The organism is Providencia burhodogranariea DSM 19968, assembly GCF_000314855.2.
In the GTDB taxonomy this organism is placed as follows: Bacteria; Pseudomonadota; Gammaproteobacteria; order Enterobacterales; family Enterobacteriaceae; genus Providencia; species Providencia burhodogranariea.
Map to the genome: position 1 here is coordinate 629,575 of NZ_KB233223.1, position 57,671 is coordinate 687,245.

The following is a 57,671-nucleotide window of genomic DNA, read 5'->3' on the forward strand; positions in this document are numbered from 1 at the left end:
TTTTACGACGTGGAATAATGTGCGGTAGGATCAATCCAAGGATAAGGCCAACACCTGCAACACCGCCACCATACATAAACCATTGCAATATTAATTCACGACGGCGGTCATCAAGATTAACTTCTACGATTTCTAATTTTTTACCGGCTTTAATTAATTCGTTTTTTAGTTTTTCATTTTCAGATTTTAATTGCTTAACGGTGTTGTCATTATCAGCAACTCGTTGCTGCATATCTGCCGTTCTGGTATTCCACGTATTGTCGATATTTTCTAATTGTTGGCGTAATTTTTGGTTCTCAGCTTCTAACTCAGGAATGCGTGTTTTCATACTCGGAGTTGTACTGAGTTGCTCTGATGGTAGCCAAACAGTGCGACCACGTTCATCTTTAACTTGAGCGAAATTATCATTCGTTGAAATCAATTCAACGCTTTCACCCGCATTTAGTGTGCCAACAATGCGATATTTTGTTCCTGGCCCACTATGTACATAAGTTGATAAGTCATCAGAAACATAACGTTTCTCAGCAGCAGAGGCGCTGACTGACAGACCTAGCCCCATGATTGAAATTAGTAATAATGGTATTTTTCGCATGGTATTTATTTTCTATTAGTTATGGTGAATGAATTAAGTGTGTAGACAAATACTAAAGAGTTCAGTGTGCGTGTGCAAACGCTAAACCAGAATGGGAACTATCCTAACTCACTATATAGCGTACAAATATTCTCATTTCTTGACACAAAGCCCTGAAATAAATTCAGTGTATAGAATTTTTGGTTTCTTTGCGCTTTGTTTTCTCAGTCCACGCTGATTGGGGTAATATAATGCTAGCAAAATTATCAATTAAGGAAATGTATGAGCCACATAGAAGTTGAACTTAAATTGGCTGCTCAGACTGCAGCGATAGATGCAGTACGCCAATCTTTAGCAACACTTTCCCATCAACATACAGAACCCAAGCAACTGACGAATATCTATTTTGATACCGAAGAACGTCAGTTACGTCAATGGGATATGGGGTTACGTATTCGTGGCTGCGATGGTCATTATGAAATGACGATTAAAACCGCAGGGCAAGTTATTGGTGGCTTGCATCAACGTCCTGAATATAACGTCGATATAAACGAACCAGAAGTCAATTTAGCGGCGTTCCCAACGGAAATCTGGCCAGAAGGAACAGATATTCAGCAATTACAAGCACAGCTGCAAATTCTCTTTAGTACCCACTTTATGCGTGAGATCTGGTTAGTCACTTTTGAAGATAGCGAGATTGAAGTTGTCTTTGATCAGGGGGAAATTTCAGCAGGAGCACAAACTCTTCCTATTCAAGAGTTTGAAATGGAATTGAAAAAAGGCTTTATTGCCGATGTGTTGAATTTAGCTAAGAAACTAGCAGATATCGATGGTCTTCGCCTTTCAGCAACGAGTAAAGCGGCACGAGGTTACTCTTTAATACAGCCTCAAAAAGTGGTATTGCAGCAACCAGAAACGGTGTTTAATTATGAACAGAAACCAATAGAACAAGCACTTACGTACATGCAAAAGCTCTGTGAGCAGCATGAAGCTTATTGGTTAGCAGATAAAGCCGATGCACGTGATGGGTTTGAAGTGTTTTTACGTTTTGTTCAAGCATTCTTAGTGCATTATCGCAATTCAGCACCTCAGTTTATACAAGATATCCCACTGGAACAGCTTCGTTCAGATATCACAGATGAAACCATCAGCGCAGAAACTTTTTGCTATAGCAGCCGCTGGCTAAAGAGCAAATTAGCCTTTACTCAGTGGTTAATTGCTTTGACGTATACTGATATCCATTAAGGTGTTGATATGCATCCTTTTCCTGAATTGCTGCACAGCCAGCGTGAATATGTTTTAGCGGGACTAGCAGGTCAATCGAATGATTTATTGCCGTTAAGTGACGAAGAGGTCTCTTTTTTAAGCTTCAGTGATTTTGCTTTAAAACAGGTTTTAGCTTATCCCATTTTTTTAGAGCAGATCCGTAAACAACCACCCGAAGCGAATGAGTGGCAACATTATACTCAGTGGTTAGCTAAGGATTTAAATGCGGTTGTGGATGAAGATCATTTAATGCGCGTTTTACGCGCTTTTCGTCATCAAATGCTGGTCAGAGCCGCTTGGATGCAAGCATTACACTCCAGTACGGAAAAGGAAACACTTCAACAATTAAGTTCACTTGCGGAAACGTTGATTGTAGCCGCAAGAGATTGGCTGTATCGGCAATATAGCCAAATATGGGGAACGCCTTGCGATAGTGAGGGTAATCCACTGCCGTTACTCATCCTTGGAATGGGTAAATTAGGTGGGGGAGAACTCAATTTCTCATCTGATGTCGATTTGATTTTTGCCTATCCAGAAAATGGTGTCACTCGCGGAGGCCGTAAAGAACTCGATAATGCACAATTCTTTACCCGTTTAGGTCAAAAACTGATCCGTGTTCTCGATCAAGTTACTGTAGAAGGTTTTGTTTATCGTGTTGATATGCGGTTACGCCCATTTGGCGATAGTGGCCCGTTAGTATTTAGTTTCTCAGCATTAGAAGATTATTATCAGGAACAAGGGCGCGACTGGGAACGCTATGCAATGGTTAAGGCACGTATTATGGGGCCTGATAGCTTGCATTATGCGGAAAGTTTGCGCCAATTGCTGCGCCCTTTTGTGTATCGTCGCTATATTGATTTTAGTGTTATTCAATCATTACGTAACATGAAAAATATGATTGAGCGTGAAGTTAGGCGTCGTGGTTTAGTTGATAACATTAAGCTCGGTGCTGGCGGCATACGTGAAATTGAATTTATTGCTCAAGTTTTTCAATTAATACGGGGTGGACGTGAACCCACTTTACAGTCCCAATCGCTATTATTAGTAATGAGCAGCATTCGTGAACAGGGGCTACTTCCTAATGAGCAAGTTGCACAGTTACTGGATGCTTATTTCTTTTTGCGTCGAGTCGAAAATTTACTGCAAAGTATTGATGATCAGCAAACTCAAACTCTCCCTGAAGATGCACTTAATAAAGCTCGTTTAGCTTGGGGAATGGGATTTGAACATTGGGATGCATTTTCTCAAACATTAACGCAAAAAATGGCAATTGTTCATCATATTTTCACTGAGTTAATTGGTCAGGATGATGAGGAAGAGACAAAAGATACCTTTGATGAAATCTATATCACGCTGTGGCAAGGGGAATTATCTAAAGAAGAGTTAGCGCCATACTTACCTTCTAAAGATGAGGAAACTGCACAAAAAATGATCCATGGCATTTTGATGTTTCGCTATGATTTAAATAAGCGGACTATTGGTCCTCGTGGGCGAGATGTTCTTGATGATTTAATGCCAAAGTTATTAACAAAGGTTAGTGAAAGGGCCGATGCAGGTCAAGTAGTGGAACGTTTAACGCCATTGTTATTGAGTATTGTGAGCCGTACGACGTATTTAGAGTTGATGCTCGAGTTTGATGAAGTATTAATACACGTTATTCGTTTATGTGCTGCTTCGCCAATGATTGCGGAACAACTCGCACGTCATCCACTACTGCTGGATGAGTTGCTTGATCCTAAATCACTGTATCAACCTTTACCACTGACGGCTTATCGTGATGAGTTACGCCAATATTTAATGCGAGTTCCTGAGGACGATGAAGAGCAGCAACTTGAAGCATTGCGGCAATTTAAACAGGCACAGCTATTACGTATTGCGGCTGAAGATATTTCAGGTGTACTACCTGTTATGAAGGTGAGTGATCACTTGACGTACCTTGCTGAAGCTATTATTGATGCCGTTGTTCATCAGGCATGGCACACCATGGTTAAACGTTATGGGGAACCTTCACATCTTTCTCAATTGGATGAAAAACAACTTGGCTTTGCTGTTATTGGCTATGGGAAATTAGGTGGTTGGGAGCTAGGGTATAGTTCTGACTTAGACTTGGTATTTCTGTTTGATTGCCCTAATGGCATTGTCACCAACGGTAATCGATCGATCGATGCCCGACAATTTTATTTACGAGTTGCTCAACGTATTATTCATTTATTTAGCACCCGAACCACGTCTGGAATACTGTATGAAGTTGATGCACGATTAAGGCCATCAGGCGAATCAGGTATGCTCGTGAGCACGATTGAAGCCTTTGATGACTACCAAAAAAATGATGCTTGGACATGGGAGCATCAAGCGTTGATCCGAGCGCGTATGGTTTTTGGTGATGCTAAGTTACAACAGGACTTTAACCGAATTCGCCATGAAACGCTGTGCATACCACAAGATGCGGAAACTTTGCGTCAACAAGTGCGCGATATGCGCCTTAAAATGCATCAGCATTTGGGAAGTCACCAAAATACACAATTTGATTTGAAAGCCGATCCCGGTGGTATCACTGATATTGAATTTATCGCACAATACCTCGTTTTACGTTATGCCCCGACAAATGGGTCGCTAACTCGATGGTCTGACAATGTGCGTATTTTTGAACTAATGGCACAGAATCAGTTTATGCCTGAAGAAGAGGCCAATGCCTTAACGCAAGCATATGTCACGATGCGTGATGAACTGCACCACTTAGCATTGCAGTCTCTTCCTAGCCGAGTCGATATCAATCAGTTAGCTGCAGAACGCGAGCAAGTTTTAGCAAGTTGGGTAAAATGGTTAGGCGTTGCCTAATTCAATAATCTTATTCATCAAATTCAGTATTCTATTTCAATACTTGTCATGCAACTTTAAGCATGATTGGTATAAAATGAATATCAGGTTTCTTTTTTAACTGGAGTTCGGGATGAAAGTAACACTTCCTGATTATAAACAAGCAGGCGTATTGGTTGTTGGTGATGTCATGTTAGATCGCTATTGGCATGGTCAAGCTAACCGTATTTCACCAGAAGCACCGGTTCCGGTGGTAAAAGTTAACGTGGTAGAAGAGCGTCCCGGTGGGGCCGCGAACGTCGCAATGAATATTGCATCATTGGGCGCTAATTCTCGTCTAGTTGGGTTGACGGGTATTGATGATGCCGCAAAAGTATTAGCTGAAACTCTTAATGCAGTGAAAGTTCGCTGTGATTTTGTGGCGATCCCCACTCATCCTACAATTACTAAATTACGCGTTTTATCTCGTAATCAACAATTGATCCGCCTTGATTTTGAGGAAGGATTTGAAAATGTTGATGTACAACCAATGCTAGAACGCATTGAGCAAGCCTTACCTCATATTGGTGCATTGGTACTGTCGGATTATGCAAAAGGGGCACTATCGCAGGTTCAGAAAATGATCACACTGGCAAATAAAGCCGGCGTTCCTGTATTGATCGACCCAAAAGGTAGTGATTTTGAGCGTTATCGGGGGGCTACTCTCTTAACACCAAATATGTCTGAATTTGAAGCTATTGTCGGCCGTTGCCGTGATAACCAAGATGTTGAAGAGAAAGGGATGAAACTATTGGAGTCCCTCGATTTGACTGCATTATTGATCACGCGTTCAGAACAAGGCATGAGCTTGATCCGCCGTAATGAAGCACCGCTGCATTTACCAACTGAAGCTCAAGAAGTTTATGATGTAACGGGAGCAGGTGACACGGTGATTGGCGTATTGGCAGCATCGATTGCATCCGGCCGTCCTTTACATGAAGCTTGTGCATTAGCGAATGCTGCCGCAGGCGTGGTAGTTGGTAAGCTCGGAACCTCAACGGTTTCACCGATTGAATTAGAAAATGCCATCCGTGGCCGTGCTGATAACGGTTTTGGTGTTATGAATGAAAGTGAACTAAAACAAGCTGTTGAGAATGCAAGGCTACGTGGTGAACGTGTTGTTATGACTAATGGCTGTTTTGATATTCTTCATGCGGGTCATGTTAGTTACCTAGCTAACGCACGAAAACTCGGTGATAGGCTTATTGTGGCGGTAAATAGTGATGCATCAACACGTCGTTTAAAAGGTGAAACTCGACCAGTCAACCCGCTCGAACAACGAATGATAGTCTTAGGTGCGTTGGAATCTGTCGATTGGGTTGTACCATTTGAAGAAGATACGCCACAGCGTTTGATCGGTGAAGTATTGCCTGATGTACTTGTTAAAGGTGGCGATTATCGACCTGAAGAGATTGCGGGTAGCGAAGAGGTTTGGGCTGCTGGTGGAGAGGTCAAAGTTCTTAATTTTGAAGATGGTATTTCAACCACTAATATTATCAAAAATATTATGAAAACGACCGAGTAAATACACGTTTATCAATAATATAAAGGCCTGCTATTCAATATGATCCGCAGGCCTTATTTCCCATAGACTTCAAGTGCCAGCTAATTGTGCGTGTCCGCATCGCTGGCAATCCGAATCATGCGAGGTTAAAAATTATTGTTCTTCTTTCTTTTCTTCGAGGGCTTTAGGCTCGTTAAAACGCTCTTCTAATGCTTTCACGCGCTGTTCCATTTGAACCAGCTTTTCGCGGGTGCGCAACAACACTTGTGTTTGAATATCAAATTCTTCACGGCTAACCAGATCGAGCTTGCCAAGCTGTGATTGCAGCAATGAACGTATTTTTTTGTCAAAGTCTTCACCCAAATCACGAACGCCTTTTGGTAAAGCTCCTTGGATTTGACGTGCCACTTGTTCAATTTTCTTCGGATCGAGCATTTGCGGGTCCTTAAGTGTCAGAATATCAATTTGCTTATAGTGTAATACCACAACGCTTCGTAATAAACCCCAATACTTGTCATACTTCAAGCTATCGCTTTGTTGGCTACGCTCATTCACCCTAATCACGTAGTTATCTACGTTCCTAGAATACTCGTCATACTTCAAGTTGTCGCGTTGTTGGCTACGCTCACAGGGATTCATTCACTTGCCGCCTAGTGATAACTTGAATTATTTAGAGTATTTAATTCTTTAGGGGATTTAATTCATTAGAGAATTTAGGGGGAAGCTATATATTGAATTAGGTTAACACTTGGTTTTTATTGATTTTTTTTGACTAAAAATGTGAGTCGGGTGTCAATTTTCTGTTTGATCGTTGCGCACTTACATTATTGGCGCTATATTTATGGCGTTTATCTCAGGGCGGGGTGTAAGTCCCCACCGGCGGTAACATGCTTACGCATGAAGCCCGCGAGCGCTTTATAGCCTGTATTAGGCGGTAAAGGTCAGCAGATCCAGTGTGAATCTGGAGCCGACGGTCATAGTCCGGATGGGAGAGAATAACTGTATCAGCATACATTGTGCTTTAGCGCAATATTGATCTGCATACCTGAATTTGAAAGAAACGCGTTCGCGGTTTTTTTGCTTATTCAGTTCTCGTACTCCTAAGACTGCCCTGATTCTGGTAACTAAAAAATTGAAACTTAAGAGGTTTTTACCATGAATCAGACGCTACTTTCCGAATTCGGTAATCCAATCGAACGTGTTGAACATGCTATCGAAGCAATCCGCCAAGGTAAAGGTGTGCTTGTACTCGATGATGAAGATCGTGAAAATGAAGGCGATCTTGTTTTTGCTGCTGAAACTATGACGGCTGAACAGATGGCAATGACAATTCGCTATAGCAGTGGAATTGTTTGTTTGTGCATCACTGAAGAACGCCGTAAACAGCTTGAACTTCCTATGATGGTCGAAAAAAATACCAGCCAAAACCAAACTGCTTTTACTGTAACGATTGAAGCGGCAAAAGGGGTATCGACAGGGGTTTCTGCTGCTGACCGAGTAACAACTATCCGCGCTGCTATTGCGGATAATGCAATTCCTGCCGACATTCATCACCCAGGTCATGTTTTTCCACTCCGTGGCCGTGAAGGTGGTGTATTAACACGTCGTGGTCATACCGAAGCAAGTATTGATTTAGCAACATTAGCAGGCTTTAAACCTGCTGGCGTATTGTGTGAATTGACTAATGACGATGGCACTATGGCTCGTACACCTGAAGTTGTTGCCTTTGCAAAAGAGCATGGTTTGACGGTATTGACGATCGAAGACTTGGTCGCATACCGCCTACAAGCGGAACAAAAAGCAAGCTAATTAGCGCAAACAATTCTTAGATATTTAGTCTAAATATTCAAAGCCGCAATGTGTATAACGTTGTGGCTTTTTCAATTTATTTGATTGAAATGCTCAGTGTGACACTACTGTGATTTATGGGGAAATTGCGTATGCTGATTACAAGATCCGTAAAATGGAGTATTAAAAATCATGTCAGCAAACAGAATGCCTGCACTATTTGTTGGTCACGGTAGCCCAATGAATGCAGTGTCTGATAATCGTTTTACAGCAGCATGGAAAGCACTCGGTCAATCCCTCCCAAAGCCTAGGGCAATTCTTATGATCTCGGCACATTGGTATACCCGAGGAACAGCTGTTACAGCGATGGGAAATCCTAAAACTATCCATGATTTTGGTGGTTTTCCTGATGCACTATTCCAAGTTGAATACCCTGCTCCAGGCTCACCAGAACTTGCTGGGCAAATTGCTGATTTATTATCACCATTGTCTATCTATTTAGATCACGATGAGTGGGGGCTAGATCATGGTGCTTGGGAAATCCTTGTGCGTATGTACCCTGAGGCAAATATCCCAGTTGTCCAACTCAGCATTGATGGTACTAAACCATTAGCTTGGCATCTAGAAATGGGACGCAAGCTATCAGTGTTGAGAGAACAAGGAATAATGATTATGGGCAGTGGTAATGTAGTGCATAATTTAAGAGAAATGAATTGGCAAAATGCAGATGTTGAAGCCTATCCTTGGGCTCGTTCATTCGAACAATTTGTTTGTGATAATTTGCGAAGTCAAGGATCACCACACCCATTAACACAAGCTCTAGAAAGAGAAGATGGTAAGCATTCTAATCCATCGGCTGAACACTTTTTACCGTTACTCTATATTCTAGGTACATGGAATGGTGAAGAGGCGATATCGACCCCAACTGAAGGCATTGTATCCGGTTCATTGAGTATGTTATCGGTGCAAGTGGGCTAGGTTGGTAAAAAACATTTTGTTGTTGTAGCGCTTTGTTTTCAATGTACTGAATAATAATAGTTATTTAAAAGCCCGAACCACAGACATCAGTATGTGATTCGGGCTACCTGCAAAGCCTTTGTTGCAGTCAATAGTATTTAGGAATATGAACAATATCTTGAGGGCTATTTATGTCGAGATTATTCATTACCCGCCCAAATTTGTGGGCTTAAATGTCCCCAAGGTGCCGCATTTTCAAGTTGGCCCGCTAAACTAAATAATTTTGCATCTAGGCCAAAACCAGCCGTGAACATCACACCTATTGGCAATTTAGTGTTTGAATCAAAGCCGGCAGGCACAGACATTGAAGGTAATCCGGATATATTGGCAAGGGCAGTAAAAGGTGATTGGCTAAACACATGATTTATCCAGCCCAATCCATCCACATCATTTTGTACTTTATTATACTCACCAATTTTTAAAGGTAATTTGGCGATTGTTGGTGTCATTAAAATATCGTATTTTTCAAAATAGCCGCCTAATTTACGAGAGACGATATTTCTTGTTGAAATAGCTTTTAGAATATCTATCCCACTAATTTTTTTACCGTACTGATAGGCAGCAATTGTCGCGGCCTCAAGGTTTTCTTCATTAATCAACCTTCCTGTAATCGCGGCGACATTATCTATCCATGCTGCGGTGTTTACATTCCAAAATTGGGCATTAGCGAAAACAAAAGCTTCCCAACTCACGCCCGTATCAAGTTTAACAAGTTCAACATCATGACCTAATGTAGAAAGTAGCTGGGCGGTTTTTTGTAATGTGTCAGAAATAGAGCGGTCTGTTTTTTCTCCCGTAGGCGGATCAATGACTAAACCAATCTTCAATTTACCGGGGTTTTCATTAACTGCACTGAGAAAGCTCTTCTCAGGTAAAGCCGTGTAGTAAGGCTCTCCAATTGCTGGAGTGCTAATCGCATCCAACAAAGCAGCACTATCTCTTACTGTACGACTTACTCCCAGATGTGCTAATAAACCACTCCACACTTCATCTTGAAATGGCCCGCTAGAGACGCGGCCACGAGTTGGCTTTAAACCAAAGAGGCCATTTACTGCTGCTGGGACGCGAATCGAACCACCACCATCGGTAGCATGTGCCAAGGGAACCATTCCAGCGGCGACCGCTGCTGCCGAGCCACCAGTTGAGCCGCCTGCATTAAAATGAAGGTTCCAAGGATTCAATGTTGGTCCAGTAAAACTAGCTTCTGTCGTGGTACTAATTGCAAATTCAGATGTCGTTGTTCTACCTAACGTTGCTAATCCTGCTTTTTTATATAAAGACATTAAAGTTGAGTCATTATTTATGATCATTCCTTGAGCCAGCTGGCTGCCAAGCTCATTTCTTTTTCCTTTCATTGTGATAGCAAGATCTTTAATTAAGAATGGAACACCATACAATGGAGATAATCTATCCGCATTAGGCTCGACTTCCCCAATCCAAAATTCAATAACTGCATTAATTTTGGGGTTTATTCGACTGATAGAGTCTATAGAGGCTTGAATGACTTCATCACTACTCACTTCTTTATTTTTAATTAGTTGAGCCAAACCAATGCCGTCATAAGAAACAAATTCACTTAATTTCATGTTGACTCCCTATTTTATTATCATATTTCAGTTGGTTATAAAAAATGAATTCAATACAATTTTCTTAAAAAAATAAAAAAGAAAATGTATATATGATTACGACATTAATTCAGGATAGGAATATTTTTTAAAGAAATAGTTAGGTATTCAGTATTTAAATAGATTAAAAAACACACAGTGGAGAAGTATATATTGCACATAACATAATCAGTCAGCAACGTTTTATTAACATTCCAGGTGGGCTAATTTTATTATTTGATTAAAGCAATTATTCAGGACAGCGCTTACAGAGGATTACGGAGTGGGTAGTTTTATAACGTTGATATTAGTTTATTGGTTATAAAAAAGGCATGTGAAAACATGCCTTTTTTATATTAATCGATAATAACGTGAGGATAAAATCTTGATAAATCTTGAGTAATTATCTCTTTGTCTTCACGAATACAGATACCTGCGGCTTGATCATTAACTAGCCAACTTCCCACTAACGTGTAGTTACCTTCAAATTGAGGTAGCGCGTGGAATTGCTGAATAATCATACCTTCTTCACCGTAAGGCCCATCAGCGGATGCGATTTCTTTACCATTTTCAATCACTCGAATATTTGCACCTTCGCGAGAAAATAGAGGTTTAATCACATAGCTATCAAGTTCAGGCTTATTGCCATCAGCAAAGTAAGCTGGCAGTAAATTAGGATGATCGGGGAACATCTCCCACAGCATTGGTAGCAGAGCTTTATTAGATATAATGCTTTTCCAAGCTGGCTCTAACCAGCGAACACCGGCATCTTCTAACTTCGTGGAGAAAATCTCTCTTAGCATGAATTCCCACGGATACAGCTTAAACAGGTTACTGATTACTTGATCTTGCGGATCAGTAAATTCACCTTTTTCACCAAGGCCAATTTCATCCATGTACAGGAACTCAGTGGCAACGCCAGCTTCATTTGCGCAGTCTTGCAAGTATTGTACTGTGCCACGATCTTCATCTGTATCACGGCAGCAAGCCATGTGTAGCAGACGGAAACCATGCTGCTCTTTGAGCTGCGTGAACCGTTCGATCAACTGTTCTTGAATGCCATTAAATTGATCTGCATTTTCTGGCAGATTCCCTGCGGCTATTTGATCTTCCAACCAGATCCATTGGAAGAATGCAGACTCATACAGAGAGGTTGGTGTGTCTGCATTATTTTCCAGTAGCTTAGGCGGATTTATACCGTCATAAGCGAGATCAAGGCGTGAATAGAGAGATGGCTGACCTGTTTTCCATGAATTACGGACAAAACCCCAGCAATGTTTTGGAATTTGAAAACGTGCAAGTAGCTCATCACTTTCGATAACACGTTCAACCACTTTTAAGCACATCTGATGCAATTCGGCGGTTGCATCTTCGATTTCTTCAATCTGTGCCAAGGTGAATTGATAATAGGCATCTTCAGACCAATATGGTTCGCCATACATAGTGTGAAAACCGAAACCAAACTCAGCAGCTTTGTCGCGCCAATCAGGGCGCTCAATAATAGGAACTCGCTTCATTGCTTATCAACCACCCATTGAACGGGAAGATGAAGAAGATTTAGCGGAAGACGAAGACCTTTGAGCCATAGCTTGTTTGTTTACTGAATCACCAAAACCACCACGAGTTACTGTCGAAGTTGTTGGTGGCTTAGGAGCCATTGCGGTTTTTGGTACGCTCATAGAACGACCACCAGCAGTTGCGGGACCATAGCTTTTACCTGTTGCATCAACAAATTTACCACTTGCTGGACTAGCTGGGTTTTTAGAGCTAAATAATGGTTGAGAAGCAGCGCCACCGCCCATCATTCGCCCCATCATATAACCCATCATCAGCGGCATCCACATACTGCCTGAGCTGCTTTGAGCTTGAGCAGTTTGTTCACCTTCGCCAGTTCCAGTTCCTGAGAAACTTGCCTGCGCTGGAGTTTGAGTACACATTGACTCACCAAACTCAGCAATACAATCTGCTTGAGTTGCATATTTAGGCGCAGTTTTTGCTGCTTCTTGTAATGCATTATTATAAGCAACAGTACATTGTTCAGCTTGTGACGGGTTTGCTTGGCTACAGTCTTGAGCATTGGTATACAGAGAAACGGTTTCATCGCTTTCTTCACAAGCTGAGAGCATAAATACAGCACTAACTGCAATCGCGACTGGCGCTAAACGGTATGAACGCCAAGACTTACGAAATGCGTCTTGATTGATATCTTTGGTACGCTTCATGGTCATGGTAATTACCCTGAATTAAAAGTGAGTAAGATGATAAATTTATTGACTCTAGAATAGGCGAAATACGCTGAAAATTAAAGCTGAAATGCTAATGAAAGGCGATTAATTAATTAATTTTGTGAAATTGATACCATAAGTGATCAATAACAGAATGAAAATTTTAAATAATTAGACTATTTTCTTTTAATATCAATTTGTTATTCATTGCTTGTTTTTTTATCTAATCCTTAATATTCATATTCAGAATTGACTGATTTTCCAGAGAAGTAATCAAGTAAAATAGCAATACCATCAATTAAAACGTGAAATAGGTGTTTTCAGCGGTTTTAATGCTTATTATGTGATGATGCAGGCTTTTTCTAAAAATGAAATAGAGTATTAGCATCAAGAATTGTGTTTGATAAGAAACTTTATAGCGTAAAGCGGTACTATTGATAATAATCATGTTCTAATTCGCTGTTATACTAGTCATTCTTCAATTATTTGGTTCTGATATTCAAATTATATCGTTTGCCTAAACTCATCTAGCCACCTCCTGTTTACACTGACAAAAGCCTCAGATTATTTTGGCTATAGTTATTGATAGTAATGTTAGGGTTTTATTTAGCTATCGGTATGTTTGAATTTAAGTTATTTGAAATTTAATCCCATGATAAATAAATGAAATTTCTAATAGGAGGAGAAAAACAGGAAGAGGATGATTTAAATTTATGGTACTTCAAATTGCTAGATAGCTAAATTAAGGCACCCGAGTTACATCGTTATCTATGTTTCTCGGGTGGCAGTATTTCTTGCTTAGATTAATTGTCGATCTTCAATTAATTGATTTTAGGCGCTTCGATATTGCGGATAATACTGCTGGATGCAGTTGAAACTTCTTTACCCAAGCTCGCATTTAGACGCGCGATATCATCTTCATTCAATGTTCCACGTGCAAATTGGATATTTAATTCGTTAATCATGTAATCATAACGTGCATTTGACAGGTTTTGTTTGGCTTGATAAAGCGCTGTAGTCGCTGTTAACACATCGACGATTGTACGAGTACCAACCTGATAACCTGCTTCCATCGCATCTAATGAGCTTTGTGCAGAGACAACAACTTGTTTGTAAGCGTTGATACTACTGATAGAAGATGCAACGTTGTTATAAGAAGAACGGACCAACTGAACCACATTACGATAAATGCTTTCAAGTTGCTCACTTGCACCTTGGAAACCATATTGTGCTTGTTCAACTTGTGAACTCACACCCCCACCACTATATAATGGCAGGCTTAATGTTAAACCAACACTGTTCTGACCATTGTAGTTATTGCGGTTATTACTCAGGCTATTGTAATTACTACCATGGTTATGAGTGTTAGTGACCGTCGTTGATGCATTCAATGAAACCGTTGGCATGTGACCAGTTTCTGCTAAGCGAATGTTCTCACGAGAAACATCTTGCGCTAAACGTGCACTAAGAAGGCTGAGGTTTCTCTCTTCCGCTTCTTTTAAAATTGCATCCACTTGTTCAGGATTAACTGTTTTAAAACGGTCGATATTTAACGATGCTAATTGATTGTAATAGATACCACTGACTTGACGTAATTTTTCAATTGCATTTTCTAAGCTATTACGACCTGCAACTTCTTGTGCCAAAACGCTATCATAGTTAGCTCGGGCGTTTTGTACGTCAGTTATAGCGACTAAACCAACATTAAAGCGTTGAGTTGTTTGGTCTAATTGACGATAAACGGCTTCTTTATTTGCTTCGATATAAGATAAGGCATCAATCGCTTTTAATACATTAAAGTAAGCGGTCGCTGTATCCAAAATGAGTTGCTGCTGGCCAGTTTGATAGGTGACGTCAGAAATTCCTGCTGTTTTTTCTTGCAGAGTGAGCTGACGCCATTTAGACATATCAAACACGACTTGAGTTAAGCCTAAAGATGCGTTCAACTGGTTGCTTTCAGTATTACTTGTATCACGGTAGCCACTTCCGTAATTTGCACCTGCGGTCAGGCCTAATTGTGGTAATAGTGGACTACGTGCTTGATTAATTTTTTCGTAAGCTTGGTTACGCTCAGCTAATGATTTTCTTAAGTCAGGATTACTCTCTTTTGATTTTTGGTAAACCTGCAGTAAATCTTCTGCGTAACTGTTGGTACTGAGACCCACAAAACTCATTGCAATAAAAAGGGGAAGCAGCTTCTTCATTTGGATTCCTTGATTAAACAGCAAATAGGTTGAGTCTGTTACCTAAAGCCCATCGCAATTTTATTTTGGATGGTGAGAGCTGTGATTATTTATAAAGTGTAATGAACGTAACCTTATTAATATAAAAAAATCATCAGCGCTAGAAACAGTCATCAAAACAGATTCTGTTATTACCCATAAATTTAAATAATGGCGCGTATTGTAACAGAGTATCTCTTATGTTAACGGTAGCGTTTTGTGCCATTTTGTCTCAATTTGTTTAAACATTAAATCATATCAGGTGAAAAAACCTTAAAAACTGTCATATTTCATAATTTTTCCATAATATGGAAATCATCAGCTTAGGAGATTTTTATGGCAAAAAACGCAGAACGACCAATTAAATACAGTAAAAATGATGTTGAAATTATATCTAAGCGTAAATTATTTAACGGTTTTTTTCAAATGGTCGAATATCGATTCCGTCACCGTCTATTCGAAGGTGGTTGGAGCCAAGAAATTACCCGTGAAGTCTTTGAACGTGGTCATGCTGGGGTGATTCTGCCTTATGATCCCAAAACAGACAATGTGGTGTTAATTGAGCAAATTAGGTTACCAGCGATAGAAACGAGTGAAACGCCATGGTTACTTGAAGCGATAGCAGGGATAATAGAACCCAATGAAACTGCTCTAAACGTTATACATCGTGAAGCGGATGAAGAGGCCGGATTAGTTATTGGTCGGACAGAAAAAGCGTTAAGCTATTTATCGAGCCCAGGCGGAACATCTGAACGTATGCATGTGTATGTTGGTGAGGTGGATAGCACTCAAGCATCTGGTATTCATGGTTTAAAATCTGAAAATGAAGATATTCGTGTTCATGTTGTGAGTCGTGAGCAGGCATATCAATGGGTTGAAGATGGTGTGATTGATAATGCAGCGACAGTCATCGTCATTCAGTGGCTACAACTCAATTTTCAAAAACTAATTGAAAAATGGGTGAAACTATCTTAAATAACAATTAATCTAATTAAGTGTGTGCTATTTAGCAGATATTAACCTTATGTTAACGATAGAATAGTAGAATAACAGCAACATTTTTTATGGGAACAAGGAAAACTTTTGGACAGCCAGCTTGAAGTGACTGCTCTAAACGATAAGGTAGTCAGGATTTTACAGGTTACTGATACGCATCTCTTTGCTGATACAGCGAATACCCTATTGGGGATTAATACGCACGAAAGCTATCATGCCGTCCTTGATGCTATTTTAGAACAAAATCAACCTATTGACCTAATAGTGGCAACAGGGGATTTGGTTCAAGATCAATCACCTCAAGCATATCAACATTTTGTGCATGGAATTAATCTGATATCAGCCCCTTGTGTTTGGCTTCCGGGTAATCATGATTATCAACCCGCCATGGTAAAATCACTAAAGGTCAAGGGAATATCTTGTGAAAAAGAAATTCTTATTGGCAATGAATGGCAAATTTTGCTACTTGATAGCCAACTGCAAGATGTCCCTCATGGTGAGCTGTCCGAGCAACAACTTGAATGGATGAAAAGCTGTTTGGATAAACAACCACAGCGTACAACGATTATTATGCTTCATCACCATCCGCTGCCTTCTGGTTGTACTTGGCTTGATCAACATAGCCTGCGTAATTCACATATTTTAGCTGATTATTTAAAGGATTATCCTCAAGTTAAAGCGATGCTATGTGGGCATATCCATCAAGAAATGGATGAGAACTGGCATGGTATTCGGTTGCTGGCAACACCTTCAACGTGCGTACAATTTAAACCCCACTGTACCAATTTCGCACTTGACACCTCAACTCCCGGCTGGCGTTATCTTGAACTATCTATAGATGAAAATGGTAATAGGCAGATTAATACTCAAGTTCATCGTTTAGAGACTCGAAAATTTAGCCCCGATTTAAATTCGGATGGGTACTAATGTCGACGCTACTTTATATCCATGGTTTTAATAGTTCACCTCAGTCGGCTAAAGCTAGCGGTTTAAAACAGTGGGTTAGCGAGCATTACCCAAATATCAATATGATAGTGCCTCAGCTCCCAAACTATCCAAAGCAAGCCGAGCAAATGTTAGAAGAGATTATCTTACAGCATAAAGATCAGCCTATGGGGCTAGTTGGGTCATCTTTGGGAGGTTATTTTTCCATTTGGTTCTCACAGCGCTTTAATTTACCCGCAGTTGTTGTTAACCCTGCTGTACGCCCTTTCGATTTACTCCAAGATTACCTTGGCGAAAATATCAATCCTTATACTGATGAGCATTATTTTCTAGAGCCTAAACATATAAATGAGCTTAAAGCAATGTATTGCGAACAGCTCAGCTCCCCTGATTTGATTTGGCTTTTACAGCAAACGGGTGATGAAGTTCTTGATTATCGGCAGGCTGTTACTTACCTTGCAAAATGTAAACAAACGGTTGAATTACAAGGTAATCATGCATTTGTTGGATTCGAAGTTTACTTTCCTCAAATAGTTCGTTTTCTGAGATTGGCAGAGAAATAATGTCAAAACCCATGTACACTGTTATTATCAACAGTAAATTACTGATTGAACAGTTTGTACCTGTCGTATTTTAAGTTGCATGAAGTGTGTTGTGAATATAAAGCACTGCTCAACTAGCCTAATCACTTTGAATCGCATCGTTATTATGGTTCTAGTTTTCTTAATGTGAACAGCTTCGCTTGCTACCTACATGTATCTTGAATTATTTTGAGTATAATTTTGTTCAATTAATCACCTATTACCGCAGAGTGACAACATGACTCAATCTAGTTATAACGCCGAGGCCATTGAAGTTCTCAGTGGTTTGGAACCTGTTCGTCGTCGCCCTGGAATGTATACAGACACCAGCCGACCGAACCATTTAGCGCAAGAAGTCATTGATAACAGTGTTGACGAAGCATTAGCAGGGCACGCAGGGCACATTGAAGTTATCTTATATCCTGATCAATCAATTGAAGTAATTGATGACGGTCGTGGTATGCCAGTTGATATTCATCCTGAAATGAAAGTATCTGCCGTTGAATTGATCTTAGGGCAGCTGCATGCTGGTGGTAAATTCTCAAACAAAAACTATCAATTTTCTGGTGGTTTGCACGGTGTTGGTATTTCGGTAGTTAATGCGTTGTCTAAACGTATTGAAGTCACAGTTCGTCGTAACGGTGAAATTTATCGAATTGCCTTCGAAAATGGCGACAAAGTTGAAGAACTTCATGTTATTGGGACTTGTGGTAAACGTAACACTGGAACCAGTGTTCATTTCTGGCCTGATGAAAGCTATTTTGACAACCCGCGCTTTTCCGTATCTCGACTTGCCCATAATTTAAAAGCAAAAGCTGTTTTATGTCCTGGTGTGAAGATCACGTTTAAGGATGAGCTCAATAATACAGAGCAAAGCTGGTGCTATAGTGATGGGTTAACCGATTATTTAATGGAAGCAGTTAATGGGCTAGACCTATTACCTGAGAAACCATTCACTGGCGCATTTTCAAGTGAAACAGAAGCGGCTGAGTGGGCATTATTATGGTTGCCTGAAGGTGGCGAATTACTCACTGAAAGTTATGTTAACCTGATCCCAACGGCTCAAGGTGGGACGCACGTTAATGGTCTCCGTCAAGGTCTACTTGATGCGATGCGGGAATTCTGTGAATTTCGCAATATTTTACCTCGGGGAGTCAAACTTTCAGCAGATGATATTTGGGAACGTTGTGCTTATGTTCTTTCTGTTAAGATGCAAGATCCGCAATTTGCAGGGCAGACCAAAGAGCGCCTCTCTTCTCGCCAGTGTGCAGCATTCGTTTCGGGTGTAATTAAAGATGCTTTTAGCTTATGGCTGAACCAAAACGTACAAGTTGCTGAGCAATTAGCTGAAATGGCGATTGCAAGTGCCCAGCGTCGAATGCGTGCAGCAAAAAAAGTCGTTCGTAAAAAATTAACCAGTGGCCCCGCATTACCCGGTAAATTAGCGGATTGTAGCTCGCAAGATTTGAAGATGACTGAGTTATTCTTGGTTGAAGGGGATTCTGCGGGCGGATCGGCAAAACAAGCGCGTGATCGTGAATATCAAGCTATCATGCCTTTACGCGGAAAAATTTTAAATACGTGGGAAGTTTCTTCTGATGAAGTGTTAGCGTCACAAGAAGTCCATGATATTTCGGTCGCCATTGGCATGGATCCTGATAGTGAAGATTTGAGCCAATTACGCTATGGGAAAGTCTGTATTCTTGCGGATGCTGACTCGGATGGTTTACATATTGCCACATTATTGTGTGCCTTGTTTGTCCGTCATTTCCCTGCCTTAGTTAAAGCGGGTCATGTTTACATGGCAATGCCGCCACTCTATCGTATTGATTTAGGGAAAGAGACCTTTTACGCATTAGATGAAAGTGAAAAAAATGCGGTGCTTGATAAGCTAAGCCGTAAAAGAGGCAAGCCAAATGTCCAGCGCTTTAAAGGACTGGGGGAAATGAACCCAATTCAGCTGCGTGAAACGACATTAGACCCTAATACCCGTCGTCTTGTTCAGTTGATCATCAATGATGAAAACTATGCAGAAACATTAGCGGTTATGGATATGCTTTTGGCTAAGAAACGTTCAGAAGATCGCCGTAATTGGTTACAAGAAAAAGGCGATATGGCTGAAATTGAAGTCTAACATTCATCACGCTATCAAAAAGAGTAAGGAAAGTATTAAATGAGTGAAATTACTCATGACGGCGTAGAGCGTTTACCTCTCCACGCGTTTACTGAGAGCGCCTATCTGAACTACTCGATGTATGTCATCATGGATAGGGCACTACCGTTTATTGGGGATGGGCTAAAGCCTGTCCAGCGACGTATCGTCTATGCAATGTCCGAATTGGGACTAAGTAACACGGCAAAATATAAAAAATCCGCGAGAACTGTCGGTGACGTATTAGGTAAGTATCACCCTCATGGTGATAGTGCTTGTTACGAAGCGATGGTATTGATGGCGCAGCCATTTTCTTATCGCTACCCGCTGGTAGATGGTCAAGGGAACTGGGGGGCACCAGATGATCCTAAATCATTTGCGGCAATGCGTTATACCGAGTCACGCTTATCAAAATATGCGGAGTTACTACTCAGTGAGTTAGCGCATGGTACGGTTGATTGGGTTCCCAACTTTGACGGGACATTAAATGAACCGAAAATGCTGCCTGCACGCTTACCGAATATCCTATTAAATGGAACAACGGGAATTGCTGTTGGGATGGCAACTGACATTCCTCCACATAATGCCCGTGAAGTCGCGCAAGCAGTGATTGCTTTGCTTGAAAAACCAGAGCTATCTCTTGATGATATTATGGCGTTTGTTCCAGGGCCTGATTATCCAACTGATGCTGAAATTATCTCTTCTCGGGATGATATTCGTAAAATTTATCAGAATGGTCGTGGTTCTGTGCGCATGCGTGCAGTCTGGGAAAAAGAAGATGGTAATGCCGTTATTACTGGGCTTCCTCATCAAGTTTCAGGGGCAAAAATCCTTGAGCAGATAGCTAGCCAAATGCGTGCTAAAAAATTACCGATGATCGATGATTTACGTGATGAATCTAATCATGAAAATCCGACGCGTTTGGTCATCGTTCCACGTAGTAACCGAGTTGACCTTGAGCAGGTAATGACCCACCTGTTTGCTACGACGGATTTAGAAAAAAGTTATCGTGTAAACCTCAACATGATTGGTCTAAATAATCGTCCTTCAGTTAAAGGTTTAGTGGAAATTCTCAATGAGTGGATTGTTTATCGTCGCCAGACTGTACGCAATCGTCTAAATCACCGTTTAGAAAAAGTCCTTAAGCGTTTGCATATTTTAGATGGTTTATTAATTGCTTATCTAAATATCGATGAAGTTATTGAAATCATCCGCGGTGAAGATGAGCCTAAACCGGTATTAATGTCACGCTTTAATATTTCAGATACTCAAGCCGAAGCTATCTTAGAATTAAAATTGCGTCATTTAGCAAAACTCGAAGAAGTAAAAATTCGTGGTGAGCAAGATGAATTAGCGAAAGAACGTGATGATTTACAAGGTATTCTAGGTTCAGAGCGTAAGCTGAATAGCTTGATTAAAAAAGAAATTCAGGCAGATGCAAAAACGTATGGTGACGATCGTCGTTCTCCATTACAAGAGCGCGAAGAAGCTAAGGCATTAAGCGAACATGAAATACTACCTTCTGAGCCTATTACGGTTGTACTTTCAGAAATGGGTTGGGTGCGTAGTGCTAAAGGCCATGATATTGAGCCTGCGAATCTAAACTATAAAGCTGGAGATAGCTTCAGAGGTGCTGCACGAGGTAAAACAAATCAGCCAGCAGTATTCCTTGATACAACAGGGCGTAGTTACTCTGTCGATCCATTAGAATTACCTTCCGCTCGAAGCCAAGGTGAGCCATTAACTGGAAGGTTGTCAATTCCGCCGGGTGCGACGATTGAGCATGTTCTAATGGCACAAGATGAACAAAAATACTTGATGGCATCTGATGCAGGCTATGGTTTTATTTGTACATTTAACGACCTAGTCACGAAGAATAAAACAGGTAAGGCACTGATTAATTTACCTGATAATGCCAAAATATTAGCACCGATTGAGCTTCGCAATGAGCAAGAAGATCTGTTGTTGGCGATAACCAAAGCTGGCCGTATGCTGATGTTCCCTGTATCTGATTTACCTCAGTTGTCAAAAGGAAAAGGCAACAAAATTATCAATATTACAGGTGCTCAAGCAGCAAGTGGTGAAGACCTTCTTGTTTGGTTATTAGTTCTACCTGCTCAAGCCGCGATTACGCTCTATTTCGGTAAACGGAAGCTTAAGTTTAAAGCAGAAGAATTACAAAAATATCGGGCAGAACGTGGCCGCCGAGGAACATCGTTACCTCGTGGGTTGCATAATATTGAACGAATTGAAGTTGAATCTGTAGAAACAGATAAATAATAATCTTTTTATTTCATTATGGGGGCTGTTAAGCCCCCTGACTATTCAGAGGTCATTATGTTAGTGCTTATTCGTGCCATTATTGTCATTATTTATACGATACTGGTTTGTGTTGGCGGATGTATTTATTGTTTATTTAGCCCACGTAACCCAAAACACGTTATGACTTTTGCGCATATGTTTGGGAGACTATCAAGGGTATTTGGCGTTAAAATGATTGATCGTGTGCCGGAAAAAGCTAAAAAATATCCACCAAGTATTTATATTGGTAACCACCAAAACAATTATGACATGGTTACTATGTCAAATGGTGTTCAACCGAATACAGTGACGGTGGGTAAAAAAAGCTTAGTAATGGTCCCTTTCTTTGGTTTCTTATATTGGATCACTGGAAATATTCTGATTGATCGTGGTAATCGCTCAAAGGCACATAACACCATTTCACAGGTTGCCGATCAAATTAAAAAGCATCAAATCTCTGTTTGGATGTTTCCTGAAGGAACTCGTAGTCGAGGTCGTGGTTTATTACCGTTTAAAACGGGTGCTTTCCATGCAGCGATTGCTGCTGGAGTTCCAATTGTGCCCGTTTGTGTTTCCGAGACTCAAGGTAAAATTAAACTAAACCGTTGGAACAATGGGTTTGTAATTCTTGAGATGTTGGATCCAATAGACACCACTAACTACACTCGTGATCAAGTGAGAGAACTTTCTGAATATTGCCATCGTTTGATGGATGAAAAAATTAAACAGCTCAATAAAGAAGTTGAAGAACTGGAAAAACAAAATAAATAAATTCGAAGGAGATCGGGTTTATACGCAAAATAACTCAAGAAAATATGGCGTCGATACGTATGCCACTTGAGATATACTGTGAATGGGTTAATTCCCTTTTCTGATAATTATATTTAGAAAAGGGAAGCTTAATCTGGTTGTTTATTTGCTTTTGTTTGATTTTTAATTCTACTTATTGTGACTATTTTAATAATTATATTTTATATCAATCATATACCTAAAATAATGTGAGATGCCTTAAGCCATAAAAAGAAGCTCTTCTTTGAATTACGATGAATACGATGATTCAAATAGTGTAGAGGAGTTAACGACTATGCAATTTTCATGATGGTTATGAAGTATTGAGCTTTGTTGCTTATTTTTATGAACTAATTGATTGAAATAAAAGTATATAATGGTGTGATGTGTTTAGGTGATTAAAAAACATTATTGCCACCCCAAACTGAGAATGAAAAGCACCCTTCGGGTTCGATTAAACATTGGCTTTCAACGATAATCAGCCCTTAATATCTCTATCCCAAGGTTCATTTCGAACATTAAGAATAAATACTATGCTCTGCAATTGGGATTATATCGTTTTCTGTGTGCATCAGAGATGGAGTGATCCAATTATAAATTATTTTATATATAGATATTTTTAGAATTTAATCATTTTTCGCGATATCATTACGACTTAATTTAATCCAGTTTAAAGTGATGATCCCGTTATGGGTTAAGCTAGCATGAATCTAAATTCAGACTTTAAAATGGCAAATATTACTAATATCTAACTATAACAAGTGCTGCTATTTTTATTTTAGTGGAGAATTTATGTCATTCAATCGGTGTCAATTTCTGCTTATTGCAGGGTTGGCTTTATGTTTGGTGAGTACATCAAACAGTGTATTCGCGAATGGTAATGGAAAAAGAGCACTACCTGTACCTCCATTATTAGAATCTAGATCTGGGCAACCCTTATTTTTGACATTACAAAAAATACATTGGTCCTTTGATGGTAAATATCCAGCTGATGTTTGGGGGGTTAATGGTTCTTATCCCGGGCCCACTGTAAAAGTAAAAAATGGGGATTATATTAAGCTTATTTATAATAATAGGTTACCTGATGCCGTTTCCATGACGGTAAGTGGGCTACAAGTTCCGGGAACACAGATGGGTGGGGCTGCAAGGCTAATTTCAGCGGGAGCTGATTGGTCACCTGTAATTCCTATTCACCAACCCGCAGCCACGCTTTGGTATCATGCGAATACTGAAGGCAAAATGGGGCAGCAAATTTACAATGGCTTAGTCGGAATGTGGATTGTCGAAGATGATACAACCAAAAGCTTACGCTTGCCTAAGCATTATGGTGTCGATGATTTCCCGATTATTATCCAAGATAAGCGGTTAGATAACTTTGGTGTACCAGAATATAAAGCGAATGAAGATGGTTTTTTAGGTGACACCCTGTTAGTTAATGGTGTCCAAGATCCATATGTTGAAGTTTCTCGTGGTTGGATACGTTTAAGGTTGCTGAATGCATCTAATTCAAGGCGTTATGTCATGAAAGTTAGCGATGGACGCCCGTTTGCTATGATAGCATCTGACCAAGGTTTTTTAACCGCTCCTGTGAGTTTACCGGAACTTTCACTTGCGCCGGGTGAACGTCGTGAAGTATTGATTGATATGGCTAAAACAGAAGAACTTACCATTACTGCTGGTGAATCGGCCACTTTTATGGATAGAGTTAAAAGTCTGTTTGAGCCATCCACGTCACTTATATCGACTAACGTGCTGACAATTAAGGCAACAGGCTTAATGTCTCTTGTTACTGACGATTTACCGACTCAGCTTGTTGAAGACAAAACGCAAATTACGTCCTCCATTCGTAATCGTGATATTCATCTTAACGATCATTATGGGATAAACAATACCACAAAAGATACTAATCGAATTGATCTATCGAGCCAGCAAGGAAGTTGGGAACGCTGGGCAGTAACAAGTAATGTTCCACAAGCTTTTCATATAGAAGGTGCGCGCTTCAAAGTGATTAATCGTAATGGTCAGCAAACGCCCCCAGAAGATTTTGGTTGGAAGGATACCGTTTGGGTTGATGGTAAAACTGAACTATTGGTACAAATGATGCAGCCTTCCTACTCACATTTTCCATTCTTATTTTATAGCAACAATTTAGAGAAAGCTGACTTAGGGTCGGTAGGGCAATTAGTTGTAGCTCCGGAAAATTAAGATTCATTATTTGTATAAAAAGCAGGCGTTGAGCCTGCTTTTTATTTTTGTTGTTAATTGATTTAATTAACTCATCGCAACTTTAACGCCGAAAGCTATCAAGACAACGCCAAGGACTTTATCGACATACTTTTGTATTTTTGCCATCACTTTTCTTACTGGAGCACTTTGAATAAGACAGACGAGTAGCGGCCAGTAAATTACAGCTAATCCCCAAATGATAAAGGCAATCCACAGTTTTTCACCAAAAGTAGAGTCGACGCTCAATACTTGCGTAAAAACGGCAAGAAAAAACAGTGTTGCTTTTGGATTCAAAACGTTACAGAGAAACCCTTGCATAAATGCTTTCTTAAAAGTAACAACTTCATGCTGAGTATTATTTAAGTCTATTTGGTGTCCGTTATTTGGCATCAAGCTTTTAATGCCGATCCAGATTAAATAGACAGCGCCGGCATATTTTAAAATATTAAATAACCAAGGTGTGGTCGTAATGAGTACCGCTAAGCCGGCAACACAGTAACTCATATGCAATGCTATTGCACAGATGATGCCCATCGCAGTCATTAGTGCGGCAGAACGTTGGTAACGTGCAGCATTTTTGATGATAAGAAAAAAATCAGGCCCAGGTGAAATCATTCCAAGTATAGCAATGGTTGCGATCAATATTGAAGTCTCGTACATTTGGTTATCTCTTTATTATAAGTTTGTTTTTAAATGTTATTTTTAGTCGGACGAATCTTCTTCTTAGTATAAATTAATCATCACTTCTTAAGGAAGATTAAATTTAGTCGACGAAGCATTTCTCTTTACGTATAGTGAGCATAAATTTTATATTTAGCCTTTAAGGTGACTAGATGAATATTAGTTTAATCGCAGCTATGGCGATTGATCAGGTTATCGGTATGGAAAAAACGATGCCTTGGCATTTACCTGGCGATCTTACTTGGTTTAAACGTAATACGTTAAATAAACCAGTAATAATGGGACGAGTGACTTATGAATCAATAGGCCGCCCACTCCCTGAGAGAGTCAATATAGTTTTAAGCAGTAAGCCTGGTGTAGATGATAATGTTATCTGGGTTTCTTCTGTAGAAGAAGCACTGGCAGCAGCTCAAAATGCTTTAGCTGGTAACGATGATGAAGAAATTATTGTGATTGGTGGTGGTAAAGTCTACCAGCAGTTTTTACCTTTGGCGAATAAGCTGTATTTAACGCATGTTGATGCAGAAGTGAGTGGTGATACGCATTTCCCAATCTATGAGCCTGATGAGTGGGATTCTGTATTTACAGAGTATCATGAAGCTGATGAAAACAATTCACATGGCTACTGCTTCGAAATATTAAATAAAAGAATTTAATATAGACTTAATATGAAGAATGGAGCAACAAGCTCCTTTCTTCATTATTAATTAAGAATCTATTGCTTTAAATTGCAATAAAATAAAATCCATTCCATGCGTTTTATTTTCATTAGGATATAAAAGAATATATTGTCCAAATTTACAAATTAAACAAACAGTAAATAATTATTAATCTTTACGGTGTTTCTGTTGTGATTTTTGATAATAATACTGTTTTGATTCCCAATGGAATAATGTCATATCCCCCCCCCAACAACAGCCAGTATCTAGCCCATAAACATGTTCTGGGGTATATTTTCCTTCTAATGAAGCCCAATGCCCAAAAAAAATAGAATAGCCTTCAGGCAGTTTATTCGGGAGTGCAAACCAAGGTTTCAATGGGGAAGGCGCTTTCGTTGGGGTATCTTTACACATCATGTCTAATTGACCATGAGGAAAACAATAACGCATTCGAGTTAATGCATTGGTGCTAAAACGCAAACGAGGAAGCCCCATTAAGCTTTCAGACCAATTGTTTGGCATATCACCATACATAGCATCTATGAAAAGTGGGTAAGCATCACTAGACAAAACTGATTCAACTTCTCTTGCACACATCTTTGCGGTATCGAGATCCCATTGTGGAGTAATTCCTGCATGTGCCATGATGATTTTTTTTTCTTCATCAACTTGCAATAACGGTTGGCGGCGAAGCCAATTGATCAGCTCATCAGCATCAGGTGCATTTAGTAATTCATCAAGGTGATCTTTAGGTTTATTACGGCTTATTTTGCAGTAAATACCTAATAAATGTAGATCATGATTCCCAAGAACTAAACGTACAGAAGAACCAAGGCTTTTAACATAACGAAGGACTTGCAGTGATTCAGGACCACGAGCAACGAGATCCCCCGTTAGCCACAATGTATCTTTTTGTGGTTCAAAATTAACTTGTTCTAATAATGCACGTAACTCACGATAGCAGCCATGTACATCACCAATTAGATATGTCGACATAATTAATTAATCAAAGTAGGTAAGGCAAGACGGAATGCAGGAATATCAACATGAAAGTTTTCCCCTACACCGTTTAACATGACGTAATAACCTTCCATTGTACCCATCGGTGTTTCTAAAATTGCGCCGCTGGTATAACGGTATACTGAACCTGGCTGGATCACCGGTTGCTCACCGACGACGCCTTCACCCTGAACTTCAGTTTTATGGCCATCACTGTTGGTAATGAGCCAGTAACGGCTCATTAATTGTATCGCATCTCTTCCTAAGTTACGGATAGATATGGTATATGCAAAAACATATCGCCCCATTTCAGGCTGAGATTGGCTCACTATATAGACACTCTGGACTTGGATGCTAACATTAGGTTCGTTAAGCATAGTGCCCCCTTTAAAGTATGCTTATTCAGACAAACTTGATAGGTAGTTTGCCATTTTGCAATAAGCTTCAACGGATATATTCTCAGCTCGAGCTCCAGGATCAATACCAAGCTCAGTGAGTTGTTCAACACTGAATAAATCACCTAAACTATTACGGACTGTTTTACGGCGTTGGTTGAAGGCTTGCGTCGCAATACGACTTAAGAATTTAATATCTTTAAGTGGGTAAGGGTTTACGCGATGAGGGATAAGCCTAACAACAGCAGAGTCAACTTTTGGTGGTGGTGCAAAGGCGGTTGGTGGCACTTCTAAAACAGGAACGATTTGGCAATAGTACTGTGCCATTACGCTCAAGCGACCAAATGCTTTGCTGTTAGGACCTGCAACTAAACGGTTTACCACTTCTTTTTGCAGCATAAAGTTCATATCTGCAATAGAGTTGGTAAAGGTAAACAAGTGGAACATGAGCGGTGTTGAAATGTTATAAGGCAAGTTGCCAAATACACGCAGAGGTTGGCCTGCTTGTTTCGCTAATTCCCCGAAATCCACCGTCATGGCATCTTGCTGGATAATAGTGAGCTTATCTTTTAATTGAGGATGAACGTGTAAACGCGCAGCGAGATCTCGGTCGAGCTCGACAACGGTCATTTTGTCCATTCTGCTACCGACTGGTTCTGTCAGTGCGCCAAGGCCGGGACCAATCTCTACAATGGCTTGTCCCGGTTGTGGGTGCATAGCATCAACAATACTGTCGATAATAAATTGGTCAGTTAAAAAGTTCTGCCCGAAACGTTTGCGGGCAAGGTGCCCCTGATGGACTCGATTATTCATGAATTCTTATATGTCATTTGGATAGCTAACTTCAATGCGGTAATAAAACTCCCCACATCGGCGCGACCCGTACCTGCTAATTCTAGCGCTGTGCCATGGTCAACAGAGGTACGGATGAAAGGCAGACCAAGCGTAATGTTCACGGCTCTACCAAAACCTTGGTATTTTAGCACAGGAAGTCCCTGATCGTGATACATTGCGAGTACTGCGTCTGCATCTTCTAAATATTTTGGTTGAAATAGCGTATCTGCAGGTAATGGTCCGATCAGATTAATACCTTCTTCTCTCAATGTTTCGAGGGCAGGTATGATGGTATCTATTTCTTCCATTCCCATATGTCCACCTTCACCTGCGTGAGGGTTCAATCCACAAACATAAATATTCGGGTCTTCAATACCAAATTTAGTTTGTAAATCGTGATGTAAGATGGAGATGACTTCCCGTAAGCTTTGCTGGGTAATTGCGCCAGAAACATCTTTCAAAGGCAAATGGGTTGTTGCTAATGCAACTCGTAGTTCTTCTGTTGCTAGCATCATAACGACACGCTGGCAGTGGCTTCTATCTGCAAAAAACTCAGTATGTCCACTAAATGGGATACCTGCATCATTAATCACGCCTTTATGTACTGGTCCTGTCACAATTGCTGAAAACTCGCCATTTAGACAGCCATCACAGGCTCTTGCCAATGTTTCAGTAACATAGGCGCCATTATTAACATTTAACTCACCAGCCTGAACTGATGCTCTCAGGTTCACGGGAAGGATTGATAAGCTACCGGGAGCTTGTGCATCGTGGTGGCTATTTGGTTCGTAGTTTTTTAATGTTAAAGGAAGATTGAGTTGTTTAGCGCGAGTCAGAAGTAAATCCGGATCTGCGCAGGCAACAAGCTCAACCGGCCAAAATTCTTGAGCGAGTTGAATGAGGAGATCCGGACCTACCCCGGCTGGTTCGCCGGGGGTTATCACGATTGGTTTATTGAGATTTTTCGTCATTAGATTGGTTATCACGTCCATCGATGACATTAACATATGCAGTCGCTCGTTGCTCTTGCATCCAACTTTGTGCTTCTTCGTTGAATTTACGGTTAAACAGCAAACGGTAAGCTTGATCTTTTTGCGCCGCATCTGTCTTATCGACACTGCGGGTATCTTCTAACTGAATTAAATGCCAGCCAAAGTTTGAAGGAACTGGTTGGCTTAATTCACCTTTTTTCAATTTCATTAGTGCATCGCGGAATGCTGGGTCGTAGACATCAGGCATGTTCCAGCCTAATTCACCACCTTTAAGTGCACTTCCTGGATCTTCAGAAACTTCTTTTGCTGCATCTTCGAAGGTTGTTTTACCACTACGGATATCTTGAGCAACCTGTACAAGTTTTTGTCTCGCTTGATTATCATCCATAATTGGTGATGATTTGATCAAAATATGGCGAGCTTTTACTTCAGTAACAGAGATGGTTTTATTTGCGCTATCAATATCATTAACTTTTAGGATATGGTAACCAACACCTGAACGAATGGGGCCGACAATATCATTTTTCTTCGCGTTTTTTAATTGCTCAGCAAAGACAACTGGAAGTTCTTGCAAACGTGACCAACCCATATTGCCACCTTTCAGTGCTTGCGGGTCAGCAGAGTAAGTAATTGCGAGTTTACCAAAATCACCGCCTTTTTTAAGCTCATTCATAATTTTAGCAACAATGGCTTCAGCTTGCTGTAACTGTTCTTGGGTCGGATTTTCTGGCAATGGAATGAGAATATGGCTTAAGTTAACATTCGCTTCATAGTCAGCTTGGCTGCTAATTTGTTTGGCGAGGGACTCAACTTCTTGTGGTAAAATAGCGACTCGGCGACGAACCTCATTATTACGAACTTCGGAAATCAGCATTTCCTTACGAATCTCGCCACGATATTTTGCCATATCAATACCATCAGCTTTCAAGCGCGCTTGCATCTGCTCAAATGTTAAACCATTTTGGCGAGCAATATCGGCAATTGTTCCATTAACAGCTTCTTCAGGGATATTGATTTGCATTTGGCTCGCCATTTGCAAAATGATGTTATCACTAATCAAACGCTCAAGGATCTGATGGCGAAGAGTTTGATCATCAGGAACTTGTTGGCCAGCATTACGTGCGTTCGATTTTACTGTATTCAGCATATTCTGGACGTCACTTTCCAGCACTACTCCGTTATTGACGACCGCAGCAACTTTATCCATTTGCTGAGGTGCAGCCAAAGCAGTGGAGCTTGCAAACATCAGTCCCAGAATAAGCGTTTTCCAATTCTTCATAATGGTCCTATCAATTGATTTAGATTCCGCCTAAGGCAGGTTAATCGTGCATATCCGCCAAGTTTTAAGTTGCCTATTATCACTATTTTGTGAAAACAGGCACTATTTGGGGATACACACAAAACTCAAATTATTTTGTCTGTATTATCAGAAAGCACGTTGATAAGGAATGATACCTCTATTCAGCATTTCCTGACTACCTAAACTATGATTGTTATTTAAGCCTCTAAGTTCCACATTGAATGACCATTTATTATCATATTCGCTGCTAAACTTATCTCTCTGCCAGCCAACAATCTTACGTTCATAACCAACGTTGAATGCCCAGCAACAAGTATTGTACTGTAATCCAACCAATTGGCTGGCAGATTGTTGTTGTTTGGTATCGTAATAGTAAGAACCAACAAAACCCCAACGCTCACTTAACGGCCAACTCATAACCGCACCGATTTGTGATATACCTTGTTGATATTCAGGCATTGTATAGGGAGAGCCACTGGTATCATCACGACGGAAGGTGGCTTGAATGTAGTCTCGATCAACAAAACGGTAGTTCAACTGTAACAAACGATCCGCATCAAAGCGATACTCAGTGATAGCATTCCCCATAGTGACATTACCTAAGCGGCGGTCATATTGAAGGCCACCACGGACTCCCCACTTATCATTAATGCGCCAGTAAGAGTCTGTTGCCCACAATAAAGAACCAGTATCGCTTTTATTATCTAATTGTAGACTTGAGTTACCCGCTCGTGGCCGCTCTAGATAGTAAATTTGCCCTACAGAGAAGTTAAAACGTTCAGTCAGTGTTTCATCATAAATACGGGTTGTTACACCGGTAGTGACTTGGTTTGCCGAAGCAATCCTATCGAGACCGCTATAAATTCGGTCGCGGAATAGACCGCTATAGTCTGATTGCAAAAATGCAGAGTCGTAGTTATTGATGTTGTCCTGATCTTTATAGGGAATATAGAGATATTGAACTCGAGGCTCTAATGTTTGTACAAAGTCACTTCCTTCAAGAAGGTTACGTTCGAAAACAACAGTTGCATCGCTTTTGAACATTGGCAAAACACGCGTGACATTTTTTTCTAAACTTGTATTTTGGTTTGAGTTAGGGATATCCTGATCATAGTGTGTTGCGAGTAACTTGAAGCTGTTATTCATGTTAGCCCAACCATTTGATAATGGTAAGCTTACTTCAGGTTCAATATGCAAACGGGTCGCATCAGGATTATTTTTACCTACACTCGTGAAACGTGCTGCTTGAGCGTAAGTGTGTAAATCAAAGGCTCCCAAGTTATTTTTATAGAAGTTGACGTCCAGCTGTGGCTCAGCTTTATAAGCTCGTCGATTTGGCTCATCCACAAAAACTTGGAATTGTTTATGTGATAATGTTGCATTCCAGTTTTCAGCAGAATAGCCAGTGCTGAATTTTTGAGTTGCATAGCCGTCGGTGGTGCTACCATACTGAGAGCTAAAGTCAGTAAAATATTTTGGATCACTAACTTTGGTATAGTCAGCATTGAAATTCCAGTGCTGATCATAGGTTCCTGAATGTTGCCAATAGAACAACCAACGATCATTACTATCACGAGCTGGAGTCTTACCGCTTTCTTTATCTTTGATATACGCTCTATCATGATTAATAAAATCGAAAGCGAGAGTACCAGCACCAGGCGTGGTTAAATAACGGAATTCGTTATTCAATTTAAGACCACGGTGGGTCATAAACTGCGGTGTAATAGTGGCATCATAGTTTGGTGCAATATTCCAATAATACGGCAGCGAGAACTCTAAGCCATCATTACTTGAATAGCTGCCTGTCGGGATCAGAAAACCTGAACGGCGCTTGTTACCAATTGGCAATTGCATGTATGGGCTATAGAATACAGGTACACTGCCGAGGCGAAAACGAGCATTCCAAATCTCAGCGACTTCTTCTTCGCGGTCAATAATGACTTCCGAGCCTGCAACACTCCAACTGTCATTGCCGGGTAAACAGGTGGTAAAGGTACCGTTTTCCATAATGGAATAACGGTTTTCGCCGCGCATTTTCATTTTATCGGCGTCGCCACGCCCCTGACGGCCTACCATCATGTAGTTACCATCATTAACATCAGTATTTTTATTATTCAAGTTGGACCAAGCTGAAGGCCCTTTTAGAATAATTTGTGGATCATCATAGTGAACATTACCAGTTGCTGTAACTTCACGAATGGGATCTGTGCTATTTGACTGTTTTTGTATCAGCTTAACATTGTCAGCGGTTAATGTTTGATTACCTTGTTGGATATCGACATTACCTTTGTATTCGACAAAGTTTGGGTATTCTCCCTGAACATCCTCAGCGGTGATGCGAATAGGTAAATCTTTTGCATCGCCTTTAACTAATGGTTTGTTATAAACAGGGACGCCTAGCATACATTGCGCAGCAAGATCAGCATGCGCTTGCTGACTATAAATTGCCGCCCATACCATGGTGGCAAGTATTGTTGGATAACTTTTTTTCATCATTAAATATGCGGTTCCGTCATAATTGGCATAGCCGGCAAACGCTCAAAGACTAACTTAGCCAACTACATTGCGCCAGTATAATGTAAGAAACTTTACGCGCTTGTAGTTATGCACCGAGCAGAATGGATAGTATGATAATGCAAAATTGCATTCTGAGCATTGAAGAATTGAGGGATATATGCACTATTGGGGTAAAATTATTGGTGTCGTGATCGCAATAGCCTCTGGTTTTGGCTTTTGGGGAGCATTAATTGGTTTAGTTTTGGGGCACGGGTTCGATAAAGCATCAGCACGACGTAAATTTGCAGGGGCGATGAATAAACGTGATCGCCAAATCATTTTTTTTGCTAGCACATTCCAGATATTGGGGCATTTGACGAAGTCTAAGGGGCGAGTAACCGAGACTGACATCCAGATGGCATCAAACTTGATGGATAGAATGCAGCTACATGGTGAAACTCGAAAAGCGGCTCAACAAGCTTTTAGGGAAGGCAAATCTCCTGATTTTCCATTGCGCGATGTGCTCAAACAATTACGTATCGCATGCTATGGTCGTTTTGACTTAATTCAGATGTTTCTGGAAATTCAGTTGCAGGCAGCATTTGCTGACGGCAACTTACATCCAAATGAAAGAAAAGTATTATTTATTATTGCTGAAGAGTTAGGTATTTCTAAAACCCAGTTTGAACAGTTCTTAGGGATGATCCAAGGTGGGCGTCAATTTGGCCAAGGATATTCACAACAACAATCAGGTGGTTATTACCAGCAATCACAAGGTCCAACGATAGAAGATGCTTGCCAAGTGCTAGGGGTTTCTATTGATGATGAACCAACTAAGATTAAACGTGCTTACCGTAAATTGATGAGTGAACACCATCCAGACAAGCTGATTGCAAAAGGGTTACCACCAGAGATGATGGAAATTGCAAAACAAAAAGCTCAATCAATACAAGCAGCTTATGATCTCATCAAAAAAGATCGTGGTTTTAAGTAATTAGAAATAAACAAGTGATTTAAATACTGGCAGCCAATGAAGGCTGCTTTAGTTTATCATGTAGGTATAGAGTAAGAATGCGTGCATTGCCATGGTGGCGCTGTGTTAATGAACTAAATCACAGCGCCAAGGCTTATCAAGTTTTTCAGAGCAATAGAATGACTTGTCACCTAACGAAACTCGAATTATTTTGCAGATAGCAAAAATTAAAAATCAGGTTGGCAGCTAAAGTGCATTGGTGTGCCATAAGCTGGGTGAGTGATGTAAAGCTCTTGTGCATGTAGTTGCAAACGAGGTGCGAGCACAAAGGCTTGCTCATGAGCATAAAACCGGTCACCGAGTATTGGATGCCCCAGAGCTAACATGTGCACACGTAATTGATGTGAACGCCCAGTAATTGGCGATAGCTTCACTCGTGTTGCCTGTTCTTCATATTCCAAAACTTCATATTCTGTTTGTGCCGATTTTCCGGTTTCGAAACAAACCTTCTGTTTTGGCCTATTTGGCCAATCACAAATCAAAGGTAAATCGATTAAGCCTTCTTGCTTTTCTAAATGACCCCAGACTCGCGCTATATAATGTTTCTTAGGTTCGCGCTCCCGAAATTGACGCTTTAGCTCGCGTTCTGCGGGTTTATTTAGAGCAACTACCATGACGCCACTGGTTGCCATGTCTAAGCGATGGACAGACTCAGCGTTGGGATGATCCCGCTGTACTCGACTCATGATGCTATCGTTATGCTCAGGGGCTTTACCCGGCACCGAAAGTAAATCGCTTGGTTTATTGACAACAATGATATGTTCATCTTGATAAAGAATATATAACCAAGGGTCAACGGGGGGATGGTAGGGTCCCATCATAAGAAATGAAGCTCCTGAATCTCTTATTCCTGTCATATTTCAAGATATAGGTTGTTCAGCTATCCGAATCACATTACTTACTGTTGCTCTAGGGATATCTTTGCTGGTTGCCAACAGCTATCTCAAATTATTTTGGGCATATAACAAAATCCCTCTCAAAGAGGGAGATGAAATTGCTGACAAGGCATAAATTGTGACATGTCACGCTAAGTTTTAAAAATCGAAAATCAAATAAAGTGATTCTCTCTTTTATTTTTTAATTTGACGAGTACACAAGCGTTATCAACGATTAGACTCCTTCTTTTGAAGGAGTCTATATGGCGCTATTTTAAGCTAATTATATTCGCGTGGCTATTGATGTGTGACTACAACCAAACGAATTGCATCAAGGCGCCATGTTGCTTGGTCGATATTGGTCAGTAACTGTCGACGTTCTTCTTCTATAACGTCTAGCTCGTCATCACGGATATTTGGATTGACTGCTTTCAGTGCTTCAAGTCGAGCAAGTTCAAGGGAGAGGGCTTTATCTGCGGCTTCTTTCGCATTATTGATAAGCACTTTCGCTTCCTTTTCGACCATAGGCTCTGATAGTTTCAGTACAGAATGAACTTCAGTTTGTACTGCACTAACCAGTTTGCTTGCCATATGACGATTGATTGCATTGAGCTGGCGGTTAAAGCTTTCAAACTCAACCTGTGAAGACAGGTTATTTCCTTTAAGGTCAATCAGTAGGCGAATTGGTGTAGCAGGTAAGAAGCGGCTAATCTGCAAGTTCTTAGGTGCTTGTGCCTCAAGCACATAAATCAATTCTGTCAGCAATGTACCGACGGGTAATGCTTTATTTTTAAGTAAAGAAACTGCGCAGCTTCCGGTATCACCAGATAACACCAAGTCTAAACCATTACGAATAATTGGATGTTCCCAGCTAATGAATTGCGTGTCTTCGCGGGACAAAGCTTGCTCACGGTCAAAAGTCACCGTGCAACCATCTTGTGGTAGACCAGGGAAATCAGGGACTAGCATATGGTCAGATGGCGTTAAAATTAGCAAGTTATCGCTCTTATCTTCCTGACTGATACCAACGATATCAAACAGGTTAAGTGCAAAATTCACCAACTCAGTATCATTGTCTTCCGCGCCAATGGTTTCTGCCAATTTAACGCCAGCATCACCACCATTAGAATGCATTTCAAGTAAGCGATCACGACCTTGTTCAAGCTGTAATTTCAGCGATTCATGCTCACTGCGGCAAGTTTTTAAAAACTCTTCGAAGCCGTCTGTTACTGTTGGCTCAGCCATAAATTGCAGTAATTGCTGATAATATTTATCGTAAATTGCGCGGCCAGTTGGGCAGGTATGCTCGAACGCATCTAACCCTTCGTGGAACCAACGTAGCAGGACCGCTTGTGCGGTATTTTCTAGATAAGGCACGCTTAATACGATATCGCGAGTTTGACCTATACGATCCAATCGACCAATACGCTGTTCTAATAGGTCAGGGTTGAACGGTAAGTCAAACATCACTAACTGGTTTGCGAATTGGAAGTTACGGCCTTCAGAACCAATTTCAGAGCAAAGTAAAACCTGCGCACCATCTTCTTGAGAAGCGAAGTAAGCAGATGCACGGTCGCGTTCAAGCAGTGATAGGCCTTCATGGAAAACACCGGCACGAATACCTTCGCGTTCACGTAAGACTTGCTCTAGTTGCATAGCGGTTGCCGCTTTGGCACAAATAACGAGTACTTTCTCATGGCGATTCGCCATCAGATAGCCCATCAACCACTCAACGCGCGGATCGAAGTTCCACCAAGTTGCATTTTCGCCTTCAAATTCTTGATAAATTTGCTCTGGATATAACAACTCTTTTGCACGTGTTTCGAGGTCTTTTTTCGAGCCCATAATACCCGCAACTTTGATTGCAGTTTGGTATTGGGTTGGAAGAGGCATTTTCAGTGAATGTAATTCACGACGTGGGAAGCCTTTTACACCATTTCGGGTGTTTCTAAATAATAAGCGGCTAGTACCATGTCGATCCATCAGCATGCTAATCAGTTCTTGTCGAGCCGTTGTACCATCTTCACTTTCAATATTGGCCGCTTTCAATAACGGTTCAATATCTTGCTCTTTAATTAGTTCATTGAGCAGATTTTGTTGGTCAGTTGTGAGTTTGTCACCAGAGAGCAGTAGCGATACGGCATCAGCGACAGGACGATAGTTATCTTGCTCATCAATAAATTCTTGATAATCATGGAAACGACTTGGATCGAGCAGACGAAGGCGTGCAAAATGGCTCTCTTGGCCGAGTTGTTCTGGGGTTGCTGTCAGTAGCAAAACAGAAGGAATATTTTCAGATAATGTTTCAATAACTTGGTATTCACGACTTGGTGCGGCTTCACTCCATTGTAAATGGTGAGCTTCATCCACAATCATCATATCCCAACCAGCTTCTACTAGCAGATCAAAACGTTGCTTGCTACGGCGTACAAAGTCGAGCGAGCACAGAACCAGTTGTTCAGTCTCAAAAGGATTATCACTGTCATGTTGTGCTTCACTGTAGCGGCTATCATCGAACAGCGAAAAACGCAGATTAAAGCGACGTAGCATCTCAACGAGCCACTGATGTTGTAAGCTCTCTGGTACGATCACTAATACTCGTTCAGCGCGTCCAGCCATCAGCTGTTGATGGATAATCATGCCAGCTTCAATAGTCTTACCTAATCCTACTTCATCAGCGAGTAATACGCGTGGGTGATGGCGTTTACCGACTTCATTAGCGATGTGTAACTGATGAGGGATCAAACTTGCACGGATACCGCGCAGGCCGGTAGCTTGGTGCTTAACTTGTTCGCTTTGAAACTTACGTGCGCGATAACGCAATGCAAAGCGATCCATGCGGTCGATTTGACCAGCAAATAAACGATCTTGTGGCTTGTTAAACGTGAGTTTGCTATCGAGAAAAACTTCTCTCAGGCTAACATTCTGTTCTTCGGTATCAAGGCGGGTGCCATTATAAGTTAGCAGACCGTCATCTTCAGTGACGCTTTCAATTTGCAACTGCCAGCCTTCATGGCTGGTGATGGTGTCGCCTTCATTAAACATAACTCGAGTGATAGGGGCATCACTGCGTGAGTAGAGGCGGTTTTCGCCAGTTGCGGGAAAAAGCACAGTCACCATACGGGCATCAATAGCCACAACGGCGCCTAGTCCGAGTTCGCTTTCTGTATCGCTGATCCAGCGCTGACCAAGAGTAAATGGCATAGGTTTAACTCAATTCCATAATTTTGATAGTTTATTTTTAGATTTGTCAGACAAATTATTTATTTGTCTCCACCCTGTGTTGGTAAAACCAGGATAATTCGAATATTAATTGTAGTCGTTGCCCGAGGGACAATTATAGCAGTCATACTTCAAATTGCCGTTGGCTATGCATGCAGGTGAAACTTGCGACCTGAGCCTCATAGTTACCTATGATCTCTTGGATATGGTAGCAGTTTGCCGACATACCACTCGAATTATTTTGTGCTGTGTATCGCGCTATTATCTCACGCATGTTGTGTTTTAACGAAGTGCGAGATGCCAAAGGGGCGTTATATTAATTCAAGCGAGGCTTATCGTCACCTGTTAAAAAAACATCATCCATTAAAAGAGCAAAGTTATCTGCCCAGTTAAGATTGTATCAAAATCATCTTGTAAAAAGGGCAATATAGCGTCTGCGATGGGTTTTATTTGCTTTAGGATATAGTGTTCATAGTCTGGGCGAGCTGTGACAATTTCAAGTGGCTCGGGACCTGCTTGAGTAATAATATAACTTATCCACCCACCATTTTGGTACTGTTGTGGGCGTTGAAGTTTTAAATTGTATTCATCAGCTTGGCGAGCAGCTCTCACATGAGGGGGAACATTACGTTGATAATCAGAGAGTTTTCGGCGCAGACGTTTACGATAGACTAAGCGGTCATCGTACTTACCATTGCGAATAAATTGTACATATTCGCGAATAAATTCACGATAAGGTTGGCGATGAAAAATTCGGGTATACAACTCTTTTTGGAAATATTGTGCAAGAGGAGTCCAGTCTGAGCGGATAGTTTCTAAACCTCTGAAGACCATTTTATCTCCACTGAGACCCGCATAACGCTTTTTACTTCCAGATTCAGAGCCGCGAATTGTTGGCATCAAAAAACGGCGATAATGTGTTTCATACTCAAGCTCTAAGACGCCTTCTAATTGCCATTCATCTTGTAGATGCTGTTTCCACCAGTCATTTACGTAGTCTCGCAACTCAAAACCTATTCTTTGTGCCTGTTCTTGTGTATGAGATTCTTTTAACCAGACAAAGGTTGAATCTGTGTCCCCGTAAATGACTTGATAGCCGCGAGATTCAATCAACTCTTTGGTAATACGCATAATTTCATGCCCGCGCATTGTAATAGAAGCGGTGAGGCGAGGATCAAAAAAACGGCAGCCTTCTGCACCAAGTACACCAGCAAAGGCATTCATAATAATCTTTAAGGCTTGAGAAAGAGGAGCATTGTTCTCTTTTTTCGCTTTGTCACGCTCTTGCCAAATATGGCTTACAATATCCGGTAAGCAATGTACTGTGCGTGAGAACCAAGCATTGCGAAAACCTGAAATGGAATGCTGTTTTTCTGGATGCACAAGCCCCTCAATCATACCTGCGGGGTCAATCAAAAAAGTACGAATAATCGATGGATACAGGCTTTTATAATCAAGAACGACAACGGAATCATATAAACCTGGCTGTGAATCCATCACAAAACCACCGGGATTATGTTGTAGTTTTTGCTCGTGTAGATTTGGTGCAATAAATCCAAGGCGATGCAAGCGCGGAATATACAAATGAGAAAAAGCGGCAACAGAACCGCCCATACGGTCAACAGCAAGTCCTGTTACTGCCGAACGTTCTTGTAAGAACGCCATTAAATCGGTTTTTTCGAAGATGCGATGAACTAAAATACAGTCTTGAATATTATAGTGTGCGAGAGCAGGCTTATCATGCTGGAAACGGCGATTGATCTCATCCATTCGGTCATAAGGCGTATTGATAGCCTTACCTTCCCCAAGTAACGTTTGAGCGACAGATTCAAGACTAAAAGAGGGAAAATTCCACGTAGCCGCTTTTAGAGAATCGATACCATCAATAATTAGACGACCGTCAGCAGATGCAAAAAAGACACCTTGCTTAAAACCATGTTCTCGCCATTCAAGTTTTTTTCGATTCCGGCCAAATAACAGAGGGATACCATAGCGTTCAGCATGTTTTTGTAAAACATTTAAATCGAATTGGATTAGGTTCCAACCAATGATGGCATCAGGATCATACTGTTGTAGCCATTCATTTAATCTATCAAGCAATTGTGGGCGACTAGTGACGTAAACTAGGCGATGTTGATTGTTAAGTGCAGGGCCTTGTTCTGGCCCCAACATAAAAACAACGTCATCACCACAACCGGATAAACCAATAGAATATAATTCGCCATGCTGGCTAGTTTCGATGTCTAAAGACACGGCTTTGATTGTTGGGCGATAGCCTTCGCAGGGTTTTAGCTGATATTCGCCTTGTCGATTACGAGAAAACCACACTGGTGCAGTAATAAAACGCTCCATCAGGTAGCGTTCACTGGGGCGAATATCGGTTTCGAGAACTTCCACGCCAAACTCTAGGCAATTTTTTTCAAGATTTTGTAGTTGACGATATTGTTGGCAGTATATGGCGTACACTTTTTCACGACGAAAGTCAGATAATGCAACAGGACGATAGATAATATTCGCTTGCCCATCTAACAAATGTTTCACGGTGGGTAACGACGAAATGGGAATAAAGCCAACGGCTTGTTGGTTAGGAACTGTGACTTTTCTAGGACCGTTGTCTGTGAGTAACCAATAGCTTACCTCAACCCCTTGACGGGTATCTTTCCAATGGCGACTTAAAATAAAGCCTTTTTCAGCGGTAGACATAAGTTGAGGCATAAGGAGACTCACATAAAAATTCAACGAGTCTACTATACGTGAGAGGTGTGGTTTTATACAGTATTTTTTGTCATGTTATTTAGTGATATTAAACGCAAAAAGTGCCAAATTGTCACTTTTTTACGTTTTTAATCGTGATTTATTGGCTGAAATGATATAAAAACGGCTATTTGATAGCCTGAATAAATAATTGATCAATGGGTACGGCTTAATTGTTTTTTGCAATACCAAGTAACTGCGAAGCAGGTGTTGTTCCTGCCAATAATGCGTTAGTACTGCCATCATAGGCGATAGTACCATTCGCTATCACCAGCGTGCGGGGAGCAATTTGCAATGCATCTTCAACATTATGGGAAACCATAACCAGTGTGATGGACTTTAATTGACATATTTCATCAACCAACAATAACATTTCATTACGTAAAGCAGGATCGAGTGCAGAAAATGGCTCATCTAATAGCAAAATAGGTTGCTGGCGGATAAGGCAACGCGCTAGTGCCGCACGTTGACGCTGCCCACCAGATAACTGAGCGGGCAATCTATCAAGGAACTCAAGAAGGCTAACTTGCTCAGCTATTTCCTCAACTTGAGTTATTTGTTCTCGATTTAATCTCAGTCCAGGATGTAATCCTAACCCAATATTTTGTTTTACAGATAAGTGAGCGAACAGGTTATTTTCCTGAAACAGCATCGAGACTGGGCGCTTAGCTGGAGGGGTATAAGTATGATTGTGCCCATTTAATTGGATAGAACCGCTTTTGGCAAATTGAAAGCCACTAATTAAACTCAGTAGTGTGCTTTTACCGGCACCACTTGGCCCCATTACGGCGACTCGCTCACCTGTTTCAATAGAAAAATCAAACAACATATTCATATTGTGATACTGGTAATCTAGTTGGTCTAATTTAATCATTATTCTTTCCTGAAATACGCTCAAGTAGGCTAAATAAACCAAAACACAATAAAAGTAATACCATCGCCGTCACGGCACCATCATTAGTTCGGTACGCACCTATTTGCTGATAAAGGTAGTAGGGTAATGTACGAAAATCTTCATTGCCAAATAGAGCAACCACACCAAAATCACCAATAGAAATAACACAAGCAAATGCGAGCGCTTGAGCTATTGGTTTTTTCAATGCTTTTAATTCAATGATACGCAGGCGATTAAAACCACTAATCGCTAATGACTGACAAAGCGGGTTATAGCGTTCAGCGAGATCCCGCATTGGGTTTTCAAGTACCTTCAATGCATAAGGGATCGCAAGTAAAGCGTTGGTCATAATCACTAATGCATAAGGTGATTCAGGGATCCCGATGGTTTCATTAAATAGAATGAAAAAACCGGTCGCGAGCACAATTCCGGGCATGGCTAAAATGACTAATCCACTGAGCTCCATGGCTTGCCCTAACTTGATTGCGCGACGTAAACGTAATTCACGGCTACTCCATAGTAACATCATCGTCAGCAAGACACAGAGTATGCCAGCACACAAGGCAATAAAGAGTGATGTAGAGGCTGCTTGCCAAAGGGTATTCTGACTGAGTACCTCAATTAAGCGCCCGTTTAATCCATCGACGATAATCGCGAAAAGTGGCGGAAATAATAATAAGAGGGCTGCAATAATCACTAATGTATCACGTATACGACGAAATCTATTATCTGCTGGGTCATACCAATGGTTTTGCTGGCTATAACCAATCGAAAAAATACTACTTATTTTTTGACTAAGGAACATTAGCCCAATACAGAAAAATAGTTGAATTAAAGCCAGTATTGCTGCTCGACCAGGATCGAAGTCATAACTTAATGCTTGATAAATTGCTAGCTCAATGGTAGTAGCAGCAGGGCCACCACCGAGCGCAAGCACAGTAGCAAAACTGGCAAAACACAACATAAATATTAGTGCAGCAGTAGGTAACATTTGCCTACGCAAATAAGGCCATTCAAGAATGCGAAATTGTTGCCACTCATTAAACCCTAATTGTGCTGCAATTTGGCGTTGCTCCGTGGCGATATTTTCCAATGATTGCAGTAGCATACGTGTTGCAAGCGGCATATTAAAGAAGATATGCGCAAGCAGTATTCCTTTAAGCCCATAAGGTGAAAAATTATAATCGATACCAAATAATTGAAACAGCTGAGCGAGCCAGCCTGTTTTCCCATAAATTGATAAAATACCAAATACAGCAACCAGAACGGGCAAAACAAGCGTCATTGCACAGAGTCGTAAGAATAAAAATTTTCCCGGAAAGCGCCGACGATAAAGTGCGCGTGCCAGTAAAATTGCCGGAAGCACCGAAAATAAAGCGGATAAAAAGGCCTGCCAGAAAGTGAAGCCAATGACATGCCATAGATAACCATCATTAAAAACTTCACCAATCGAAATACTCGGTGAAAAAAGCGATAAAGCACCAAAAGCGAGTAGCGCAACGCATACTAATAAACCGGAAGCAAAGGCTCCCGGTAAGAGAGACCAATTAATTAACGGCTGACGGCAGTTTGCCATAAACGAACCCATGTTTGACGGTCTTTGGCAACTTCTTGCGCGCTAAATTGCAGTGACTTTTTAGGTAGAGGAAGGTTGTTGTAAACCTCTGGTAATGGAATATCAATCACTGGATACATCCAGTTAGTAGTCGGTAGCGTATTTTGGAATTCTGGTGTTAACATAAATTGTAAGAATTGCTTTGCTAACTCCGGTTGGGCGCTATTTTTAAGTCTTGCTGCGACTTCAATTTGCATATAATGCCCTTCATCGAATAAGGCCGCAGCGTAGTTATCTTTCTTATCATTAAGCATTTGGTAGCCCGGCGATGCGGTATAACTCAAAACAAAATCGCCTTCACCTTTTAAAAACAAGCCATAAGCCTCACTCCAGCCTTTAGTCACTGTCAGTGTTTTACTCGCTATTTTTTGCCATGCATCAGCAGACTTGTCACCATACAGCTTTTCAATCCATAACATTAATCCTAAGCCGGGGGTGCTAGTACGCGGATCTTGATAAATTATTTTCCAAGATTGATTGCTATTTAATAGGTCATTCATACTTTTGGGTGGGTTTTTGATCTTGTTGGTGTCATAGATGAAAGCAAAATAACCATAGTCATATGGGATAAATGTTGAATTTTTCCACTCGATAGGCAGTTTTAGCGCGTCAGTATTGATATCTGCGGGGACAAATAGACCGGTATTTTCAGCGGAATCAATTAAGTTATTATCAAGGCCTAAAACGATATCAGCTTTACTTTTCGTTCCTTCCATACGCAAACGATTGAGAAGAGCAACGCCGTCGCCAAGTGAAACAATTTTGAGTTCACAATCGCATTGTTCTTCAAAATTCTTTTTAATTTGTGGCCCCGGCCCCCATTCAGCAGCAAATGAATCATAGGTGTAGATGGTGAGAATTGGTTTTTCAGCCCATGCTAATTGAGTAAAACCCAGTGCAGCAAGTGCGATTAATGACTTATAAAGTGAATTTTTTAACATATTTATTCCTGCGTTTGAAAGAAAACCACACAGGATTTGAGAGGGTACCGTAGGCGTTTATACTGACGGCAGCTCAAATCCCTACGCCGGCATTGCCCGGATCAGGTTCTACGGGTTAATTCTCAGCCTAATATTTCGGCACCCCGTTGAGACAATGGCTATTGTAGTGACTTCGCTGATATCTGCAAACTCTATTGATCTAACCGTTATACATCGAGCTACAGGTTGTTAACTACAACTCGAATGATTTTGTGTATATAGGTTTACCAGTTAGGGTATGTGTGAAACAATTAGCCATCTTTCAAATTTTAGTTATTGAGGTAGTCTGGTGATCGATGATGATGGCTACCGCCCGAATGTAGGCATTGTAATTTGTAATCGGCAAGGGCAGGTTTTATGGGCTCGCCGCTATGGTCAACATTCATGGCAATTTCCTCAGGGGGGAATTAACCCAGGGGAATCGCCAGAACAGGCTATGTACCGTGAATTGTATGAAGAGGTTGGCCTACAACGTAAAGATGTTAGGTTGTTAGCTTCAACTCGCAATTGGCTGCGTTACAAATTACCCAAACGTTTGGTGCGTTGGGACACAAAACCTGTTTGTATCGGGCAGAAACAGCGTTGGTTCTTATTACAACTTCAATGCAATGAAGCAGATATAAACGTTCAGCGCAGTAAATCGCCAGAATTTGATGGCTGGCGATGGGTCAGTTATTGGTATCCTGTTAGGCAAGTTGTTTCTTTCAAACGGGAAGTTTATCGTCGAGTCATGAAAGAATTTGCGCCAGTCGTTATGCCATTGCCGGAACAAAAATCGGCACAAAGAGCGGCTTTTTCTCACCGTAGGCGTGGGGCTAGATAATATCATGCTGATGCATCTACGTGAGATTGTCGAAAAAGTGGCAATGGCAACAAGTTTAGCCGAAGCGTTAGAGGTATTGGTAAACGAAACCTGCGAAGCAATGCAGACAGATGTTTGCTCAATCTACTTGGCTGATCATTTGCACCAATGCTATTACTTAATGGCAACCCGCGGGTTGAAAAAACCTAGCGGGATTGCTATTCGCCTTGGCTTTGATGAAGGCGTGGTCGGTGCCGTTGGGCGCCAATCTGAAATGCTTAACCTTGCCGATATCCGTGAACATCCTGAATTTAAATATCTTCCTCAATTAAAAGAAGGGCAACTTAAAGCCTTCTTAGGTGTACCTGTTGTTTATCGACGACAATTACTTGGCGTATTAGTTGTGCAACAACGCGAACGGCGTTTTTTCAGCGAAACTGAAGAGTCATTTATGGTGACGTTATCGATGCAACTGGCTGTCATTTTATCTCAAGCACAGACTAAAGGTATTTTTGGTCAATATAGACAAAGTCGCATTAAGGCTATTCCTGTATCACAAGGGATCGTGATGGCTTATGGTTGGCAAGATACCTCACAACCTTCATTTGATAGTATTTGTGAAGCGAGTGCATTGAATGAAAATGATGAAAAACAGCGCCTAATTAATGCTATCGAAAATGCAGCGTCAGAGTGTCGGCGTATTAGTAAACGTTTTATCGCCAATTCACAAAAAGAAAGTGCTGCAATCTTTGACCTCTATAACCATTTACTTCATGACCCTCAATTAAAAAAAAGATTATTTTCCGCCATTGGGCAGGGGTCAGTCGCTGAGTGGGCGGTTAAAACCGTAATCGAAGACTATGTTGAGCAATTTTCTCGCTTACATGATCTTTATCTACGAGAGAGAGGGGCTGATTTGCGTGCACTAGGCCAGCGTTTGTTATTCCATTTGGATGATAGCCTAACATTGATGGATCAATGGCCTGAACGTTTTATTCTAGTTGCCGATGAGCTGAGTGCAAGCTTATTGGCTGAAATACCATTAGAGCAACTTGCGGGAGTGATTGTTCGTGATGGCGCAACACACTCTCATTCCGCTATTTTGATTCGTGCCATGGGTATCCCTGCAATAATGGGAGCAGATATAGATCCTTCTTTACTACACAATCGTTTTTTGATTCTTGATGGCTATCGGGGTGAGGTTTTCATTGAACCTGAAGATATTATTACTCAGGAATATAAGCAAATTATCGCGGAAGAAGATGTTCTTAGCCGATTAGCTGAAGGGGCTCTTGAGCAAGAAGTTATCCTTAAAAATGGTGAACAGGTTCATATCCATCTTAACGCAGGGCTAAGCCCACGCTATGAACAACAAATAAATATTGCTGTTGATGGTGTCGGTTTATACCGAACGGAATTGCCATTTATGCTACATAATGGCTTTCCATCTGAAGATGAACAGAAACAGCTTTATCAAGAAGTATTACAGCTATTTTCCAATAAGCCTGTCGTACTTAGAACATTGGATATTGGCGCCGATAAGCAATTACCTTACATGCCGATCAGCGAAGAAAATCCATGTCTTGGTTGGCGGGGCATTCGCGTCATGTTGGATCAACCTGAAATTTTCTTAATTCAGCTTCGAGCAATGCTACATGCAAATATATCGACACAAAACTTGCGAATTTTATTGCCAATGATCACTAGCATTAATGAAGTGGATGAAGCCATTACATTGATTAAACGAGCAAGAGAAGAGCTTAGTGCGATATTAGATCAAACTGTACCGATGCCACAAATTGGTGTGATGTTTGAAGTACCTTCATTACTATTTTTACTTCCCGAATTAAAAAAACGTGTAGATTATATTTCAATTGGTACTAATGATTTAACTCAATACCTACTTGCTGTTGATCGTAACAATACCCATGTCGCCGCTATCTACGATAATCTTCATCCCTCAATGATCCGGTTCTTAGCTAAAGTGTACGAAGAATGCTGCCGTATAGGCATGCCTGTTAGTGTTTGCGGGGAAATGGCAGGACAACCTTTGGGGGTAATGGCATTGATAGCTCTTGGATACCGTTCTTTGAGCATGAGCGGAAGAAGTGTGCCAAGGGTGAAGTATTTGATCCGGGGATTACAGCCTGAGTTGGTTAAAACGTTAGTTCCCCAACTTCTAGAGGCCGAAACGAGCGATGCCATAAGGCAAGCATTAAGTTTATTTATGGAGAAAAATGGATTAGGCGGCTTTGTTCGCGGTGGTATCTAATCTGTTTATTAACCTGCGCTTGAGCTATGTTATGATGCGCAATGATTTTTGTTTAACAAATAAAATGGTGAACGATGAGTAGCAGCTACTTAGCACTTCCAACAATTGATCCCGTCATGTTCTCGATTGGGCCAGTATCGCTTCACTGGTATGGTTTTATGTACCTCGTCGGGTTTGTTTTTGCATTATGGCTTGCAGGTCGCCGTGCATCCAAGCCGAATAGCGGTTGGACAAAAAATGAAGTTGAAAATTTACTTTACATCGGATTTGTAGGTGTTTTCATTGGCGGAAGGTTAGGTTATGTCTTCTTCTACAACTTGCCCTTATTCCTTGATGACCCACTTTACTTATTTAAAGTCTGGGATGGTGGAATGTCATTCCATGGCGGCTTAATTGGGGTTATTTGTGCAATGATGTGGTTTGCACATCGTACTCGCCGTCGTTTTTTACAAGTTGCTGATTTTGTTGCGCCATTAATTCCTTTTGGATTAGGTATGGGGCGGATTGGTAACTTTATTAATGGTGAGTTATGGGGACGTGTAACGCTTGATACTCCATGGGCATTTTTATTCCCGCGTTCACAAAGCGAAGATATTCAACTTGCAGCCCAAGACCCATCTTTGCTACCGATTTTAGAGCAGTATGGGGTACTTCCTCGCCACCCATCACAGCTTTATGAGATGTTTTTAGAGGGAATAGTACTGTTCCTTATTCTAAATTTATTTGTGCGTAAGCCTCGCCCTATGGGGAGTGTGTCAGGCTTATTCCTGATTGGTTATGGTGCATTCCGTATTATTGTCGAATTCTTTAGACAACCAGATGCACAGCTAGGTTTATTTGGTGGCATCAGTATGGGGCAAATTCTATCTATCCCAATGATTATTATTGGTGTATTGATGATTATATGGGCTTATAAATATGGTAAAAATATTCCCGCACATAAACCCGATACTAAAAAAGTACCTAGTAAATAAATAATAGATTAAGGCTACTGTTGCTGGTGTAACAGTAGCCTGTAGAGTAAGAGAGTCACTATGAAGCAGTATCTTGAGCTATGTCAGCACATTATTAATGAAGGTCAATGGGTTGAAAACAAACGGACAGGTGTTCGTTGTTTAACGATTATCAATGCAGACCTTGAATATGATGTGGCAAATAACCAGTTTCCATTAATCACTACTCGTAAAAGTTTTTATAAGGCAGCTATTGCTGAATTGTTAGGCTATCTTCGAGGTTATGATAACGCAGCTCAATTTCGAGAAATTGGCTGTAATACTTGGAATGCAAATGCCAATGACAACCTAGCTTGGTTAAATAATCCTCATCGTAAAGGTGAAGATGATATGGGACGTGTATACGGTGTTCAAGGGCGCTCTTGGCAACGTCCTGATGGTTCACACCTTGATCAGCTTAAAAAAGTTGTCAATAACCTGAAAAATGGTATTGATGATCGCGCTGAAATTATCACTTTTTATAACCCCGGTGAATTTGAAATGGGCTGCTTACGGCCTTGTATGCATACTCATACTTTTTCACTTTTAGGCGATACACTTCACCTTACTTCTTATCAACGCAGTTGCGATGTTCCACTCGGTTTGAATTTCAATCAAGTGCAATGCTTTGTCTTGCTAGCGTTAATGGCTCGGATTACTGGTCACAAAGCGGGCAAGGCTTATCATAAAATTGTCAATGCGCATATTTATGAAAACCAGTTACCATTGATGCGTGATGTGCAGTTAAAGCGTGAACCGTTTCCGTCACCTTCATTATCAATAAATCCTCAAATTAAAACGTTGGAAGATATTGAAACTTGGGTAAGCACTGATGATTTCACTCTTGAAGGGTACGAGTGTCATGAGGGGATTAAGTATCCTTTCACAGTCTAAAATATCCTTCATGCTTCGTGCCACAGCTGTGTTGCCTACGTTTATTTTTACTAATCATAAAGTTATCTATGCGCCTAGTGACTTATGTACTTGGCGCATAGCTGCAATACGAATTATTCGGCAATGTATAAGATTTAAATTATTTTATTTATCCTCCTATTAAAAAAGTAAGTCACTTCGCTATCTCTTGGTTTTTTTATCGTTTTTCAAGCTGCTTGATAATCTTTTTTTCTGTTAATTCTTTTAAATTGCGAGCCGCTTCGCAAGGTCGTTAACTCTTTTGGTAATTTTTACATTTGCTTGCGAAGCGCTACCTAAACTCGGTTATCGACTCTGGTATTGTTGAATGTTTTTGCCAATATCAAACTTATATAGGGAAGAGGTATCGAGAGGAAAAGGGAATGAAAACAGTTATTAATCACCCGCAAAAAGGATTTACGCTTATTGAAATATTAATAGTCATGTTTATTTGCTCATTAGCGATGCTTCCAGCGTTATATGGCTGGCAACAACAGCAACAAAGATTACGTTTGATTGATACTGCTCGGCAAGTTGCTACATTTGTTTATAGCCATTTGATGGAAAGTGTTTATCTAAATCAACACCGTATTTTATTGGTTAATGTTATGCAAAGTGACTGGCAGTTGATTATTAAAGATGCAAATACAGGTAAGTACATTACCACTCTGAACTCGACGAAATTTGATGGGGTCGAAATAAAATCAGCAACTCGTTCATCTATTAATTTATATGGTAAACAAGGAACAACACACGCTTTTCGCATTGAGTTGAAAAACGAGTTTGGTCAAATAACGGTTTTTATGTCGATCGCAGGCCGTATAAGAGCATGCAGTAACAAAAAAATAGTAGGGGTTCCTCGTTGCTGAAATTTTTCTTAATGCCTAAACATAACCAACAAGGATTTTCATTAATTGAAACATTAATTGCGATGGCAATAAGTAGCTTGATTTGTATCGCAGCTACGGCAGTTTTTCCAGGACTATTTAAAAAAATTCACCAATCTTATATTCAATATCAAATCGATAGAGAGGTTCGGCAAGTTCTTATCAGCATGGAGAAAGATTTTAGACGCATAGGTTATTGTGGCAGTCTCTCTTGTGAGGGGGAGGCACTCAAAATCGATGCTAAATTTCTGAGCCGATACCCTAATTCATGCATTATCTTTGCTTATGATCAGAATTTATCGGGTACATGGCGCCCAGTGAAACTGAAAAATAAAGAAACCGATTTTTTTGGTTATCGATTGAATGATAAAAAACTAGAATCAAACCGCAATGTGATGAATTGTGATGGTAATCGGTGGCAATCGTTATTTGATCCCTTAATGGTGAAAGTAAAAGAATTGAGATTTACTTGGCATGAGCCCCAAGCTGTACTTGAAATGAGTCTTAGTGTTGAAACGCCACATTTAGTTAATCAACGCTTTAGTTACCAAACTTCCGTGCTACTGAGAAATTTACAATGAATCTAATAAATAACCAAAGAGGAAATATTGCTTTGGTCATGGTGATTGTATTAATGACAGTAGCATTATTTTTGCTAAAAGCTTTACATTTTTATCAAGAAAATGCTCGTGATGAATTTTTTCGTGAAAAAAAATACATTGAGGCTTTTAATCAAGCGGAATCGGCTTTGTCATGGGGAATAGTACAATCTTGGCGATTTAATACAGCTAAAAATGCTGGTTGGCAATGTCAACAAGAGCCAAATCAGTCGTGGATGAGTTGTATCAAACATTACAAAGGAACCCAGTTCATTCTAACGGGTAGAGGTCTGTATAAAGGGAATGAATACATTAGTGTTTATCGCTGGGTTCTACCTATTGTAGGTACTCAAAAAGTGCAAGCCCGAATGAAAGGTTGGCTTGACTATTGTCCTGTTGATAAAAAAGGATTTTGTCGATGAAACAACAAGATAAAAAGCAACAAGGCTTTGCATTAATCGAGTCAATGATTGCAATGGTTGTTTTTGCTATTCTGCTCGTCGCTCTGCTAAACTACAGTCAATATATCACCTTGAATTTCAATTGGATATTTAGGCAATCAGCTGCCATTAGAGAGTTACAAAGTAATTTAGAACGTAAAGCGTCAATGATGGATATAGAATCAAAAAACACAAAATTATTTTATCCGGATTGGCAGATAAACTTACAGACTTTCGCGGTGTCAGAGAATTGTACTGATACAACAATAGCTCTATCCACAGCTAGACAAACACTTTCTCTAAGCCGCTGGTTTTGCAGAACAGGAGATAACAATGTTCCAAGTTTATCATTCTAATCAATTAGAACTACTAAAGGAGCTAATGGCTCATTTAATTGAGAATGCTCCCCTTTCTCATCCGTTCGAACAAGAGATAATCTTGGTGCAAAGCCCTGGCATGTCTCAATGGTTGCAAATTGAATTGGCAAAATCCTTTGGGATAGCAGCTAATATTCATTATCCTCTACCAGCTACTTTTATTTGGGATATGTTTCGTCGTGTATTACCTGATATACCGAAAGAAAGTGCCTTTACTAAGCAGGCAATGGCATGGAAATTAATGAAAATTTTGCCAGAGGTCATTGATGAAGATGAATTTGAGTCACTACGTCATTATCTACAACAAGATTTAGATAAACGAAAATTACACCAGCTTGCTGGGCGTGTCGCAGACTTGTTTGATCAGTATCTCGTTTATCGGCCTCAATGGATTGAAAAGTGGCAACAAAACGAATTAGTTGATGAGCTGAGTGCCAATCAATTATGGCAAAAAAGATTATGGTTACGGTTGGTCGAGTACACGCAAGAACTTGGCCAATCTCCGTGGCATCGAGCAAACCTCTATCAGAGCTTTATCGATAAGTTATCGAACAATCATGATTTTCAAAATGTACTGCCAAAACGTATTTTTATTTGCGGTATTTCATCACTGCCTCCGGTTTATCTACAGGCAATTACTGCCATTGCTGAGCACACCGATATTCATCTGATGTTTACTAACCCTTGTCGTTATTATTGGGGGGATATTCATAGCCATTCTTTTCTTGCGAAATTGCAAAAGCGTAAATTGCGTCATTATCTCGATAAACACGAAATATCACGCTTTAAAATCGATGAGCATGCTAAGCAACTATTTAATGACGAGGGTGAGCAAAATGTTGCCAACCCATTGCTTGCTTCATGGGGAAAGTTAGGGCGGGATAACCTCTATTTTATTTCACAGATCGACAGTGTTAATGAAATCTCAGCATTTGTAGATACTAATCGAAGCAGTTTACTCGAAAATCTACAACAAGATATTTTAGATCTCGAAAACCATGCGCAATTAGGCACGACATTAGAAGATTATGAATCAAGCATAGGTAAACGCTCATTAGTCTTATCAGACCAATCAGTAACCTTTCATTCCTGCCATAGTGCTCAGAGGGAAGTTGAAGTATTACAGGACAAGCTACTCGCATTATTTGAGCAAGACCCCTCTTTAACACCGAGGGATGTTATTGTTATGGTTTCTGATATTGATAGCTACACGCCATTTATCCAAGCTGTGTTTGGTAACACGGCTTCCCAACGTTATATCCCTTTTTCTATTTCAGATCGGAAAGCCTTACAAGCACATCCTATTTTGCAGGTTTTTATTCTACTCCTTGACCTACCACAAAGCCGATTCTCAACAGAGCAAGTACTTACATTATTAGAGGTTTCTGCATTTGCTGCTTGCTTCGGTATTGATGAAAGTGAACTCGGGTTACTACGTCGATGGGTAAATGAATCAGGAATCCGTTGGGGGTTAGATGATGATAATGTTCGTTCATTGTCTCTACCTGTTATTGGGCAAAATACATGGCAATTTGGTTTGAGCCGTATGCTATTGGGCTACGCAATGGATAGCCGATATGGTCCTTGGCATGGTATTTTGCCCTATGATGAGAGTAGTGGTTTAGCCGCGCAATTAGCCGGTAAACTTGCTTTGCTCGTCAACACGTTAAAAGAATGGCGGACGTTATTGGAGGTTGATAGAACCCTTGATGAATGGAAGGATATTTGCCAACAACTGATTCATAGTTTCTTTAGCGTTGATGGTGACGCTGAATTAGTTCTGACGCTTGTGACTGAACAATGGCATAAGATTATTGAAAACGCGCTTAGCTCTGGTTACGGCGAGCAAGTACCTTTATGTCTAATTCGTGACGAGCTGGCAATTTGCTTTGATAATGAGAAGATAAGTCAGCGTTTTCTTGCCGGTTCTGTGAATTTTTGTACGTTAATGCCTATGCGTTCTGTACCGTTCAAAGTGGTTTGCCTGTTAGGGATGAACGATGGAATTTATCCTCGAAGCATTCCTCCATTGGGTTTTGATTTAATGGCAGAAAAATCGATCAGAGGGGATAGAAAGCGTAGAGATGATGACCGCTATTTATTCTTAGAAGCGTTGAATTCAGCGGCAAAACAACTTTATATCAGCTATGTTGGGCTATCTATTCAAGATAACCAAGCTTGTAATCCATCAGTATTGGTTTCTGAGCTTTTAGATTATATTTGCCAGAGCTTCTGTCTACAGGGAGATGAAAATCTCAATATTGATAGCAGTGCAATAAGGCTGAGAGATCATCTTGTAGTTCAACATAATAGGGTTCCCTTTGCTAAAGAGAATTTTATTCCTAATTCTCCGTATCAAAGTTTTGCAGCTGAATGGTTACCTGCAGCAAAATCAATTCTTCACGAAAATAAACAATTTATTTCTAAGCTCGATACACGTGAACAAGTAATAGAAATTACAGTCGAACAATTGTTACGTTTTTATCGTCACCCTATTAGAGCCTTTTTCCAACAGCGTTTGAAGGTTCATTTCTCTATTGAAGAAACTGAACTTCCAGAAGATGAACCATTTATCTTGGACAGATTGCAACGCTATAAGATGAATGAACGAGTCTTAGCATTGTTAGTTAAAGATGAAAATCCAACTCCATTATATCAAGCACTAAGAGCAGCGGGGCAACTGCCAGCGAAGCAATTTGGGCAATTATTTTGGGAACAACAAATTAATGAAATTGCGCCACTTGCCGAAAAAGTAAAAGAGCACAGCATACAACCATTTAATTATGTGATTGATACTAAAATTAGTGGTATCAAGATAACGGGTGTATTGAAGAATGTGCATGAAAAAGGCTTACTGCGCTATCGGCCTGCTTATTTGACGGCTAATGATGGTATTCAATTATGGATAGAACATCTATTATTTAACTTATTAGTCGGTGAAGGTAACAGTGTTGCGTTAGGTCGTGAGAATAGTATTTGGCACTTTACTAGTGTACAACAAGACGATGCTCAACGTTATCTAGAACAATTGGTTAGTGGGTATTGTGAGGGGCAAAATATGCCTCTGTTACTGCTAAACCAAAGCGGCTGGAACTGGTTATCAGCGTGTTTTGATAAGAAAACAAAGCAGTATGATTTTATCTCTGAAGAGGTTCAACAAAAAGCATTATCTGTGTTGATACAAAGTCTTCAAGGTTCTTCTATGAAAAAAGGTGAAATGGAAGACGATTATGTTTTACGAGTTTGTAGGAATATTAATCAAAAGCTAGTTCAATCGTTACTGGAAAATACTCAGCACTACCTTTTTCCAATGACCGGATATTTAAAATAAAAAAGGAGAGCATTAAAGGATGCTACGTTTATCCAAAAGTCTCGCTCAATTTTTCTTATTGTTAACGTTAATGGTTTGGGGAGCGATCTCTGTTGCTCAGCCTCTTTGGCAAGTTTTGCCAGAAACTATCAATAAGAGTGATCATGATCCAAGAACTTATCAAGCCATTAAATTAAACAATGGAATGACTGTTTTATTGGTTTCAGATCCAAAAGCAACTAAGTCATTGGCTGCGGTATCTATTCCAGTTGGAAGTCTTGAAAATCCAGATAGCCAATTAGGTTTGGCACACTATTTAGAGCATATGGTATTAATGGGTTCCAAAAAATATCCAGAGCCAAGTAGTTTATCTGAGTTTTTGCAAAAGCATGGTGGTAGCCATAATGCTAGCACTGCGGCACATCGCACTGCTTATTATTTGGAAGTCGAAAATAGTGCCTTAGAACAGGCAACAGATAGATTAGCGGATGCATTAGCAAAGCCATTGCTCGACCCAGTTAATGCGGATAGAGAGCGCAATGCTGTCAATGCCGAGCTGACCATGGCGCGTTCTCGCGATGGGATGCGCTTATGGCAAGTTCGTTCTGAAACCTTAAATCCTAAACATCCTAACTCACGCTTTTCCGGTGGGAATCTCGAAACCTTAAAAGATAAACCGAACAGTAAATTACAAACAGAATTAGTTGGTTTTTATAAGCAATACTACTCGGCTAATTTAATGAATGGTGTTCTTTATGGTGATCAATCTATTGAGTCCCTTGCTAAGATTGCATCAGAAACTTTCGGTCGTATTCCTGATTTTAAAGTGAGTTCCCCAACAACAGATATTCCTGCTGTTACGGATAACGAAAAAGGAATAGTGATCCACTATGTTCCTGCTCAGCCACAAAAAGCCATTCAACTTGAGTTTAGTATCAAAAACAATATGGCTGATTTTCGTAGTAAAAGTGATGAATATATTGGTTATCTGATAGGTAATCGCAGTCCAGGCACTCTAGCGGACTGGTTGATATCTCAAGGATTAGCTGAAGGGGTTAATGCTTCAGCAAGCCCAGATACAGACCGTAATTATGGTACTTTTTCTATCTATATCACTCTAACGGATAAAGGATTAGAAGAACGTGATGAAATTATTGCAGCTGTTTTTGCCTATATCGATTTACTGAAAAAAGAAGGCATAAACAAAAGCTATTTTGATGAGATAGCTAATGTACTCAATCTCTCTTTTAGATATGGTTCTATTGTGAGAAATATGAATTACATTGAATGGTTGTCTGACCAAATGATCAATGTTCCGGTCAAGCATGTATTAGATTCCAGCTATATTGCCGATAAATATGATCCGGCGGCAATAAAAGAAAGGCTTTCTGAGTTGACTGCAAAGGATGCAAGAATTTGGTTTATCAGCCCAGAAGAACCTCATAATAAGAAAGCTTACTTTGTTGATGCAGCTTATCAGGTCGATAAAATTACTGACAAGCAATTCGCGAAGTGGAATCAACTTGAATCTAAGCTTAAATTCAAATTACCAGCCTTGAATCCATATATCCCAGATAATTTATCGTTAATTAAAACGGATAAGCCATATCAGCACCCTGAACTCATCTATCAAGAAGGGAACACTCGTGTGCTCTATATGCCAAGCCAATATTTTGCGGATGAGCCTAAAGCAACGATTAATCTGGTATTAAAAACAGAGGAAGGGACTAAAGACGCAAAATCACAGGTTACAGGTGCATTATTGCAATACATTGCATCTTTAAAAATGGATGAATTGCAATACCAAGCATCTGTTGCAGGGATGTCGGTCTCTGTTTCGCAAGGGAGCGGATTACAATTTAGTGCGAGTGGTTATACTCAGCATTTATCTGAACTATTTTTATCTATGACGAAGCTATACCTTAGCTTTGAACCGACAGAAAGAGAGCTAGCGCAGGCTAAATCTTGGTATCAAGAGCAAATTCAGGTCGCTAATAATGCGAAAGCATATGAATTGGCGATGCAGCCACTACGCCGTATTGATACTGTTCCATATTTTGAGCAGGAAGATAGATTGTCAGCACTTAATAGTATTTCCCTGAATGACATTACTGATTATCGTTCCAATGTAGTGCAAAGTGCAGCACTACAAGCAATGGTAATTGGTAATTTGACCGAAACACAAAGCGTTAAAGTAATTCAAGATGCTCGTGATTTACTTAAAAGTAAGGGAACTAACTGGTGGCGTGGCGATATAGTGGTGATTGATAAGCCATACTTAGCTGATTTCCATCGACAAGCGAGTAG

At 40.5% G+C, this 57,671-nt stretch carries 43 protein-coding genes and 2 riboswitches (2 of these 45 only partly in view); of the genes, 24 read left to right on the forward strand and 19 right to left on the reverse strand.

From position 1 onward, the window contains the following. A protein-coding gene (locus OOA_RS13500) for a TIGR04211 family SH3 domain-containing protein (RefSeq protein ID WP_008912713.1) crosses the window boundary here: on the reverse strand, nt 1-592 show its 5' portion. It extends 26 nt beyond the left edge of the window; the window shows 592 of its 618 coding nt (coding positions 1-592); its start codon is at nt 590-592; the stop codon falls past the left edge of the window. Nucleotides 593-853: 261 nt separating this feature from the next. Between OOA_RS13500 and OOA_RS13505 the strand changes: the two genes are divergently transcribed. From OOA_RS13505 to hldE, 3 genes are all read left to right on the forward strand, one after another. After that, on the forward strand, nt 854-1,816 hold the full coding sequence (locus OOA_RS13505) for a CYTH domain-containing protein (RefSeq protein ID WP_008912714.1): 963 nt from the start codon (nt 854-856) through the stop codon (nt 1,814-1,816). A gap of 9 nt (nt 1,817-1,825) precedes the next feature. Continuing rightward, complete coding sequence (gene glnE, locus OOA_RS13510; protein ID WP_008912715.1) at nt 1,826-4,675, forward strand: bifunctional [glutamate--ammonia ligase]-adenylyl-L-tyrosine phosphorylase/[glutamate--ammonia-ligase] adenylyltransferase; 2,850 nt, start codon at nt 1,826-1,828, stop codon at nt 4,673-4,675. Between the two features lie 112 nt (nt 4,676-4,787). Beyond that, nucleotides 4,788-6,218, forward strand: coding sequence for a bifunctional D-glycero-beta-D-manno-heptose-7-phosphate kinase/D-glycero-beta-D-manno-heptose 1-phosphate adenylyltransferase HldE (gene hldE / locus OOA_RS13515; protein WP_008912716.1), 1,431 nt, complete (start codon nt 4,788-4,790; stop codon nt 6,216-6,218). A gap of 132 nt (nt 6,219-6,350) precedes the next feature. Here the strand turns inward: hldE and ubiK are convergent, their stop codons facing one another. Further along, on the reverse strand, nt 6,351-6,632 hold the full coding sequence (ubiK, locus tag OOA_RS13520; protein ID WP_040691603.1) for a ubiquinone biosynthesis accessory factor UbiK: 282 nt from the start codon (nt 6,630-6,632) through the stop codon (nt 6,351-6,353). Nucleotides 6,633-7,042: 410 nt separating this feature from the next. Next, a riboswitch (FMN riboswitch) is annotated at nt 7,043-7,198 on the forward strand. A gap of 154 nt (nt 7,199-7,352) precedes the next feature. Here ubiK and ribB point away from each other — a divergent pair. Together ribB and ygiD are read left to right on the forward strand one after the other, a co-directional pair. Next, nucleotides 7,353-8,006, forward strand: a complete 654-nt coding sequence (gene ribB, locus OOA_RS13525) for a 3,4-dihydroxy-2-butanone-4-phosphate synthase (RefSeq protein WP_008912718.1) — start codon at nt 7,353-7,355, stop codon at nt 8,004-8,006. A gap of 171 nt (nt 8,007-8,177) precedes the next feature. Further along, nucleotides 8,178-8,963 carry a 4,5-DOPA-extradiol-dioxygenase gene (ygiD, locus tag OOA_RS13530; RefSeq protein WP_008912719.1) on the forward strand — a complete coding sequence of 262 codons (786 nt, stop codon included), beginning with the start codon at nt 8,178-8,180 and terminating at the stop codon, nt 8,961-8,963. 179 nt (nt 8,964-9,142) lie between these two features. Here the strand turns inward: ygiD and OOA_RS13535 are convergent, their stop codons facing one another. The 4 genes from OOA_RS13535 to tolC form a co-directional block, all read right to left on the reverse strand. Continuing rightward, a complete protein-coding gene (locus OOA_RS13535; protein WP_008912720.1) occupies nt 9,143-10,588 on the reverse strand; it encodes an amidase in 1,446 nt (481 codons plus the stop codon). Nucleotides 10,589-10,962: 374 nt separating this feature from the next. Then, nucleotides 10,963-12,123 carry a glutathionylspermidine synthase family protein gene (locus tag OOA_RS13540; protein WP_008912721.1) on the reverse strand — a complete coding sequence of 387 codons (1,161 nt, stop codon included), beginning with the start codon at nt 12,121-12,123 and terminating at the stop codon, nt 10,963-10,965. Nucleotides 12,124-12,129: 6 nt separating this feature from the next. After that, entirely contained in the window at nt 12,130-12,834 is a 705-nt protein-coding gene (locus OOA_RS13545) for a DUF1190 family protein (RefSeq protein WP_040691491.1), read from the reverse strand. 818 nt (nt 12,835-13,652) lie between these two features. Next, on the reverse strand, nt 13,653-15,035 hold the full coding sequence (gene tolC, locus OOA_RS13550) for an outer membrane channel protein TolC (protein ID WP_008912723.1): 1,383 nt from the start codon (nt 15,033-15,035) through the stop codon (nt 13,653-13,655). A gap of 354 nt (nt 15,036-15,389) precedes the next feature. Here tolC and nudF point away from each other — a divergent pair, with 354 nt between their 5' ends. The 7 genes from nudF (at nt 15,390) to ftsP (ending at nt 25,022) form a co-directional block, all read left to right on the forward strand. After that, a complete protein-coding gene (nudF, locus tag OOA_RS13555) occupies nt 15,390-16,028 on the forward strand; it encodes an ADP-ribose diphosphatase (RefSeq protein ID WP_008912724.1) in 639 nt (212 codons plus the stop codon). A gap of 108 nt (nt 16,029-16,136) precedes the next feature. Continuing rightward, nucleotides 16,137-16,976 (forward strand): 3',5'-cyclic-AMP phosphodiesterase, encoded by an 840-nt coding sequence (cpdA, locus tag OOA_RS13560; RefSeq protein WP_008912725.1) that lies wholly within the window; start codon nt 16,137-16,139, stop codon nt 16,974-16,976. Continuing rightward, nucleotides 16,976-17,557, forward strand: coding sequence for an esterase YqiA (gene yqiA, locus OOA_RS13565; RefSeq protein WP_008912726.1), 582 nt, complete (start codon nt 16,976-16,978; stop codon nt 17,555-17,557). The genes cpdA and yqiA overlap by 1 nt, the downstream gene beginning before the upstream one ends. A 256-nt stretch (nt 17,558-17,813) precedes the next feature. Continuing rightward, nucleotides 17,814-19,709 (forward strand): DNA topoisomerase IV subunit B, encoded by a 1,896-nt coding sequence (gene parE / locus OOA_RS13570; RefSeq protein ID WP_008912727.1) that lies wholly within the window; start codon nt 17,814-17,816, stop codon nt 19,707-19,709. Nucleotides 19,710-19,748: 39 nt separating this feature from the next. Continuing rightward, nucleotides 19,749-22,007: a DNA topoisomerase IV subunit A gene (gene parC, locus OOA_RS13575; protein ID WP_008912728.1), complete on the forward strand. Its 2,259-nt coding sequence runs from the start codon at nt 19,749-19,751 to the stop codon at nt 22,005-22,007. Nucleotides 22,008-22,064: 57 nt separating this feature from the next. Beyond that, a complete protein-coding gene (locus OOA_RS13580; RefSeq protein ID WP_008912729.1) occupies nt 22,065-22,799 on the forward strand; it encodes a 1-acylglycerol-3-phosphate O-acyltransferase in 735 nt (244 codons plus the stop codon). Between the two features lie 810 nt (nt 22,800-23,609). After that, the gene (gene ftsP, locus OOA_RS13585; protein ID WP_008912730.1) at nt 23,610-25,022 is read left to right on the forward strand and encodes a cell division protein FtsP; all 1,413 of its coding nucleotides are present in this window, start codon (nt 23,610-23,612) and stop codon (nt 25,020-25,022) included. 66 nt (nt 25,023-25,088) lie between these two features. Here the strand turns inward: ftsP and OOA_RS13590 are convergent, their stop codons facing one another. Then, a complete protein-coding gene (locus OOA_RS13590) occupies nt 25,089-25,703 on the reverse strand; it encodes a LysE family translocator (RefSeq protein ID WP_008912731.1) in 615 nt (204 codons plus the stop codon). Nucleotides 25,704-25,876: 173 nt separating this feature from the next. On the opposite strand from OOA_RS13590, the gene folA reads away from it, so the two are divergent. Next, on the forward strand, nt 25,877-26,380 hold the full coding sequence (gene folA / locus OOA_RS13595; RefSeq protein WP_008912732.1) for a type 3 dihydrofolate reductase: 504 nt from the start codon (nt 25,877-25,879) through the stop codon (nt 26,378-26,380). Between the two features lie 171 nt (nt 26,381-26,551). On the opposite strand, the gene apaH is transcribed toward folA, so the two are convergent. From apaH to lptD, 6 genes are all read right to left on the reverse strand, one after another. Beyond that, on the reverse strand, nt 26,552-27,379 hold the full coding sequence (apaH, locus tag OOA_RS13600; protein ID WP_008912733.1) for a bis(5'-nucleosyl)-tetraphosphatase (symmetrical) ApaH: 828 nt from the start codon (nt 27,377-27,379) through the stop codon (nt 26,552-26,554). 2 nt (nt 27,380-27,381) lie between these two features. Next, nucleotides 27,382-27,759 (reverse strand): Co2+/Mg2+ efflux protein ApaG, encoded by a 378-nt coding sequence (gene apaG / locus OOA_RS13605; RefSeq protein WP_008912734.1) that lies wholly within the window; start codon nt 27,757-27,759, stop codon nt 27,382-27,384. Nucleotides 27,760-27,780: 21 nt separating this feature from the next. Further along, a complete protein-coding gene (gene rsmA / locus OOA_RS13610; protein WP_008912735.1) occupies nt 27,781-28,590 on the reverse strand; it encodes a 16S rRNA (adenine(1518)-N(6)/adenine(1519)-N(6))-dimethyltransferase RsmA in 810 nt (269 codons plus the stop codon). Then, nucleotides 28,587-29,582 carry a 4-hydroxythreonine-4-phosphate dehydrogenase PdxA gene (gene pdxA, locus OOA_RS13615; protein ID WP_008912736.1) on the reverse strand — a complete coding sequence of 332 codons (996 nt, stop codon included), beginning with the start codon at nt 29,580-29,582 and terminating at the stop codon, nt 28,587-28,589. Before pdxA ends, rsmA begins: the two co-directional genes overlap by 4 nt. Beyond that, the gene (gene surA / locus OOA_RS13620) at nt 29,563-30,882 is read right to left on the reverse strand and encodes a peptidylprolyl isomerase SurA (protein ID WP_008912737.1); all 1,320 of its coding nucleotides are present in this window, start codon (nt 30,880-30,882) and stop codon (nt 29,563-29,565) included. Before surA ends, pdxA begins: the two co-directional genes overlap by 20 nt. Nucleotides 30,883-31,029: 147 nt before the next feature. After that, nucleotides 31,030-33,396, reverse strand: a complete 2,367-nt coding sequence (gene lptD / locus OOA_RS13625; protein ID WP_008912738.1) for an LPS assembly protein LptD — start codon at nt 33,394-33,396, stop codon at nt 31,030-31,032. Nucleotides 33,397-33,577: 181 nt separating this feature from the next. Here lptD and djlA point away from each other — a divergent pair, with 181 nt between their 5' ends. Next, entirely contained in the window at nt 33,578-34,393 is an 816-nt protein-coding gene (gene djlA / locus OOA_RS13630; RefSeq protein WP_008912739.1) for a co-chaperone DjlA, read from the forward strand. Nucleotides 34,394-34,599: 206 nt separating this feature from the next. Here djlA and rluA read toward each other — a convergent pair whose 3' ends face one another. The 6 genes from rluA to thiB all read right to left on the reverse strand — a co-directional run bounded on the left by rluA (nt 34,600) and on the right by thiB (nt 44,734). Continuing rightward, the gene (rluA, locus tag OOA_RS13635) at nt 34,600-35,253 is read right to left on the reverse strand and encodes a bifunctional tRNA pseudouridine(32) synthase/23S rRNA pseudouridine(746) synthase RluA (RefSeq protein WP_040691500.1); all 654 of its coding nucleotides are present in this window, start codon (nt 35,251-35,253) and stop codon (nt 34,600-34,602) included. 351 nt (nt 35,254-35,604) lie between these two features. Next, the gene (gene rapA, locus OOA_RS13640) at nt 35,605-38,511 is read right to left on the reverse strand and encodes an RNA polymerase-associated protein RapA (RefSeq protein ID WP_008912741.1); all 2,907 of its coding nucleotides are present in this window, start codon (nt 38,509-38,511) and stop codon (nt 35,605-35,607) included. A gap of 381 nt (nt 38,512-38,892) precedes the next feature. Beyond that, a complete protein-coding gene (locus OOA_RS13645; RefSeq protein WP_040691503.1) occupies nt 38,893-41,244 on the reverse strand; it encodes a DNA polymerase II in 2,352 nt (783 codons plus the stop codon). Between the two features lie 208 nt (nt 41,245-41,452). Beyond that, complete coding sequence (thiQ, locus tag OOA_RS13650; protein WP_008912743.1) at nt 41,453-42,157, reverse strand: thiamine ABC transporter ATP-binding protein ThiQ; 705 nt, start codon at nt 42,155-42,157, stop codon at nt 41,453-41,455. Continuing rightward, on the reverse strand, nt 42,150-43,754 hold the full coding sequence (gene thiP / locus OOA_RS13655) for a thiamine/thiamine pyrophosphate ABC transporter permease ThiP (protein ID WP_008912744.1): 1,605 nt from the start codon (nt 43,752-43,754) through the stop codon (nt 42,150-42,152). The genes thiQ and thiP overlap by 8 nt, the downstream gene beginning before the upstream one ends. Then, complete coding sequence (gene thiB, locus OOA_RS13660) at nt 43,730-44,734, reverse strand: thiamine ABC transporter substrate binding subunit (RefSeq protein ID WP_008912745.1); 1,005 nt, start codon at nt 44,732-44,734, stop codon at nt 43,730-43,732. Before thiB ends, thiP begins: the two co-directional genes overlap by 25 nt. Before the next feature lie 60 nt (nt 44,735-44,794). Continuing rightward, a riboswitch (TPP riboswitch) is annotated at nt 44,795-44,890 on the reverse strand. A 172-nt stretch (nt 44,891-45,062) separates the two neighbouring features. Here thiB and rppH point away from each other — a divergent pair. The 10 genes from rppH to ptrA all read left to right on the forward strand — a co-directional run. Continuing rightward, a complete protein-coding gene (gene rppH / locus OOA_RS13665; protein ID WP_008912746.1) occupies nt 45,063-45,596 on the forward strand; it encodes an RNA pyrophosphohydrolase in 534 nt (177 codons plus the stop codon). Nucleotides 45,597-45,600: 4 nt separating this feature from the next. Continuing rightward, nucleotides 45,601-47,847 (forward strand): phosphoenolpyruvate--protein phosphotransferase, encoded by a 2,247-nt coding sequence (ptsP, locus tag OOA_RS13670; protein WP_008912747.1) that lies wholly within the window; start codon nt 45,601-45,603, stop codon nt 47,845-47,847. Nucleotides 47,848-47,921: 74 nt separating this feature from the next. Beyond that, complete coding sequence (gene lgt / locus OOA_RS13675) at nt 47,922-48,821, forward strand: prolipoprotein diacylglyceryl transferase (RefSeq protein ID WP_008912748.1); 900 nt, start codon at nt 47,922-47,924, stop codon at nt 48,819-48,821. 60 nt (nt 48,822-48,881) lie between these two features. Next, nucleotides 48,882-49,733 (forward strand): thymidylate synthase, encoded by an 852-nt coding sequence (locus tag OOA_RS13680; protein ID WP_008912749.1) that lies wholly within the window; start codon nt 48,882-48,884, stop codon nt 49,731-49,733. Nucleotides 49,734-50,134: 401 nt separating this feature from the next. Beyond that, entirely contained in the window at nt 50,135-50,620 is a 486-nt protein-coding gene (locus tag OOA_RS13685; protein ID WP_008912750.1) for a prepilin-type N-terminal cleavage/methylation domain-containing protein, read from the forward strand. Further along, entirely contained in the window at nt 50,614-51,219 is a 606-nt protein-coding gene (locus OOA_RS13690; protein ID WP_008912751.1) for a prepilin peptidase-dependent protein, read from the forward strand. Before OOA_RS13685 ends, OOA_RS13690 begins: the two co-directional genes overlap by 7 nt. Beyond that, the gene (locus OOA_RS13695; protein WP_008912752.1) at nt 51,216-51,659 is read left to right on the forward strand and encodes a YgdB family protein; all 444 of its coding nucleotides are present in this window, start codon (nt 51,216-51,218) and stop codon (nt 51,657-51,659) included. Before OOA_RS13690 ends, OOA_RS13695 begins: the two co-directional genes overlap by 4 nt. Beyond that, nucleotides 51,656-52,033: a prepilin-type N-terminal cleavage/methylation domain-containing protein gene (locus OOA_RS13700; protein ID WP_008912753.1), complete on the forward strand. Its 378-nt coding sequence runs from the start codon at nt 51,656-51,658 to the stop codon at nt 52,031-52,033. Before OOA_RS13695 ends, OOA_RS13700 begins: the two co-directional genes overlap by 4 nt. Then, the gene (gene recC / locus OOA_RS13705) at nt 52,011-55,385 is read left to right on the forward strand and encodes an exodeoxyribonuclease V subunit gamma (protein WP_008912754.1); all 3,375 of its coding nucleotides are present in this window, start codon (nt 52,011-52,013) and stop codon (nt 55,383-55,385) included. The genes OOA_RS13700 and recC overlap by 23 nt, the downstream gene beginning before the upstream one ends. A 19-nt stretch (nt 55,386-55,404) precedes the next feature. After that, nucleotides 55,405-57,671, forward strand: the 5' portion of a protein-coding gene (gene ptrA / locus OOA_RS13710; protein WP_008912755.1) for a pitrilysin. Its footprint extends 631 nt past the window's final position; 2,267 of the gene's 2,898 nt are visible here — the first part of the coding sequence; it begins with the start codon at nt 55,405-55,407; its stop codon lies beyond the right edge, outside the window.

Bases quoted from the DNA above. Each gene is read 5' to 3' on its own strand.
- OOA_RS13680 (WP_008912749.1), top strand. From the start codon at position 48,882: ATGAAGCAGTATCTTGAGCTATGTCAGCACATTATTAATGAAGGTCAA.
- lgt (WP_008912748.1), top strand. From the start codon at position 47,922: ATGAGTAGCAGCTACTTAGCACTTCCAACAATTGATCCCGTCATGTTC.
- ptsP (WP_008912747.1), top strand. From the start codon at position 45,601: ATGCTGATGCATCTACGTGAGATTGTCGAAAAAGTGGCAATGGCAACA.
- hldE (WP_008912716.1), top strand. From the start codon at position 4,788: ATGAAAGTAACACTTCCTGATTATAAACAAGCAGGCGTATTGGTTGTT.
- parC (WP_008912728.1), top strand. From the start codon at position 19,749: ATGAGTGAAATTACTCATGACGGCGTAGAGCGTTTACCTCTCCACGCG.
- recC (WP_008912754.1), top strand. From the start codon at position 52,011: ATGTTCCAAGTTTATCATTCTAATCAATTAGAACTACTAAAGGAGCTA.
- glnE (WP_008912715.1), top strand. From the start codon at position 1,826: ATGCATCCTTTTCCTGAATTGCTGCACAGCCAGCGTGAATATGTTTTA.
- nudF (WP_008912724.1), top strand. From the start codon at position 15,390: ATGGCAAAAAACGCAGAACGACCAATTAAATACAGTAAAAATGATGTT.
- pdxA (WP_008912736.1), bottom strand. From the start codon at position 29,582: ATGACGAAAAATCTCAATAAACCAATCGTGATAACCCCCGGCGAACCA.
- djlA (WP_008912739.1), top strand. From the start codon at position 33,578: ATGCACTATTGGGGTAAAATTATTGGTGTCGTGATCGCAATAGCCTCT.
- OOA_RS13590 (WP_008912731.1), bottom strand. From the start codon at position 25,703: ATGTACGAGACTTCAATATTGATCGCAACCATTGCTATACTTGGAATG.
- thiP (WP_008912744.1), bottom strand. From the start codon at position 43,754: ATGGCAAACTGCCGTCAGCCGTTAATTAATTGGTCTCTCTTACCGGGA.
- yqiA (WP_008912726.1), top strand. From the start codon at position 16,976: ATGTCGACGCTACTTTATATCCATGGTTTTAATAGTTCACCTCAGTCG.
- ygiD (WP_008912719.1), top strand. From the start codon at position 8,178: ATGTCAGCAAACAGAATGCCTGCACTATTTGTTGGTCACGGTAGCCCA.
- apaH (WP_008912733.1), bottom strand. From the start codon at position 27,379: ATGTCGACATATCTAATTGGTGATGTACATGGCTGCTATCGTGAGTTA.
- ubiK (WP_040691603.1), bottom strand. From the start codon at position 6,632: ATGCTCGATCCGAAGAAAATTGAACAAGTGGCACGTCAAATCCAAGGA.
- OOA_RS13695 (WP_008912752.1), top strand. From the start codon at position 51,216: ATGAATCTAATAAATAACCAAAGAGGAAATATTGCTTTGGTCATGGTG.
- OOA_RS13535 (WP_008912720.1), bottom strand. From the start codon at position 10,588: ATGAAATTAAGTGAATTTGTTTCTTATGACGGCATTGGTTTGGCTCAA.
- surA (WP_008912737.1), bottom strand. From the start codon at position 30,882: ATGAAGAATTGGAAAACGCTTATTCTGGGACTGATGTTTGCAAGCTCC.
- OOA_RS13700 (WP_008912753.1), top strand. From the start codon at position 51,656: ATGAAACAACAAGATAAAAAGCAACAAGGCTTTGCATTAATCGAGTCA.
- lptD (WP_008912738.1), bottom strand. From the start codon at position 33,396: ATGAAAAAAAGTTATCCAACAATACTTGCCACCATGGTATGGGCGGCA.
- rluA (WP_040691500.1), bottom strand. From the start codon at position 35,253: ATGATGGGACCCTACCATCCCCCCGTTGACCCTTGGTTATATATTCTT.
- ribB (WP_008912718.1), top strand. From the start codon at position 7,353: ATGAATCAGACGCTACTTTCCGAATTCGGTAATCCAATCGAACGTGTT.
- OOA_RS13545 (WP_040691491.1), bottom strand. From the start codon at position 12,834: ATGACCATGAAGCGTACCAAAGATATCAATCAAGACGCATTTCGTAAG.
- parE (WP_008912727.1), top strand. From the start codon at position 17,814: ATGACTCAATCTAGTTATAACGCCGAGGCCATTGAAGTTCTCAGTGGT.
- thiB (WP_008912745.1), bottom strand. From the start codon at position 44,734: ATGTTAAAAAATTCACTTTATAAGTCATTAATCGCACTTGCTGCACTG.
- thiQ (WP_008912743.1), bottom strand. From the start codon at position 42,157: ATGATTAAATTAGACCAACTAGATTACCAGTATCACAATATGAATATG.
- OOA_RS13540 (WP_008912721.1), bottom strand. From the start codon at position 12,123: ATGAAGCGAGTTCCTATTATTGAGCGCCCTGATTGGCGCGACAAAGCT.
- ftsP (WP_008912730.1), top strand. From the start codon at position 23,610: ATGTCATTCAATCGGTGTCAATTTCTGCTTATTGCAGGGTTGGCTTTA.
- folA (WP_008912732.1), top strand. From the start codon at position 25,877: ATGAATATTAGTTTAATCGCAGCTATGGCGATTGATCAGGTTATCGGT.
- OOA_RS13645 (WP_040691503.1), bottom strand. From the start codon at position 41,244: ATGCCTCAACTTATGTCTACCGCTGAAAAAGGCTTTATTTTAAGTCGC.
- OOA_RS13685 (WP_008912750.1), top strand. From the start codon at position 50,135: ATGAAAACAGTTATTAATCACCCGCAAAAAGGATTTACGCTTATTGAA.
- tolC (WP_008912723.1), bottom strand. From the start codon at position 15,035: ATGAAGAAGCTGCTTCCCCTTTTTATTGCAATGAGTTTTGTGGGTCTC.
- OOA_RS13580 (WP_008912729.1), top strand. From the start codon at position 22,065: ATGTTAGTGCTTATTCGTGCCATTATTGTCATTATTTATACGATACTG.
- OOA_RS13505 (WP_008912714.1), top strand. From the start codon at position 854: ATGAGCCACATAGAAGTTGAACTTAAATTGGCTGCTCAGACTGCAGCG.
- rapA (WP_008912741.1), bottom strand. From the start codon at position 38,511: ATGCCATTTACTCTTGGTCAGCGCTGGATCAGCGATACAGAAAGCGAA.
- apaG (WP_008912734.1), bottom strand. From the start codon at position 27,759: ATGCTTAACGAACCTAATGTTAGCATCCAAGTCCAGAGTGTCTATATA.
- rsmA (WP_008912735.1), bottom strand. From the start codon at position 28,590: ATGAATAATCGAGTCCATCAGGGGCACCTTGCCCGCAAACGTTTCGGG.